The organism is Agrobacterium sp. NPDC058088 (assembly GCF_042885035.1).
GTDB lineage: Bacteria > Pseudomonadota > Alphaproteobacteria > Rhizobiales > Rhizobiaceae > Agrobacterium.
The window spans coordinates 402625-458941 of sequence record NZ_JBHVSU010000003.1; the positions used below are offsets into that span (position 1 = coordinate 402625).

Consider the following 56317-nt stretch of genomic DNA (forward strand, 5'->3'; position numbering starts at 1 on the left):
AGTTGACTAATTTTATGGAATTTGTCAAAGAGTAATAGAATTATTTTCTGAAATTTACGGAAAATTGCGCCATAAAGAAAAGATAATTCCTATTTGTGAGAATGGTTGGTTCGCTATCCCAATCTCGTTCTCGTCCGAGGAACAAACTTCTTCCCAAGCGCAAGGGTTCAGTTTCTCCGGTCTTTCGCCGGTTCAATCAAGGAGTGGGTATCACATGACTGTTTTCAACCAGACGACGCGGCGGGGATTTCTGCTGGCGTCGGTCGCCCTTGGCGTGGTGTCTTTGCCTGGGCTGAAGCTTCGCGCGGCAGAGCCCGCAAGCGGCGGCACGGCCACGCTGCTGATTTCATCGGAACCGCCGGTGCTGACGACGATCGCACACACGGCCTATAATTCCGTCTATATATCACCGAAGGTCACCGAGGGTTTGCTGACCTATGATTTCGACCTTAATCCCAAACCGCTTCTGGCAAAATCATGGGACGTCAGTCCGGATGGCCTGCGTTACACCTTCAAGCTGAGACCCGGCGTAAAATGGCATGACGGCAAGCCCTTCACATCCGCCGATGTGGCGTTCTCCATCAATGCCATCAAGGAAGTGCACCCGCGCGGACGCAACACATTCCTCAATCTGACTGCCGTCGAGACGCCGGACGAGCTGACGGCGGTTCTAGTGCTTTCCAAACCCGCGCCCTATTTGATTACGGCGCTCGCCGCCGCCGAAACGCCGATCGTGCCGAAACACCTCTACGAAGGGACGAAAGTGACCGAAAACCCGGTCAATCTGGCACCCGTTGGCACCGGCCCGTTCAAGTTCAAGGAATGGGTGCGCGGCAGCCATATCGTTTTCGAGCGCAATCCCGATTATTGGGATGCACCGCGCCCCTATCTCGACAAGCTCATCGTTCGCTTCATTCCTGATGCTTCCGCCCGCGCGATTGCCATCGAAACCGGCGAGATCGATCTCGCCCCCAGCACGCCGGTCGCCTATAGCGATCTCGACCGCCTGAAAGAGCTTCCCAACCTCGGTTTTGAGACAAACGGTTATCAATATTCGAATTCCGTCAGCCGCGTAGAGTTCAATCTAGAAAAGGAAGTGTTCAAGGATGTGCGCGTCCGTCGCGCCTTCGCGCATGTGATCGACCGTAACGTCATCTTCAACACCGTTAATTACGGTTATGGCGCGACCATCACCGGGCCAATCAATCCGAAGCTGACGAAATGGTTCGTGGATGATCTGAAGACCTATCCGATTGATCTGAAGGCGGCCGAAGCGCTGCTGGATGAGGCCGGATACAAGCGCGGTGCGGATGGCATCCGTTTCAAGCTCAATCTGGATTACGTGCCGAGCACCGAGGCCTATCCGCGCGGTGCGGATTATATTCGCCAGGCGCTGGCGAAAGTCGGCGTTGATGTGACGGTGCGCACCCAGGATTTCGCCACCTACACCAAGCGCATCTACACGGATCGCGATTTCGATTTTGCCTATGAGGGCATGAGCAATCTCTTCGATCCGACCGTCGGTGTGCAGCGGCTTTATTGGTCGAAGAACTTCAAGAAGGGTGTGCCTTTCTCCAATGGCGCGGCCTACAGCAATCCCAAGGTGGATGCGCTTCTTGAAGCCGCCGCCATCGAGATCGACGCCGACAAGCGCGTCGCGCAATGGAAGGAGATCCAGCAGATCCTCGTCGAGGACGTGCCGGCCATCGACATCGTCGCCGCACCTGAAATCACCATCTACAACAAGCGCATAGCTGATCACACCATTGGTGCCGAAGGTGTGGCGGGAAGCCTCGCTTTCGCGCATATCGCCGCATCCTGATCGTCTCACCAGACCCGGCTCGCCCTAGCGGCGGGCCGGAATGTCTCCCTTCAGCCGACGGGCGCCGCAGCTTCGCTTTCCGGTCCCATCGTTTCATTGAGGCCATTCCATGAGCACGTCACTTTCTGAAATCTGGTACACACGCTGCCCGGTACCCACGCCAGTGGGGCTTGCGGCACAGCCGGGTTATCTCGAGCAGACCTTCGAGGAGGTCGGTATCGCGCTGAAATCCATCATCGACTCACCTGACCGCTCCGTTCGCCAGAGCCATTTCAACCACACGCTGGAATGGTCGTTCCGCCATGGCGGCAATGTACCGCCCGTCCGTGCCCGCTCGGAAGGGCGCAACACGCGTCTCATCGGGGTGACCTGGACGGATGAGTTTCAGGCGATCATCACCCTGCCGGAAACCGGTATCCGTTCGCTTGCCGATCTCGTCGGTCGCCGTTTCGGCGTGCCGCGCCGGCCGGAAGGCATAGTCGATTTCATGCGGGCGACGGCGCTGAAGGGCATCGTTTCGGCGCTCTCGCTTGAAGGGCTGAAGGTAGAGGAGGTCGAACTCAAGGATATTGTCATCAAGGATTCGGTGCTGGCGTCACAAGAAGGGCCGTCGCTGTTCGGCCTGAAACGCCGGCAATCCTTCGGCGAGGAGATCATCGCGCTCCTGCGTGGCGAAGTCGATGCGATTTTTGTCAAGGGAACGGCCGGCATTGCCGCCGCGAACCTGATCGGCGCGGTGCAGGTTGCGGAATTCGGTTTTCACCCCGATCCGAAAATACGCATCAATTCCGGTTCGCCCCGGGTACTGACGGTTGATGGGCGGCTTGCCGATGAGCGTCCCGATCTGGTCGAGCGGCTGGTAGGCGCCATCGCCAGGGCCTCGCTCTGGGCGGAGCAGCACCCCGAGGAGACGCGTCGTTTCATCGCGCGTGAGGCTGGCGCGACGGAAGAACAGGTTCTGGCCGCCAACGGCGCGGAGGTTCACCGCCATCTTGGCCTCGGACTCGATGCCGACCTTGTCGGTGCCGTGGGCCATTACAAGGACTTCCTGCACCAGTGGGGCTTCCTTGAAAACGACTTCAATCTTGCAGACTGGATCGATGATCGTTTCGTTGCGGTGAACGAAAGGGCGGTGGCATGAGCGTTGCACTTTCCGCCGTTCCGAACACGCCGGCGCAGCGGGCCGATCCTGTCGCCGTTGCAACCGCGCTCGCCGAAGATTTCAGCCTGACGGCTGCGGACCACGACAAAAGCGGCGAATTCGCTGCGGGTAATTTCGGGGCGCTTTTCAAATCAGGCCTGCTCGGTCTTGTTACGGCTGAGAAGGATGGTGGCTGGGGCGAGGGCATGGAAACGGCCCATGCCGTTATTACAGCCATCGCGAAGGGGGATCCGTCGACTGCCCTCATCCTCGCCATGCATTACAGCGTCCATGCGGCAATTCGGCGGGGGAAGTGGCCGGCAGCACTTGCTGCAAGGGTGCTGACTGCCAATAGCAGGGAACCGGCGCTTTTGAACAATGCGCAGGCGGAGCCGGGGGTTGGTTCGCCGGCCCATGGCGGCCTACCGGAAACGACGGCGCGGATCGAAGGCGATGTCTGGGTTGTCAATGGCCGAAAGAGTTTCGTCACCGGCCTGCCGGGTCTCAAATGGGCGATCGTACTTGCCGTGACGACGGAAGAGACGCCGCGCCTGATCCAGCTTCTGGTGCCGCTCGATGCGACGGGCATAGCCCAGGAAAAGGCATGGGAGGCGACCGGCATGTATGCCACCGCCAGCCATGATCTGGTGCTGGAGGAGGTCAGGGTGCCGTTGGCCGATATCGTTGCCGAACAGCCAGCCGACGAGCCGTTGCGGCGCGATGAGGTAGATGGCTATAATTTCTTCGCGCTTCTGGCTTCCGTTTATCATGGTGTAGCGCTTTCGGCGCGGGATGATCTGTTGCGCCATCTGAATGGTCATGTTCCGGTAAGCCTCGGTGCGCCGCTCTCTTCCATTCCCCGTATTCAGGAAGGCCTCGGCCAGATCGAAGTGCTTCTTGCCGCAAACCGGCGTTTACTTCTCTCCATCGCCCGCGATATCGATGCTGGCGAAAGGGTGGGAACGGATGCGCTCGCTGTTCGCCACGTGGTGATCGACAATGCGGTGGCAGTGACCGATCTGGCACTGGAACTTGGTGGCAATCGCGGCCTGCGTCGGGATTATAATCTCGAACGCCATCACCGCGATGCCATCACGGCAAGGGCGCATGCGCCGCAAAGCCATATGATCCGCGCGATTCTCGGCCGTCAGAGCATCAAGGCGGCGGGTGGTTGATGGCAAAGGCACCGGGCGGGCTTGCCTTTGCAAGATCGCCCGGCATCGTCTCCCCATCAATCCCGCAGCAGCGGCAACAGCCTGTCGCCCTGCCTTTCGATTTCCTTCAGGTAGGGCGTGTCGGAAAGGATGAAATGGGTGATGCCAAGTGCGCGGTATTTTTGCAGTGAGGCGGCGACATCCTGCGCCGAACCCACCAGCCATGTGGTTGCAGCACCGCCGCCGCCGAATTTACCCGGTGCCGTGTAAAGATTGTCGTCCAGCACGTCGCTCTGATGGTGCAAATCCAGTAACCGCCGCTGGCCAACCGCTATACCCTGCAGATGGTCATTCCAGCGCACGCCATTATTTGCAGCCATTTCGGCGACCTTCGCTTCCGCGTCACGCCATGCCTCGGCCGTCGTTTCACGCACCAGCGTGGTGATCCGCAAGCCGAATTGCAGCGGCGGCAGGTCGCGGCCAAGCGTCTGACTGAAATGCCGGAGCCTTTCTATCCGTTCGCCCACACCGGCGAGGGGCTCGCCCCAGAACAGCTGCACGTCTGCCTCGGTTGCGGCGACCTGCTCGGCCGCTTGGGAGGCGCCGCCGAAATAAAGCTTCGGATGTGGCCGATCAGCGCGTGCGGCGATCCGTGGCAAAACGGTCGAGTTGTTGACCCGGAAATGATCCCCGACAAAGGTGACATTTTCTTCCGTCCAGAGCCGCCGCACCAGCCGCATGAACTCTTTCGTGCGGGCGTAACGCTGCGCCTGATCACCTTCCTCGTCGCCATAGGCTGCAAGCTCGTCGCGACCCGAGACGACATTGATCCGCACGCGACCGCCGGAAAGCTGATCGAGCGTAGCGGCGGCCGATGCGAGGTTAGCCGGCTTCCAGTAGCCGGGGCGGATGGCGATGAGCGGCTCGAACGTGGTTGTACGCGCCGCAAGGGCGGCCGCCACCGTGAATGTGTCGGGCCGACCCCAGCCGGTGCCGATCAGAGCGCCTTTCCAGCCGTGATTTTCCAGTGCCTTTGCGTGGCTGGTCAACGTATCAAGGCTGTTATGGTTGTCGCTGACGGCATCGCCACGATGCCCGGGTTTAACGTCATTGGGAATGTACCATAGAAATTCGGTCTTGCTGCTCACATCATCCGCCTGAATTGTCGGTTTGTCGCGCGAAGGAGGAACCTGCCGCTGCAACATCCGGTTTGGGAGGGCAAAACCTCCGATGGAGCGAGAATGGCAAAGCTGCGTCGGTGCGGCCAAGCAGGGGCGTTTCTTTTGGCATGCGGTCGCGGAAAAGCTTTGCTCAGACTTTGCCAAAATTGCACATATTTTCCATGTAAAAAATTGAGATAAAAGATTCCGTTTTTTGGACGACGCAAACCCCCGTGAGAACCCGTTTTCTACGCTTCTATTAATACATGGTCTTATTTTCCCCGTCGCTCGCGAAGGAGAGCAAGGCAATAGTCGACGGGAATCACCGGATTCGCCATTCTTGGAACACATCGCCCGCAAACCACGGAGTAGGCATGTGTACCACCTTGATTGTCCCCGGTCTGAACGGTTCGGATGAGGGGCATTGGCAGCGGCACTGGTTGCTGGATGACCCTCAGGCTAAGCTGGTCGATCAGGACAATTGGCAATGCCCGGTTCTCGAAGACTGGATTGACCGTCTTGAGGCCGCGCTGACCGCGGTTGAAAGTGCCTATATCGTTGCCCACAGCCTTGGTTGCCTGCTTGTGGCGAATATGGCGTCGCGACTTTCGGCTGCCAAAATCAAGGGCGCGCTTCTGGTCGCTCCCGCCCATCTGGACCGGGTGGAGGCGATTCACCCCTGTATCGTCCGGTTCGGCGCGTTTCCAAGGCAGCGGCTTGCTTTTCCCAGTCTCGTAGTGGGCAGCATGAACGACCCCTATATGAGCCCTGAAGAGCTGGCGCGCACCGCCACCAGCTGGGGAAGCGACCTCGTCAATCTTGGCGCCGTCGGGCACATCAACATTGCCGCAGGTTTTGGCCGGTGGCCGGGAGGTTACGGGCTTTTCGACCGTCTTAAAGCGACTGCTGAAAAGGCCACCACTGGATCGAGACTGCACGGATTGCCGGCGATACAGGGTCTGCATCTTCAGAGCGACGCTGGCGTGCTCTGAAACGGAATTTTTCCCACAGCGACATCCTTGGTCCACCTTTGCCGGCGAAGCATCAATTATAGAACAGTAATTTTATGGAAAATATTGACGATTTTCGCCGGCCGCCGGAGGATAAGGCGGAGTTGAGCAAAGGAGGCGCACATGCCGCAGGGACTTCATGTGTTTACTTTCGATCTGTTCGGTTTGACCCGGCGTCAGCCCCGCGAACAAGAACCGGTTCATCTTAACCCGCTGGAGCACTCCGGCCGCATCCGGCAGGGGAAAAGCGATCTCGAACTTGAGCGGGAAGAGATCTGCGAAATGAACTTTGCTCTGCTGGGCTTTTACCCGGTCTTGTGAGCACGAGCGCTCCTTATCCTTTGGACTCCATTCAACCGGGAGAGAAACTCCCCGTGATGGATGGAAATTGGAACAAAATTTCTTAAACGCGCTGGGGAACCGGTTACCCTTTCATCATCACACCCGCATCGCCCGAGGGGCGGATTGCAAAGGACCTGCCGATGAGCAAGCACGACAAGCCACTCGATTTCCTGTGGTTCATACCCACCTCCGGTGACGGTTCCTATCTCGGCTCGGATGATCTGTCGCGTCCTTCCGATCCGGGCTATTTCCGTGAAATCGCACAGGCCGCCGATCGGCTTGGTTATTCCGGCGTGCTTATCCCCACCGGCGTCGCCTGCGAAGAATCTTTCATCCTCGCGGCCAATCTTGCTGCCTATACCGAAAAACTGAAGTTCCTCGTTGCCATCCGGCCGGGTGTCGCATCGCCCGCTTATTATGCGCGCCTTGCCTCCACGCTCGATCGCGTTTCCCACGGCCGGCTGCTGCTCAACATCGTCGTCGGTGGCAGCGCGCAGGAACTGGCCGGTGACGGCATCTTCCTGCCGCATGACGAGCGTTACGACCACGCCGACGAGTTCTTCCAGGTGTTCAATTCGCTTATCGAGACCGGCAAGGGAGATCTCGACGGCAAATATATCAAGGCGCAGGGTGCCAGGCTTGGCCTGCCGCCGGTGCAGGAGCCGCGGCCGCCGCTTTATTTCGGAGGTTCCTCCGATGCCGGCATCGAGTTTTCGGCTGGTCTCACCGACAAATATCTCACCTGGGGCGAACCGCCCGCACAGGTGGCGGAAAAAATCGCCAAGGTTCGCGCGGCCGCCGCGAAAAAGGGCCGTGAGGTGACCTTCGGCATCCGTCTGCATTTCATCGTGCGTGAAACCGATGAGGAAGCGTGGGCCGATGCGGATAGGCTGATCTCGAAGCTTTCTGATGAGGCCATCGCCTCTGCTCAGGAGGTTTTTTCCAAGGCATCGGATTCCGTCGGGCAGGCCAGAATGCAGGCGTTGCACAATGGCCGCCGCGACAAGCTGGAGGTCTCTCCGAACCTGTGGGCGGGTATCGGTCTCGTGCGGTCTGGCGCGGGCACCGCGCTGGTCGGTTCGCCCAAGACGGTTGCAGCACGGCTCAGGGAATATCAGGAGCTCGGTATCGATACCGTTATCGCCTCCGGTTATCCGCATCTCGAGGAAGCCTACCGCCTGTCCGAACTGCTGTTCCCGGAAATCGGCCTTGGCGGGCCGCGAAACGAGATCCGCTCATCGTTCGGCGCCAAGCAGGTTTTCGGCGGTGGCGGCCATGGCGGCAACGTCAAGCTGGTGTCCGGATCCTGATCCATCCACCAAAAGCTTGCAGAGGGACACAAGGCGACGGCATCATATAAAACATTATTTCTATAGAATATTACGATTATGGAAAACGATGTCTATTTCAGCCCCCGCCACCGCTGCTAGCTATTGAACAATTCAGCTGTTTCAGGAGCCACGCGATGACATTGCAATATGCGGCCAAGGACCAACAATTCATCAATCTGCGCGACCCGGTCGCCGGCAGGGCGGCGGATGCCGATAGCCTCAAGGCGGCGCTACGGACGCTCGGCGGCGGCGTCAGCGTCATTACCGCTGGCGAAGGGGATGAGCGAACGGGTGCAACCGTGACATCGGCCACCGCTTTGTCGGTCGACCCACCGCGAATCCTTGTCGGGCTCAACCGCTCTTCGTCCACATGGCCGGTGGTACAGCGTTTCGGTCATTTCGCCGTCAACATCATCGGTGCGAACCATCAGTTCGTTGCCAACCAGTTTGCCGGTATCGGCGGCCTCAAGGGTGCGGACCGGTATCGCGGTGCGGAGTGGACAAAGCTGGCGAGTGGCGCACCCATTCTCGAAGATGCCGTAGCCGCGATCGATTGCACAATCGAAGAGGCGATCGAGCGTCACAGCCACGTCATCGTCATTGGTAAGGTGGAAGCGATCCGTGTCGGCTCCGGCCATTCGCTGCTCTACCAGAACGGACGCTATCATTCACTGGACTGAGCGTCGGTCGTTTTGGCGCTTTCATTTTGTCATTGTTTGAGGGAGTTGAGCATGGGATCCGTCACGCCTCTTGGCGAAAGACTTCGTTTCGTTCCTCCACGCCTCGGTGCGGATTTTGACGTGCTGACCGTCGCCCGGACGATCGCTGAAAAATGCGCCATCGAAAATCCGGGGCAAATCCACGCACGGATCGCCCGCTCCGGTCTTCTCGCTCTTTCTGTTCCAACTGAAATGGGCGGGGCGGATATAACCAATGACATCCTCTCGCAGGCGCTTTCGATCATTGCGGCGGCCAATGCCGAGGCGGCACATGATCTTGTCGAGCATTTCACCGCGCTTGAATTCCTTCGGAATGCGGGCAGTGAAGAGCAGCGCAAAGCTGTCTTCGCCCGCCTCGATCTCGGTGAGACCTTCGCGCTGGTGACATCCGATGGCGGGCTGGAGCAAGCGATCCCGGTGACGGCTGACGACTACGCCCTGCGCCTTCCCGATGATATTGCCCGGTCGGCGAGGGCCAATGCCGACTGGATCGTCGTGCCGGCCGTCAACACATCCGGTCAACCCCTGCTAATCGTTCTGCGCAATCGGCCGAATAGCTCATGGGAAGGGCTGTTGCGCGCCGATCAGGTGGTGTTTCTCGCGCAGGGCGCGGAAAATCTGGCTGCTTCCGTGTCCACCCTGTTGAAGGCTGCTGTGGCTCTCGGACAAAAGCAGCGCGAGCTTTCGGGGTTGCTGGTCGGCAGGCTTTCCGTTGATGGCGCGGCGAAACCAGTGATTGGTGAGATATTTCTCGCCGTCGAACTGCTGAAGGCGCAGATATCAAGTCTGGCGGCCCATATCGATGCGGCGCAGGTCGGAGCGGAAAACGTCACATGTCGTTCGGTTCGCAACACTGCCATCACCCTTGAAATTTTGATGGCGCGCCTTGGTCTTATCGAGGGCGTCAGCGAAGCCGGGCTCATCGCATCGCTGGCGGATGATCTGCGCCGGCAATAAAGGGGGCGCTGCCGGCTCGGCGAATTCCTATTCGCTGGCCGTGATGGACCGCTGGTCTTGGCCGTCCTTTGCGACGAATTGCGCGAGCGTCATATTGTCCAGAATGGTTGCGATGGCGTCCCGTACGTCCGTCATCGAAACCCTGACCTGACAGGTCTCGGGATCATCGCAGTCATCACAGGCTTCAAAGGCCGTTCGGCTAGCGCAGCGAATGGGTGCCAGCGGGCCATCCAGCGTGCGGATGACCTGCCCGATCATGATTTCGGATGGCATTTTCGAAAGCGAATAACCGCCATTGGGGCCCTTCTTGGAGCGCAGAATGCCGCTGTTGCGCAGTTCCAGAAGAATGGTATCGAGGAATTTTTTCGGGATGTTGTTACGGGTCGCGATCTCGGTCACGAAGGCGGTCTCGCCCTGGGGCAACCGCGCCAGATCGACAAGCGCCTTTAATCCGTATTTGCCTTTTTTGGTCAACATCGCCTGATCCGAAAAGAGAACCGGCAAATTCACAATGCCGGACCATGTTATTCTTAACTTACTTAGTAGTTTTTAGCGAATTCCGGTGCAAGCCGTTTCAGTGAGATTTCAAGCGAAAGCGGCTTGTTGCAGCGTTTTGGAGCAAGGTTTTCGTTGGTTTCGAGAGCGTTGAGCCGGGCTACTTTCGAAAACCTGACTGAAAACAATATTTTCTCTGATCTCCTCGCAGCATGGAACAAACGTCCTTTATTAGAATATAAAATCGGTAGACAAACTATGCATCAAAGATACGCGAGGTGATGATGTATACGCTCAGTTTGCTCGACAAGAGCCCGGTGCCAACGGGTGAGGACGCGGCAAGCGCGTTCCGCGACACGATCAATCTCGCCAAGCGTGCCGAGGAACTGGGGTATCGCCGGTTCTGGGTAGCCGAACATCACAATTCGCCCGAGCTTGCCGGTTCCGCGCCCGAGGCGCTGGTGGCGTGGATCCTGGCGAAGACCTCCCATATCCGTGTTGGCTCAGGTGGTGTCATGCTGCAGCATTACAGCCCCTACAAGGTTGCCGAGGTTTTTAATGTCCTCTCATCGCTCGCACCTGGCCGGGTCGATCTTGGCGTTGGCAAGACGCCGGGCGGCCTGCCGCTTGCGACTTCCGCCTTGCAGCAGGCCTATGATCCCGCCCGCAAGCCCGATTTCGAGACGGCTTTTGGTCAGCTGACGACATTTCTTTCCGGCAGCGCCCCGAAAGACCATGCGCAGGCCGGGTTGCAGGCGACGCCCGTGCCGCCGGTCGCGGCGGAGCGGTTCCTGCTCGGCGCCAGCCCGGAAAGCGCAAGGCTTGCGGCATCGAAAGGATGGAGCTTCGTTTTTGCCGGCCATCTCAACGGGGATCCGGACGTTTTGCGTCGCAGCCTTGCTGCTTTCCGTGAAGAGAGCGGTGGGGAAGCGCCTATCCTTGCTCTTTCGGCTTTTGCCGCAAGCGATCCCGCCCATGCGGCAAGACAGGTTGAGGGCCAGCGTATCTACCGCGTTTTCCTGAGCGATGGCAGGGCCTTCAATCTCGGTCGTCGCGAACAGGCGGGGAGTTTGCCCGCCAGTCCGGCGATAGTGATTATCGCATCGAGGAGCGCAAACCCAACGTTCTGCATGGCGGGGCGGACGATATTCACCGGGCGCTGCGCGCGCTTTCTGAAGAGCATGGCATTGAGGAATTCATCATCGAGCCACCACATGTCGGGGCCGATCAGCGGCTCGCCTCAATCGAACTCTTGGCCACGCATCGCCTGTCCCGGGCGGCGTGATTTTGTCCTCAGGAGAAATGACATGACGAAAAAGAAAATCCGTTTCGGCATCATGCTTCAAGGTCCCGGCGGGCACATGAACGCCTGGCGACACCCCAAGAGCCCGGTGGATGCCAGCGTCAATTTCGACTTCTTCAAGAAGAACGCGCTCAAGGCCGAAGCGGCCGGCATCGCCTTCGCCTTCGTGGCGGATGGCCTTTATATCAACGACAAGTCCATTCCGCATTTCCTCAACCGGTTCGAGCCGCTAACAATCCTTTCGGCGCTCGCTGCGGTCACCTCGAAGATCGGTCTCGCGGGTACGGTTTCCACCTCCTATAGCGATCCTTTCACGATTGCCCGACAATTCGCATCGCTCGACCTTCTGAGCGGCGGCCGGGCTGGATGGAATGCCGTGACGACGCCGCTTGAAGGCACGGCGAAGAATTATAGCCGTAGCCACCCCGAACATGCGCTGCGTTACGAAATCGCCGACGAATATCTTGAGGTTACTAAGGGGCTCTGGGACAGCTGGGACGACGACGCCTTTGTACGCAACCGTGAAACGGGGCAGTTCTTCGATCGCGCCAAACTCCACACGCTCAGCCATAAGGGCCGCTTCTTCCAGGTGGAAGGCCCGTTGAATATCCAGCGTTCGCCGCAGGGGCAGCCAGTTGTGTTCCAGGCCGGTTCCTCCGATGCCGGCATTGGCCTTGCGGGCAAACATGCGGATGCCGTCTTCACCAATTCCGCCTCACTGGAGGAAAATCAGACCTTCCTGAAGCGCGTGAAGCAGAGCGCGGTCGCGCAGGGCAGGTCTGCGGCGGACGTCAAGATTTTCCCCGGAATCGGCCCGATTGTCGGTGAGACGCAGGAGGAGGCGGAGGCGAAATATGAGATCATCCGTAACCTGATCACGATAGAAGATGCGCTCGCCTATCTCGGCCGCTTCTTCGATCATCATGATTTCAGCGTCTATCCCCTGGATGAACCTTTCCCCGAGCTCGGCGAGATCGGCAAGAACAGCTTCCGCTCGACGACCGACCGCATCAAGCGGCGGGCGAAGGAAAAGAACCAGACGCTCAGGGAGGCGGCGCTGGAGGCGGCAACGCCGCGCGAAGGTTTTATCGGCACGCCCGACAAGGTCGCGGACGAAATCATCCGTTGGGTGGAACATGATGCGGCCGATGGCTTCATCCTCGGCTTCCCTGTGATTGCCGAAGGGCTCGATGACTTCATCCGCCTCGTAATTCCCGTGTTGCAGCGGCGCGGATATTTCGACCCGCATCTGGAAGGCGCGACGCTGCGCGATCACCTCGGCCTTCCTTTCAAGGAAAGTGTCTATTCCGGCGGTGAAAGCAACAGGGAAAAGGCCATCGCATAAGGTTGCGGCCGGGCGGCGGTGATCGCAGCCCGGCACAGATTTCAAGACGCGGCGAAAAAAAGCGCTGCGCAGGAGACAGAACCATGAATATCCGCATTGACGGCGCGCGTCCGCAGGACGACGCCGAACGGGGAATCCTTGCCTTCATCGAGGAAAGCATCGCCATCCGGCACGATCTTCACCGGCATCCGGAGCTTTCGCTGAAGGAGACGCGCACGGCGGCGCTCATCGCCCGTTATCTCCTGTCTTTCGGGTATGAGGTGACGGAGGGTGTCGGCGGCCATGGTGTCGTCGCTACGCTCAGACGTGGCCATGGAGAAAAACGCCTCGGCATCCGCGCCGATATCGATGCACTGCCGATCCATGAAGAGACCGGCCTTGCCTATGCCAGTGGAACACCTGGCATCATGCACGCCTGCGGTCACGATGGCCACACGGCGATCCTTCTTGCTGCAGCCCGTTATCTTGCCGAAACCTCGAATTTTTCCGGCACGCTGACGCTGATCTTCCAGCCTGCGGAGGAAATCGGTGCTGGTGCCAGAGCAATGATAAAGGACCGGCTGTTCGAGCGTTTTCCCGTCGATGCCGTCTTCGGCCTGCACAATTGGCCGGGTGTGGAAACCGGGCAGTTCGGCTTCGTCGAAGGTCCTGCTATGGCCTCCGTCGACAAGGCAAAGGTGCAGATCATCGGCAGGGGCGGGCATGGAGCGGCGCCTCATGAGACGGTCGATCCGGTTCTCGCCTCGGCAAGCTTCATCACCGCCCTGCAAAGCATCGTTTCGCGCAATGTCGATCCGCGCGAGATGGCGGTGCTGACGGTCGGCTCCATCCATGGCGGAACCGCCTCCAACGTCATTCCCGAGAGTGTCGAGCTGCAAATCACCGCCCGGGCTTTTTCGCCTGCTGTGCGCGACAGGCTGGAGGAGCGGCTTCCGGCACTGGCCAAAGCGCAGGCGGAAAGTTTCGGCGCAAGGGCCGATGTCTCCTATTCCCGTGGTTTCCCGCCGGTCATCAATCACGCCCAGCAAACGGTTTTCGCCCGTGAGGTTGCCAAAAGGCATTTCCCGTCCGCGCAGATTGCCGAAGCGTTCCAGCCGCGGACGGCGAGCGAGGATTTCGCCTTCATGCTGCAGGAGCGGCCCGGCTCCTACCTCTTCGTCGGCAATGGCGAAGGCCCGCCGCTGCACAGCCCCCATTATGATTTCAATGACGCGATCATCGCACCGGCAGCGCGCTTCTGGGTGCGCCTGGCCGAAGCCTACCTCTCCTGATGCTGTAACCTTGGGACAACGACATGAGCGATAGTTTTCTCTACACATCCGTCAATGATCCGCTGGCGACGCCGCTTCTGGAGGAGTTGCTGTTTGAATATGACAGCCGCTACGGCACTTTTTTCAACGCGGAAGGCGCCAAGGCGGAACTGAACAAATATCCGCCGGAAGCCTTCAGCCCGCCTTCGGGCAATTTCGTTCTGCTGCTGCGCGATGGTCAGCCGATCGCCGGCGGTGCCTTCATGCGCTACGATGATGAGACCGCCGAGTTCAAGCGGGTCTGGACCCACTCCGGCTACCGCCGGCAGGGGCTTGCGAAACGCGTGCTGCGCGAACTGGAAGAGCAGGCGGTCCGGCAGGGTTATGCCCGCGTCTATCTAACCACGGGTTTCCGTCAGCCGGAGGCGGTTGGCCTTTATCTCACCAATGGTTACCGAGCCCTGTTCGATACAGCGGCCGACCCTGAGACGATCAGGTCGCTGCCTTTCGAGAAATGGCTGTCCGATACGGTTCTGGACGGAACGCCGATACTGGCGACCCGGCAACAACCTTCCCTGGCCCACCCCTGAAAGGCCCGTTCCAATGACAATAGCCTCCGATTTTCCGCCTGTTGCATTGAACGAACCGAAGGCCGCGCCGGTCGAGAGCGGATTGGCCAAGGGCGGTTACTCGCATTTTCGCATCGTCCCCGCCCGGTATCCGCTGCGGACGGTTGGCACGGTTTTCTCGGTGCTTGTCATCGCGGCCGTCTTGCATTCGGTTTTTGGCAATCCGCGTTGGGGTTGGGACGTGTTTGCCGAATGGTTCTTCGCCGAGCCCGTACTGGTCGGCCTCGGGCGGACGCTGCTGCTCACCGCGCTTGGTGCCGTGTTCGGTTTCGCGCTGGGGACCTTGCTCGCACTTGCCCGCGTTTCCCGTTCGCCACTGCTGGTTGCCGTATCCTGGACCTATATCTGGATTTTCCGGTCGATCCCGCTGATCGTGCTTCTGCTGATCCTCAACAATCTCGGTTATCTCTATGAGACTGTGACGATCGGCGTGCCCTATAGCGGCATCAATTTCTTCAGCTGGAACACCACGCAGCTGATGACGCCCTTCGCAGCCGCAATTTTAGGGCTGACGCTCAATCAGGCCGCCTTCGCGTCCGAGATCGTGCGCGGTGGCATTCTGTCGGTCGATCAGGGCCAGTTGGAGGCGGCTGCCGCACTCGGCCTGCCACGCCGGCGGCAGGCGTCCCGCATCATTCTGCCGCAGGCGATGCGCTCCATCCTGCCAACTGCCTTCAACGATATCATTGGGCTCGCCAAGGGTACCTCGCAGGTCTATATCCTCGCCCTGCCGGAGCTGTTTTACACCATCCAGATCATCTATCGGCGCAACCTCGAAGTGATCCCGCTCTTGATGGTCGCCACCGTCTGGTATCTGGTGATCCTGACGGCGCTTTCCATCGTCCAGCACCATATCGAACGACACTTCGCGCGCGGCGCGCTGCGCAATCCGCCGCCCTCGCTATTTGCCACCATTTTCCGCACCTTCCTGCCGCGCAAATCCACGCTTGATAGGGCGGAAGCGGTGACAAGCGTAGCCGCTGGGCCCGAGCGTACAGCGCCTGCTCGCGCCGCGAGCTTCCAGCTCGGCAATCGCGGCGGCTCGGTCAATATCCACGGGGTTTCTAAATCCTTCGGGTCGCTGAAGGTACTTGACGATATCAGCCTTTCCATTCCGGCAGGCAGCGTCACCACCATTCTCGGCCAGTCCGGCTCGGGCAAGTCGACATTGCTGCGCTCCATCAATCATCTGGAACGCGTGGATGATGGTTTCATCGCCATCGATGGCGAGTTGGTCGGTTATCGCCAGAAGGGTGACACGCTTTACGAATTGAAAGAGCGGGAAATCCTCAAGCGCCGCGTCGAAGTCGGCATGGTGTTCCAGAGCTTCAACCTCTTTCCGCACCTGACCGCACTTGAAAACATCGTCGAAGCCCCGATCGCGGTTCGCGGCATCTCGAAAGAGCAGGCGGAAGCAGAAGCGCGTGATCTTCTGGCCCGCGTCGGCCTTGCCGACAAGGCAGCGGCCTATCCGCGCCAGCTTTCCGGCGGCCAGCAGCAGCGTGTGGCGATTGCCCGGGCTTTGGCGCTGCGGCCGAAGGTGCTGCTCTTTGACGAGCCGACATCGGCTCTCGACCCCGAACTGGTCAACGAGGTGCTTGACGTCATCAAGGAACTGTCCCGCTCCGGCGTCACCCTCATCATCGTTACCCATGAAATCGGTTTCGCACGCGAAGTCTCCGACAGGGTCGTTTTCATGGAACAGGGGCGCATCCTCGAAACGGGAACGCCGGAAAAGCTCTTCAACAGCCCGGATCATCCCCGGACCGCCGAATTCCTCGCAAAAGTTCTCTAATCAAAAACAAAGGAAACACTCATGGCATTTTCATCGAAATTATTGTCCCTGTTCGCGGCCGGTCTTTTCACCGCCACCGCTTCCCTGGTTCCGGTCGCCCATGCGCAGGAAGTGGACCTGTCGCCTGAGCAGAAGGGCCGGGTACGGGCCGAAAAGGTGGAAGAAGCGATCAAGCTTCTGCCAGCCGGCCACAAGTTTATCGCAGATGGAAAACTGACGGTCGCCACCGTTCCCTTCCGTCTGCCGCTTGTGGATTATGCGAGCGATACCAAAACCCCTATTGGTGTGGAGCCGGATATCGCACAGCTGGTCGCCGACAGCCTTGGCCTTGAGTTGCAGCTGGTTCCGATTGCCTGGGCCGACTGGCCGCTTGGCCTGTCTTCCGGCAAATACGATGCCGTTACCTCCAACATCACGGTCACCGAAGCCCGCAAGGAAAAGTTCGATTTCTCCAGCTACCGCAACGATCTGCTCGGCTTTTACGTCGGCAATAACAGCAAGGTGACATCGATCGGCAAGCCGGAGGATGTGGCGGGCTTGAAGGTCATCGTCGGCGCCGCCACCAATCAGGAGCAGATCCTGCTGAAATGGATCAAGGACAACAAGGCGAAGGGGCTGGCCGACACGGAGGTGCAATATTACGACGATCAGGCCGTGCTTGATGTCGCCCTGCAATCCGGCCGTGCCGATGCCTATCTCGGACCCAATGCGACTTCTGCCTTCCAGGCGGCAAGCCAGAAGAAGACCAAACTCGTCGGCACCTTCTCCGGCGGATGGCCGGAAGCAGCGGAAATCGCCGTCGCATCGAAAAAGGACGCTGGCATTGCCGAAGCCATCACGGCGGCACTGAATGCCCAGATCAAGAACGGCAATTACGGCAAGGTTCTCGCCCGCTGGAATCTCGGCTCGGAAGCCATCACGCAATCCCGCACCAACCCGCCCGGCCTGCCGAAGAGCTGAGCGTGAAAGCTGAGTAGCCAAAAGCTGAGTTGAAGGTGGGACATCACTCAGCCGGTAGCGCGGGCATCCTCCCGCCCGCGCTACCTCCGTCCCGCAATCATCCTATCGGGAAACCACAATGACCTTCACCTCTCGTCTCGCCTCGGCCACGTTCGGTGCCTTTCTCTCCATTGCCGGTTTCGCTCCGGCTTTCGCAACTGATGTCTTCGATCTGTCGCCGGATCAGCCCGGCCGCATCAGGGTTGAAAAAGACCCCGGCGCGATTGCTGCCGTGCCGAAGGATTTCAAATTCGTCACGCCGGGTAAATTGACCGTCGCCGTTGCTCCCGGCGGGCCGCCGCTGGCCACCTATGCAACGGATGCAAAGACGGTGGTTGGCGCAGATCCCGATTATGCACTTGCGGTGGCCGACAGTCTTGGTCTCGAACTCGAACTGGTGGCGGTTGCATGGGCAGATTGGCCGCTCGGTCTTGCCTCGGGAAAATACGATGCCGTCATCTCCAATGTCGGCGTTACCGAACAGCGTAAGGAGAAGTTCGATTTTTCGACCTACCGGCAGGGCCTGCACGGCTTTTTCGTCAAGTCGGACAGCGGCATTACTGACATCAGGGAGCCGAAGGACGCGGCGGGGCTGAGGATCATCGTCGGCGCCGGCACCAATCAGGAGCGCATTCTGCTGAAATGGAGCGATGAGAATGTCGCCGCCGGTTTGAAGCCGATCGAGCTGCAGTACTACGATGACGAAGCCACCCGGCTAGTCGCCCTTTCCGCGGGTCGGGCGGATGTCATCGTCCAGCCGCATGCGCAGCTGGTCTTCATTGCCGCGCGTGACAAGACAATCAAGCGCGTGGGAACCCTCTCCGCCGGCTGGCCAGAACGTTCCGATGTCGCCATCACCACCCGCAAAGGTTCGGGGCTCGCCGATGCCCTGACACTTGCCACCAATGATCTGATCAAGAGCGGCGCCTACGCGAAAATTCTGGACCGCTGGCAGCTTTCGGAGGAAGCGCTGCCGGAATCACGCACCAATCCGCCCGGCCTGCCGAAAAGCTGATTGCTCGAATAAATGCGGTGGACGACAATATCCGCGGGCTCCGGCCTGCGGATATTGTTTTGTAAGAACCTTCAGAAATCCGCGACTTTGCCCCAGGCCGAGCCCTTGAAACGGCTGGGGTGATAAGGCGCGGGATCAACGATCGGGTTTGCACCCGTCACGATATCGGCGATCAGATGGCCAGCCCCCGGCCCGATGCCGAAACCATGGCCACTGAAGCCGGCTGCGAGGATAAAGCCCGGCAATTCGCTTGTCTCACCGATGGCGGGAACCCCATCCGGCGTGCTGTCGATGAAACCGGCCCAGGTGGCGGCAATCCGCGTTTTGTTCAGCGCCGGCAGAAGTTCCAGCGCCCTCTTGTGGGTTTCCTGTATGGCGGCAGCGTTGGGTTTCGGGTCGAGAATACGCACCCGCTCCATCGGTGTCGGCGCATCGAGGCGCCAGTGCTTCAGGGTCTCGTGGCCACCGCGGATGCCCTCCAGCCCGCCCGGACGGAGGCTGCGCCAGCGTTTCAGGAACATCGGAACGAATTCGCGGGAAAACCGTATCTGTTGCGCCGTTGGGTCAATGCGCCCCAGCCCGCTGATGGCGAGGGTGTAGCCGCCGTTATGCCGCTTCGTTACCGAAACGGCGGCGGTGTGCAGCGCATCCGGCAGGCCTTCCACGCCCGGCGTGACGGACAGAATGGAAGAGCGAACCGAAGCCTGCGGAAAACGGATGCCGAGTTGGCGGCAAAAGGAGGAGGCCCAGGCCCCGCCGGACATGATGGCGGTTTTGGTGCGGATGGTGCCTTTTTCGGTAACGACGGCGCTGACGCGTCCGCCCTCCGTTTCCAGCCCGCGCGCGGCGCAATTCTGGTGTACGGTGCCGCCCAGTTTGATGATGGCGCGCGCAACGGCGGGTGCCGCCATGGAAGGATCGGCCGTGCCGTCTGTCGGCGAAAACACACCGCCTTTCCAGCGTTTTCCCGTGGCGCGGCCGCGTTCGCTTGCCTCGTCGGCGCTTAGCATATGGGTCGTTACGCCGGCTGTGATGGCAAAGTCGCGCCAGCGCGCCCAGCCGGCAAGCTCCGCTTCATTGTCGCTGAGATAAAACAGCCCGCAGCGGCGAAAACCGGTGTCTTCGCCGCTCTCGGCGGCAAATCGCTCCCAAAGTGCCAGGCTCTCAGTGGAGATCGGCAATTCACGGGCATCGCGGTTCTGCTGTCGGCACCAGCCCCAGTTGCGGCTGGATTGCTCGGCGCCAATGAGGCCTTTTTCGACCAGCGCCACTTTCAGGCCGCGCCGGGCGAGGTAATAGGCGGTAAAGACACCGACAATGCCGCCGCCGATAATGACGGCGTCCGCGGATTTCGGCAGTTCCAGCGATGTCGTGATCCGTTGCAGCGGGGCGGTCATAATCGGACTCCTTATATTCGTCCTAATTTACCTCAGCCGAGGTGTAAACGCTGCCAGACTAGGCCTCTCGCCGGAATCTCCTGCTGTTCGGCGATGCTTCTGCAACTCTTTATGCTGCATCAAAAAAATATCCCCACGTCGACAGGCCTCGCCCATGTGATAAGATTTCCGTCAACGCGCCAGAATTTTATGCTGCGCTTACAAAAAACAAAAAAGGGGTTCCGCACATGATGAAACTTGACCGGATCGACATCAAGATCCTCTACGAGCTGCAGAAAAACGGTCGTATCACCAATGTCGAACTGGCGGAGCTCGTCAATCTTTCGCCCAGCCCCTGCCTGATGCGGGTGAAGAAGCTGCAGGCCGAAGGTTATATCGAAGGTTATTCGGCGCAGATCAACATCAACAAGCTCGGCCAGACGCTGACGGTCTTCACGGAGATCACGCTCAAGAACCACCGACAGATCGATTTCGCCCGCTTCCTCGGCGTTGTTGAGAAGATCGACCAGGTTGTGGAATGCCACCTCGTTTCCGGCGGATACGATTATCTGCTGAAATTCGTCACGTCAGGCATCGTCGAATATCAGTCGATCATGGAGCGGCTGACGGATATGGATGTCGGCATCGACAAATATTTCAGCTTCGTGGTGCTGAAATCACCGATCATCAAGTCGCATATGCCGCTGACCAGCCTGTTTCCGCTGTGAGGTGTGAGAAAACGGCCCGTTGCCCGGCCGTATCATTTCATTCTCACCTCTTCGAAAACGCCCGCACCAGCTCCGCATCCTGCTGAAGATTGTCGAGCCATGCCGGGTCAAGTTTTGGCACGGAGGAGAAGAGCAGTTTCGAGTAAGGATGGGTCGGCGCTTTGATCGCTTCCGTTTCCAGATGCTCCACCTTCTGCCCGCCATACATCACAACGATTTCGTCACAGATGGTCTCCACAACAGAAAGATCGTGGCTGATGAAGATATAGGAGAGGCCAAGCTCACGCTGGAGTTCTCCCAGAAGGCTGATGATTGCGGCTGCGACGACGGTATCGAGCGCTGAGGTGATTTCATCGCAGATGATGAGCGATGGTTTGGCCGCAAGTGCCCGGGCGAAATTGACACGCTGCTTCTGTCCACCCGAAAGGCCGGAAGGGTGGCGATGGCGCACCGAACGCGGCAACTTCACCATATCGAGCAGCTCATCGATCCGCGCATCGCGCGCCTTGCCCTTCATGCCGTGATAAAAGGTCAGCGGCCTGCCGAGAATATCCTCGATGGGTTTTGACGGGTTGAGGGCAGTATCGGCATACTGGAAAACGATCTGCATGCGACGCAGCTGGTCGCTGGTCCGATGTCTGGCGTCGGCATCCAGTTCGCGGCCTTCGAAGATGACATGGCCGCTTGCCGCCGGCAGAATGCCGGCAATCGCCCGAGCAAGTGTTGACTTTCCGCAGCCGGATTCGCCGATGATCCCAAGGTTGCGGCCGGGATAGACTGCAAGGTTGACGGAATCCACCGCCCGCACCAGCGGCAACTTGTCGTCACCCTTGGTGCCATAACCGGCGATTAGATTTTCAATGTCCAGCAGCGGTGTTGCCCGTTCCCGCTTGGTTGGTTCGACGACGCGGACCTTGTCATGAAACGCCGTCAACAATTCCTTCGTATAAGGATGTTGCGCATTTTCGAGAATATCCTTGGTGGTGCCGGTTTCCTGCACCTCGCCGCCTTTCAGCACGACGATGCGGTCGGCAATCTGGGCAACGACCGCAAGATCGTGCGACACGTAAACGCCGCTAATGCCGCCCTTGCGCATGGCGGATTTGAAGGCGCGCAGAACCTCGATCTGGGTCGTCACGTCAAGGGCGGTGGTCGGTTCGTCGAAAATCACCAGCTGCGGGTTGCCGATCAGCGCCATGGCGGCGGAGAGGCGCTGCAATTGGCCGCCGGAAACCTGATGCGGGTAACGCTCGCCGATGGTCTCCGGGTTTGGCAGCGACAGCGCCTTGAAAAGTTCAATCGCCCGGGTGCGCGCTTCCTGCGGCGGCATCAGATGGTGGATGCGCGTGACTTCGATGACCTGGTCGATGATCTTCTGTGCGGGGTTGAAGGCGGCTGCGGCGCTTTGCGGCACATAGGTCACTTTCGTGCCGCGCACCTTGGCGCGCTCGGCTTCCGAAAGCTGCACCATGTCGCGGCCCGCGAAATTTACGCTGCCGCCGGAAATGCGGCAGCCCGGCCGGGCGTGGCCCATCAGGGTCAAGGCGATGGTGGTCTTGCCCGAGCCGCTTTCGCCGATCAGCGCTACGATCTCGCCATCAGCGATGTCGATGTCGACACCCTTGATGATATCGATACGGCGGCCGGAATCGGTGGTCGCCTCGACCTTCAGCCCACGGATTTCAACGAGATTGTTCATGCTTCGCTCCTGTCGCGGATTTTCTGCGGCAGATTGTCGATCAGCAGGTTGACGCTGATCGTCAGGCTGGCGATGGCCAGCGACGGGAAGATGACGGCGGGTGCCGCAAAAGGCAGGCCGCCGATATTTTCACGCACCAGCGCGCCCCAGTCCGCATTTGGCGGCTGCAGGCCAAGGCCGAGGAAGGAGAGGCCCGACAACAGCAGAACGATGAAGACGAAGCGCACGCCGAGATCGGCAAGTACTGGACGGATGATATTAGGCAGGATTTCCGAGCCGATGAGGTAGAACAGGCTTTCACCGCGCACGCGGGCGACCGTGACGAAATCCATGGTGTTGACATTCACCGCCAGCGCTCGCGCGAAACGATAGGCGCCCGGCGTGTATATGACCGAGAGCGTGATGATCAGCACCGGAATGGACGAACCGACGGCGGCGACGACCACGAGGCCGAATAGTTTGCTCGGAATGGAATTCACCGCATCGAGAAATCGGCTCAGCGCCGCATCGAACCAGCAGCCGATGACGGCGGCGCACATGCCGAGCACGACGCCACCGGTGCAGGCAATGGTGACGGCCGCAAGCGAGATGCCGACCGTGAAACGCGCACCCATGAGGATGCGGGAGAACACATCGCGGCCGAGATAATCGGAGCCAAGCCAGAGATCTGAGGTCATCGGCCCGAAATAGTCGAGATCGACAATTTCACCCACGGGATGCGGGATGAGATAGGGCGCGAAGATCGCAACCATCGCCCAGAGGAAAATGACGAGAAAGCCGAAAACGCCGACTGCGTTGATCTTGTAACCCAAACGCGAAGTCCCCTGATATGTCTTGATATGATCGGCCATCAGCGCAGCCTCGGATTGGACATGATGGCGATGATGTCAGCCGTCGTGATGAGGAGGAGATAACCGACGCAGAAGATCATCGCGCAGGTCTGGATCAGCGGCAGGTCGCGGGTGGCGACGCCATCGACCATCAATTTGGCGATGCCGGGATAATTGAAGATCGTCTCGACGATAATGACGCCGCCGACGAGGTAAGAGAGCGACAGCGCCACCGCATTGACGATGGGGCCGAGCGCATTGGGAAGCGCATGGCGCAGCACGATGCGCATGCGCGGTGCACCCTTCAAAAGGGCCATTTCCACATAGGGGGTATCGAGCGTTTCGATAACGGCGGCGCGGCTCATGCGGATCATCTGTGCCGAGACGACGAAGGTGAGCGTGATGACCGGCATGGCGTAAACGCGCAGCACATCGAAAACGGAGTGGATCTCGCTCACCAGCGACAAGGCTGGAAGCCATTTGAGATAAACGGCGAAAAGCAGGACTGCGAGCGTAGCAATCATGAATTCCGGCACCGAAATGACGCCGATGGTCAGGATGGTGACGGCCCGGTCATAGAGCGTTCCGCGCAGCATGGCGGCGCTAATGCCGAGTGTGAGCGCCAGTGGCACGGCGATGATGGTGGTGATGCCGGCGAGTTTCATGGAGTTGACGAAACGCGGACCGATGAGATCGGCAATCGCCATGTTGTTGGCATAGGAGGTGCCGAGTTCGCCGTGCAGCAGGCCGAAAAGCCAGCGCACGAACCTCAGAAGCGCGGGATCGTCGAGATGCATGGCGGTGCGCAGGCCGGCCACGGCCTCTGGCGTCGCGGACTGGCCGAGAAGTATCGTCGCCGTGTCGCCGGGCAGCAGGCTGGTGGCGGAAAAGACGATAAAAGACACGATCAGCAGGGTCGTCAGCATGACGACCAGCCGCCTGGCGACAAGGGACAATATACGGCTGTTCATTCACACGCTCCTGCGACCTGCCTGATGGTGGAGGCTTTCCGCATTCTGCGGAAAGCTTGCCGGGCGCTGTTTCACGCCCGGCACCATGGTTTATCAGGCTTCGAGCCAGACGTATTCCGCAAAGGCGTAACCCATCATGCCGCCGAGGGGGTTGACTTGCAGCCCCTTCAGCTTGGAGCTGATGGCATCCACATTGGTAAGGTAGGCGGGAATGATGGTGCCGGCTTCGTCGGCGATCATCGTCTGCATTTCGAAATAGATCTGCTTGCGCTTTTCCATATCGAGCAGGCCGCGGGCCTCAAGCATCATCTTGTCGAACTTCTCCGACTTGTATTGGCTTTCGTTCCACGGGGCGTCGGAGGCGTAGAGCAGCGAGAACAGGATATCCGGTGTCGGGCGCGGGTTGATGTTGCCGAAATGGATCGGCGCTTTCAGCCAGTAATTGCTCCAGTAACCATCGGCGGGAACGCGCTGCACATCCAGTTTGACGCCGATTTCCGCCGCCGAGGCCTGGATGATCATCGCCATGTCGATGGCCGAATTCGCCGCATCAGAGGTGATGACCGGAATGGACTGGCCGATGACGCCGGCCTTTTCGAAGTGGAACTTCGCCTTGTCAGGGTCGAAGGCCTTCGGCTTGAGGTCGGGATTGTGGTAGGGGCTCATCGGCGGAATAGGCTGGTCGTTGCCGACTTCGCCGAGACCACGAAGGGCCGCCTTGACGATCTGTTCGCGATTGACGATCGACTTCATGCCGGCAATGAAATCAGCCTTGTTGCCGGGCGCCTGGTCGAGACGCATGTTGAGATTGGTGTAGTTGCCGGACGTGCCCTTCGACAGGGTCACGCCTTCCTGCTTGTCGAGCAGGCGGAGCGCGCGCGGGTTGATGGCGGCCGCGAGCTGGATGTCGCCGGAAAGAAGCGCATTGACGCGGGCATTATCGTCCGAGATCGCGAAGAACTCGAAGCTGTCGACGTGCGCGCCGCCCGATTTCCAGTAATTGGTGTTCTTGGCCATGATCGAGCGCACACCCGGCTCGAATTTTTCGAGCTTGAAGGCGCCGGTGCCGTTGCCCTTGGAGAAATCGGTCGTGCCGTCGGCAACGATCATGAAATGGTGCATGGCAAGGATGGTCGGGAGGTCGGCATTGGCGGTGGCGAGCGTGATCTCGACCGTGCTCTTGTCGACCGCCTTGAAACCGGTCATCTGGGCGGCGATCTTGGCGACCTTGGAGCCGACGGCGGGATCAAGGTGGCGCTTCAGCGAATAGACCACGTCGTCGGCGGTCAGTGCCTTGCCGTCATGGAAGGTGACGCCGGAACGCAGCTTCACCGTCCAGGTCTTGGCGTCCTTGGATTCGATGGATTCAGCCAGCTCCATCTGCGGCGTGCCGGACGTATCGAGGAAGCTCAGGCGGTTGTAAAGCGCGCAGCAACGGACGTAGTCGGTCGACAGCGAGGCCTTTGCCGGGTCGAGCGTGTCGGCGGTGGAGGCGGACCAGCCGGCCGCCTTCAATGTGCCGCCCGAGACTGGCGTCGCGGCAACGGCACTGGAGGCGCGGCCAAGGATGGCCGTGCCGGCGGAAAGGGCGACGCCACCCGCCAGCATCATATGCAGCAGCTCACGCCGCGTCGCGCCGTAGCGGATCGCCTGTTCGACGGCGGCATCGTCAGAGCGGGTCCAGTTTGTAATTCTGTCACTCATGGTATTCCCCTTTTGTATTTGTTGAAATGCGATTGAAAAATACTCGACGCCACAAGCCGGTTTGTGCTGCGCACTCTTGGAGTGCGGCTTAACCGGCCGCTTGTTTCGTCGCTTCGGCGAGGCCAGTCATCGACGTAAAGTGATAGTCCGGCTCGGTAAAATTCTCTGGCTCGATCGTGCCGCCATAGCCCTTCTGGGCGTGGCGACGCTCGATCCAGCAATTGGTCATGCCCAGTTTCCGGGAGATGCCGATATCGTGGTACTGGCTTTGCGCGACGTGCAGAATGTCGTCCTTCGAAGCCCCCTCGCTTTCGACGAAAGCAAAAACCTTTTCGAAGAAGGCCGGATCCGGTTTTTCCGTCCCTGTATCATCCGCCGTGAAGGCTGCATGAAAGGGATTGCCGAGTTCCTTCGAGAAATATTCGAAGGCCCAGCGCTGAGCGTTGGTCATGGCGATGAGACGGTGCGTCTTTGCAAGTTCGGCCATGGCCGCGCGGCTATCCGCAAAGCCTTTCCAGTTTTTTGCCGCGTCCCGCAGGCGCTCGCCGAGCGCACGTTCCGCCGGCAGGCCGAGTTCAGGAGCGATGATCAGGTAGACGCGGACGAGATCGTCTGGAAACAGGTCGGTCGCGTCTGAGTAACGGGCCGCGCGGTAGAGCGCGAGCGCCTTTTCACCATCGACCTCCATACCGTGTTCGGTGCCGATTTCAGCCAGCGTCGCTTTCAGACCACCTTCGAAATCGATGAGCGTACCCACCACGTCGAAGCTCATATATTTGAAGTCGCTCAATTTTTTGGGCAATGTCGGTCTCCGCTTCGCCGTCTGGCCTCTTCGCAGCCTGCGGCAGATTATTCTGTTCCCGGACGGGAGCCTTGTCCCGTTCCTTTATGCAATTACGCCCTTTTTCATGGCGTTTGGTGCCGTTTGCATTGATAGTTTGGCACTTCCAGCACGCTGGATACGCCGAATTGGATCGGCTGTTCGGCAGAATATTGCGAATATATGGCGCGTTGCGACATATCGAGAGGGTGCCGCAACGCTGTCCGCTATTCCGCTCAGGCCATAGCCGCCCGTACCGCCGGATCCTCAAGCGTCTGGTCAAGCGTCGTGAGTGTCCGCTCGATGATCGCATCGATTTCGCTATCGGTGCAGCAGAGCGGCGGCGCATAGCCGAGGATGCCATTCGCAAAGGCCCGCACGATGAGGCCGTTCTCCCAGGCGCGGTCGAAAACTTTTCGCGCGGGGGCTGCTGCGGCCGGCAAGGGCGTCTTTCTGTCCTTGTCGGTCACAAGTTCGATCGCGGCAAGCATGCCCCGGCCGCGCACGTCGCCCACCAGCGGGTGGCTTCTCAAGCCCTCAAGTCCGGCCATCAGTCGCGCACCGGCGCGGCGGCCATTTTCCAGCAGCCCGCCTTCGTAAAGTTTCAGCACTTCGAGACCGACAGCCGCGCTGACGGGGTGGGCGGAATAGGTATATCCGTGCCCGATGGCAGCTTCGCCAGCAAAGTCCGCTATTGTATCATAAACGTGGTCGGCCATGAAGACGGCGCCCATAGGCACATAACCTGACGTGAGGCCTTTGGCGGTCGTGATGAAATCAGGCACGATGTCCTCGTCGGCACAGGCAAAGAGCGGTCCCGTGCGGCCAAAGCCGGTGATGACTTCATCGGCGACGAAAAGAATGCCATAGGAGCGGCAGAGTTCGCGCATGGCCTTGATCCAGCCCGGCGGTGGCACCAGAACGCCGCCCGAGCCCTGAATGGGTTCTGCATAAAAAGCGGCGACACGGTCTGGGCCGATGGCTTCGATCTTGTCTTTGAGAATTTGAAGCGAGGACGCAATGATGGCTGCCGGATCGCTGCCCGCCGGATTGCGATAGGCATAATGAGACGGAATTTTGTGCTGCCAGTCATAGGGCACACCGAAACCCGCATGGAAAGCGGGCAGGGCGGTCAGGCCTGAGCCGGCGGTAGTGGAGCCGTGATACCCCTGTTCGATGGAAATGAACTGGTCGCGCCGCGGCTCCCCTTTCGCGTGCCAGTAATAACGGATGAACCTGATGGTGCTGTCCACCGCATCAGAACCGCCAAGCGTGAAATAGACGTGGTTGAGGTCGCCCGGCGCACGGTCGGCAAGCTCGGAGGCCAGCCGGATCGCCGGTTCGCTGCCAATGTCGAAATAGGCGGTGGCATAGGGCAATTCACGCATCTGCTTTGCCGCTGCTTCAACAATGCTGTCGTGCCCGTAGCCGGCATTGACGCACCAGAGGCCGGCAAACCCGTCGATCAGCTGATGGCCGGTCATATCGGTGACGGTGGCGCCGCTTGCCGATTTCAGCACCCGCACGCCCAGCTTTTCATGGCCGCGGAAGGAGGAGACGGGATGCACCAGATGGGCGCGGTCCAGTTCGATCAGTGAATTGCTTAACATGGGTCTCTCCCGATTCAGCCGAGTGCCTGGCTGGTCAATACGAATGTCTTCAATCTCTTTTCAGCGGGTAATTCGGTCGTTGACCGGCGCATGGCGATGCCGCCGCCAACATGGGCGAGGCCCAGCTCAGCAAGCCACGGACCGAGGCCTGCCTTGACGGTAGTGTCCACGCGCAGGAATGCGCCGGGACGTTCGGAAATCATGAACGCGATCAAATCCCTTGCGATTTCAACGCTTTCAGCGACAACAGGGCCAATGACTTCACCACGGCCGAAGGTGCGAATTGCCGCAAAACCCTTGATGATGCCCTGATCACTGATGGTCGCGAAACGTGCCCTTTGCGCAAGTGCGGCAAAAAGCGCCGTCCGATCGGCACCGAAAGCCTCTGCATCAAGTGCGGCGAGTTCGGCCGGGTCGATGTCTTGCGCCCATTCCACATTCTCGGGCTTCACGGCTGTGACCGGAATTCCCTGATGCTGAACCACCTCGCCCCAGGCGATGAACCCGAGTTTTTCATAGAGCGGCAGCCCATCGGCAGTGGCGACCAGACGGCACTCACGATTTTCTGCGGCGTCCAGCGCCGCCCGCATCAGCTGGCGTCCAAGGCCGCGTCCGCGCATGCTCTCATCGACGATCACCATGTTGACGGTGGCGCAGCTTTCTCCGAGAAGCGTCGCCATGGCCGTTCCGACGACGCGGCCGTTCTCAACGGCGACGAAACCTTTGCTGATGGAGAGGACCATGGCCCAGTCCTCTTTCCGGTGCGGCCATCCGGCCTGCCGGGAAAGTTCAACTGCCGCGTCGAGGTGGTCCGGTTGAAACGTTTGGATATCTGTCAGGCTCGACTGCATGCCGGAACTCCGTTTTCTGCTTATTCATTGATAGACTGATGCCGGAAGAAGATTGTCCCGACAAATGGGAAGGTTCGATATGTTTCGCTGTTGCTTTTATCCGCCGCCGCATCTTATGCCGCGTCCTGTTTGCATCGGTCGGTAAAGCTTGGGCGGGGGAAGGTTATCTGTTTGCCCCAGCGCAACTCTCTGCCAAACTGGCGGCTGGATACGCAACAATCTGCTTCCGTGACCGGCAATTGCGGTGCGCCGATCAGCCAAAGGCCTCTATGATCTGATTATTGCAGCCACCACCAATCCCCAAGCAAGGATGACGACGACATGACCATCTTCCGCCCGAAATACATCTCCTTCGATTGCTACGGCACGCTGATCAATTTCCAGATGGCTGAAGCCGCGCGTGATCTCTACGGTGAGCGCTTGAATGAGGCTCAGATGCAGGAGTTCATCAAGAATTTTGCGGCCTACCGGCTGGATGAGGTCATGGGCGACTGGAAGCCCTACGCAGAGGTGGTGCATAATTCACTGGTGCGCAGCTGCAAGCGCAATGGTGTGGCGTTCAAGGATGAAGATGCGACCTTCGTTTACGAGCGCGTCCCAACGTGGGGCCCGCATGCAGATGTCCCGGCTGGCCTTGCGAAGGTGGCGAAGGAAATTCCCCTCGTCATCCTGTCCAACGCCATGAACTCTCAGATCATGTCGAATGTCGAAAAGCTTGGTGCACCTTTCCACAAGGTCTACACGGCGGAGCAGGCGCAGGCCTACAAGCCGCGGTTCAAGGCCTTCGAATATATGTTCGACATGCTGGGCTGCGGACCGGACGATATGCTGCACGTTTCCTCCTCCTTCCGTTATGACCTGATGTCCGCCCATGATCTCGGCATCAAGAACAAGGTCTGGGTCAACCGCGGCCATGAACCTGCAAACCCCTATTACGGTTACACGGAAATTTCGGACATTTCCGGTCTTGCGGGCGTTGTCGGACTGTAAGAAAGGACATCGATCATGAAGCTCGTCTCCTATTGGCACGACACGGCGCCCCAGTTTTCCGGGGCGACGCAAGGTCCTGTCGAAGGCCATTATGATGTGGCCGTCATCGGTGGCGGCTTCACGGGTCTCGGTGCCGCGCGCCAGCTTGCGAAAGCCGGTGCGCGTGTCGTCGTTCTGGAAGGGCAGCGCGTGGGCTGGGGCGCTTCGGGCCGCAACGGTGGCCATCTCAACAATGGCCTTGCCCATTCCTATCTCTCCGCCAAGGCGGAACTCGGCAAGGAGCGGGCCATCGCGCTCTACAAGGCGCTCGATTCCTCCATCGATACGCTGGAGGCGCTGATTGCGGAGGAGGGGATCGAGTGCAATTTTCGGCGCGCCGGGAAGCTGAAAATGGCGTCGAAACCGCAGCATTTCGAAGGTCTGGCGAAGAATTTCGAAGCGGTTCACGCCGAGGTCGATCCCGATACGGCGCTTTTGTCCGAGACGGATCTGAAGGCGGAAATCGGCTCGCCCTTTTACGGCGCGATGCTCTCGAAGAAGAGCGCCATGATGCATATGGGCCGTTATGTCGCGGGCCTTGCCGAAGCCGCCAGCCGTCATGGCGCGGTGATCTTCGAAAATGCGGCCGTGACGAAACACATCCAGAATGGCAAGACCCATGAACTGGAAACCCCGCGCGGCAAGGTGACGGCCGACAATGTTCTGGTCGCCACCGGCGCCTACACGCCCTCCGGCTTCGGTTATTTCCGTCGGCGCATCATCGCCGTCGGCAGTTTCATCATTGCCACGCGGCCGCTGACGGATGCCGAGATCAAGGCCTCGGTTCCCGGCAACCGCACCTATGTCAACTCCATGAATATCGGTAATTATTTCCGTCTGGCGCCGGACAATCGCTTGGTCTTTGGCGGCCGCGCCCGCTTTTCCGCGACATCCGACCAGCGTTCCGATGCCAAGAGCGGCGCGATCCTGACGGAAAGCCTGCATCGCATCTTCCCGCAGCTTTCCCATGTGCCGATCGATTATTGCTGGGGCGGCCTGGTCGACATGACCAAGGACCGCTATCCGCGCGCCGGTTTCCATGACGGTGTGTGGTACGCGATGGGTTATTCCGGCCACGGTGCCCAGCTCTCGACGCATCTCGGCATGATCATGGCTGACGCCATTCTGGGACGGCCGGACAAGAACCCGCTGAAGGGGCTCGATTGGCCGGCGGTTCCCGGTCATTTCGGCAAACCTTGGTTCCTGCCGCTGGTGGGCTATTATTACAAGATGCTGGATAAGTTTCAGTAGAAGGCAGCCGCTTTTCTGTCGCTCAGGCTTCTTACGAACCATCCTCCACACTCGACGTCATCCTCGGGCTTGTCCCGAGGATATGCCCACCTATCGTAAAATCAATCGGTAGCAGATGCTCTGGACAGGCCCTACCATGACGGAGGAATGGTTTGTGGGCGTTCCATCAGTCCAACAGCAGCTGTCCGGTCGTCTTTTGCTGCAGCCACACAAAAAGAAGGGCCGCAGAGCGGCCCTTTAGGCGGGGAGGGAAGAAGTGGGCGTCAGGCAAGCCCGCCGATATGAAAGGCCTTGGTCTCCAGATATTCTTCGATCCCGATCTGAGCGCCCTCGCGGCCGAGACCGGATTGCTTGACGCCGCCGAAAGGGGCGACCTCGGTGGAGATCAACCCGGTATTGAGGCCGACCATGCCGAATTCCAGCGCTTCACCCACACGCCAGGCGCGCTTGAGATTCTCGGTGTAAAAATAGGCGGCAAGGCCGAAGGGTGTACCATTGGCGATGGCGAGCGCTTCTTCCTCCGTCTCGAAACTGAAAAGCGGTGCGACGGGCCCGAAGGTTTCTTCGCTCGCCAGCTGCATCGCTGTCGTCGCGCCTGTCAGCACCACGGGCGCCGTATATTGCGGACCCTCCGGCAGATTGCGCGGCTTGGTGATGACCCTTGCACCCTTGGAAACGGCGTCATCGATATGGGCGCGGATTTTCGCGATCGCCGGTTGGTTGATCATCGGGCCAATGGAGACGCCCGCTTCCGTTCCGGGGCCTACCCGCATGGCGTCGACGCGATCCGCAAGTTTCTTTGCAAAGGCGTCATAAACGCCAGACTGTACGAGAATCCGGTTGGCGCAGACGCAGGTCTGGCCGCCATTACGGAATTTCGAAACCAGTGCGCCTTCGATGGCAAGATCGAGATCGGCATCGTCAAAAACGATGAAGGGCGCATTGCCACCCAGTTCCAGCGACAGCCGTTTGATGCTGTCCGCGGCGCCCCGCATCAAAAGCGAACCGACGCGGGTGGAGCCGGTGAAGGAAATCTTGCGAACCGTCTCATTGGCCATGATTTCATTGCCGATATCCGTCGGCATGCCGGTGACGATGTTGATGACGCCTGCGGGAATGCCCGCCCGTTCGGCAAGAACACCGAGCGCTAGCGCCGAATAGGGTGTGAATTCCGAGGGCTTGATGACCACGGTACAGCCGGCGGCGAGTGCGGGCGCGACCTTGCGGGTGATCATCGCGTTCGGGAAATTCCACGGCGTGATGATGCCGCAGACGCCGACCGGCTCCTTCAGCACCACGATGCGCCTGTCCGGCGTCGGTGAAGGGATTGTGCCGCCGCCGATACGTCGGGCCTCTTCGGCAAACCATTTGACGAAGGACGCGCCGTAGCGGATTTCGCCCTTCGCCTCCTCAAGCGGTTTGCCCTGTTCGGTGGTCAGGATCAGGCCGAGATCGTCGATATGCTCGATCATCAGCGTGAACCATTTTTCAAGAAGGGCGGCGCGCTCGGCGTGGGTCTTTTTCTTCCATGGCCCAAAGGCGGCGTTGGCGGCCTCGATGGCCGAGCGGGTTTCCATACCGTCCATGTCAGGCACGGTGCCGATGACCGCCTGCGTTGCCGGATCGATGACATCCACCACCTTGCGCGATGCCGCCGCTTTCCATGCGCCGCCGATCAAGCCCGTCTGGCGAAAGAGTTCCTTGTCTTTCAAGCCCTGCATCATAAGTCTCCGAAATCAGGCGAGTGCCGCGAGAACCGCGGCGGTGATGGTGTCTGTCTTGTCCTTGCCCGGCACGGTGCCGATACCCCGACCGGTCGCTGTTTCCAGCGCCGTCATGACGCGCATTGCCGCATCCTTTTCACCGAGATGATCGAGCATCATCGCGCCGGACCAGATGGCGGCAACGGGGTTGGCGATGCCGAGATGGGCGATGTCAGGGGCAGAGCCGTGCACCGGCTCGAACATCGAGGGCGCGCTGCGGTCGGGATTGATATTGGCGGAGGCGGCAAAACCGAGGCCGCCCTGAATGGCTGCGCCGAGATCGGTCAGAATGTCGCCGAACAGGTTGGAGGCGACCACGACATCGAGGCTTTCCGGCGCCATCACCATGCGCGCCGCCATGGCGTCGATGTGATAGCTCGTCACCTCGACATCAGGATATTCGGCGGCGAGCTTATGTGTCACCTCATCCCAGAACACCATCGAATATTTCTGGGCATTGGACTTGGTGATGGAAGCGAGCTTCCCGCGACGCTTTTGCGCCTGTTCGAAACCGAAGCGCAGGATGCGCTCCACGCCCTTGCGGGTGAAGATCGAGGTTTCGACGGCCACCTCGTCGTCCGTGCCCTGATGCACGCGGCCGCCAGCGCCGGAATATTCGCCTTCCGTGTTTTCACGGATACAGAGAATGTCGAAGCCATCGGCCTTCAAAGGCCCTTGCACGCCGGGCAGCAGCCGGTGCGGGCGGATATTGGCATATTGCACGAAAGCCTTGCGGATTGGCAGCAGCAGACCATGCAGCGACACGGAGTCTGGCACTTCCGCCGGCCAGCCGACCGCACCGAGCAGAATGGCATCGAAGCTGCGCAGGGTTTCGATTCCGTCCTTCGGCATCATCGCGCCGGTCTCTTTGTAAAAGGCGCAGGACCAGGGAAACTCGGTGCCCTCAAGCGCAAAACCGGAAGTTTTTGCGGCGGTGTTCAACACCTGCCACGCGGCATCAGTGACGCTTTTGCCGATGCCGTCCCCGGGGATGAGTGCGATGCGATGCGTTTTCAAGAGAATTCCCCTGTTACAGTCCGATGAGGACGCTTTTGCTCTTGCGGTTGGCGAGATAGGCGTCCCGACCGAGATCCTTGCCGATGCCGGAGCGTTTGTAGCCGCCGGTCGGTAAGATGTGATCGCGCGAACGCCCGTAACGGTTGACCCAGATCGTTCCCGCCTGGATGGCGCGAGACAGGCGCAGGACACGCGAGACGTCCCGGCTGAAAAGACCCGCCGCCAGACCGTAGGTCGGATGATCGGAAAGCGCCAGAGCCTCTTCTTCCGTGCGGAATGTCTGCAGCGTCAGCACCGGCCCGAAAATTTCCTCGGTGACGGCGGGCGAGGTCTGGTCCACATTGGCGATCAGCGTCGGTTGATAGAAATAGCCGGGGCCCTCCATATTCGCACCGCCCGTCAGGCATTCGCCACCATGGGCGACCGCCGCCTGCACGATGCCATCGATACGCTGGCGCTGCACTTCGGAGATAATAGGTGAATATTGGGTGGTCTCGTCCCAGGTCGGGCCGGGTTTTACCGTTTTCATGCGGGCGATAATCGCGGCGGAAAGGGCATCCGCCGCACTTTCTTCGACGATGATGCGCGAGCCCGCCACACAGGCCTGTCCGGCGTTGGAAAGAATATTGCCGGCGATCGCAGCCGCCGCCTTTTCGATATCGGCATCGGCAAAAACCAGCTGCGGGCTTTTGCCGCCGAGTTCCAGCGTCATGGGCTTTATGCCGGTGCGGGCGATATTGGCCATGATGGCAGCACCCGCGGCCGTGGAACCGGTAAAGCTGACCTTGGAAATCTCGGGATGGCCGGTGATGGCGTTGCCTGTCACGGGCCCGTCACCGAGCACGATGTTGATGAGGCCGGCGGGCAGGCCGGCCTTGATGGCCAGCTCAGCCATGAAAATACTGGAAAATGGCGTCATTTCCGATGGTTTCAGCACCACGGCATTGCCGGCAGCCAGCGCCGGGCCGAGTTTCCAGCCGGCCATGGAGACGGGGAAATTCCACGGTGTGATCGCGCCGACGACGCCATAGGGTTCGGTCATGATCATGCCGAGGCTCGTATCGTCGGTCGGCACGAGGTCGCCGCCTTCCTTGTCGGCAAATTCGGCGAAGAAGCGGATCTGTTCGGCAGTCACGGCGATGTCGCCTGCGATCAGTTGGCCGACCGGCCGGGTGGAGGACAGCGCTTCTATCTTCGCCAGCGTTTCGGCTTCCTGCTCGATCAGGTCGGCCCAGCGTTGCAGGACCTTCGTGCGTTCGCGCGGGCGAATGCCACCCCAATTGCTGGTTTTCAGCGCGGCCTTGGCGGTCTGCACCGCTTCGTCGACCAGTGTGGCGTCCGCTCTGGGGCAGCCGGCATATTCGATGCCATCCGACGGGCGATGCATGTCGATGCCGTTTTGAGCCGGGATCAACCGGCCGCCGATGAAATGGCCGATCGGCAAAGACAGGCTGTCTGGATCGAAGCTGAGCGTCATGGGGAAACCCTTTTTGGATGCGCCTCAAGGCTAGTCCCTGATGGCAAGCAGCATCGACCGAGTGCGGCGGCGGCGGTGAACGAAAATCCTGTTTTGTCGCCAGCGGACAGCGCAATCTTCGGTGCGTGTGTCCGTCGGCATTTTCTGGGCACAAACCTTCACGGCTGATGCCGAAAGTACGGGATTTCAGTTCAGCCGTTCACGGTGACGTAGATCTTGCGGACGGTCTCGATGGTCTTCCATACGCCGACGAAACCCGGCTTCATGACGAAGCTGTCGCCCGCCGTGTAACGCAACGGTGCGCCGCCCTCCGGCGTGATTTCGATGACGCCTTCGAGAATATGGCAGAACTCGAAGGTCTCGCCCTTGATAGAGCGGCTTTCGCCGGGGGTTGCTTCCCAGATGCCGGTATGGACGGTGCCGTTGCGGGCTTCGTCCAGCGCCCAGGTCTTGAAGGCCGGGTCGCCGGAGATGAGGCGTTCAGGCAGGGCCTTGGAGGCCTTGGGTTCGAAGGCGGGATTGGTGTCGATGGTTTTGAGAAGCGGCATGGGTGTCCTTTCCTGGAACGGTGTGGGTTTAATATCCGCGGTTGCGATCAACGAGGCCGAGCGGCTCGAGACCGGACTGGTATCGTTTGATGTTCTCGACAACGGTTCGGGCTGCCGAATGCGGCTGGGTGACGCTGGCGACATGCGGCGTCAGGAGAATTTTTGGATGTGTCCAGAAACCATGGTCTTCCGGAAGCGGTTCGGGTTCGGTCACGTCAAGCACCGCGCCGGAAAGCCTGCCGCGATCCAGCGCGTCGACGAGCGCATCGTGATCGAGCTGCCTGCCGCGACCGGCGTGGACTAGACCCGCGCCCTCAGGCAGCATCCCCAGACGTTCGCCGTTCAACAGACCGGTGGTTTCCTCCGTCAGCGGCAGCAGGCAGACGAGTATATCGCTTGTCGAGAGGATCGTGGCCAACCCGGCCTCGCCATGATGGCAGGTAACACCATCGATCTCGCGCGGTGAGCGGCTCCAGCCGGACAGCGGAAAACCGAAGGGTCTGAGCCGCTCCAGCGCCGCAATGCCCAGCATGCCGACGCCGAGAACGCCCACACGACATTCGTCCGCCTGGCGCTGCGGCAGGGCTTTCCACAGGCCCTGACGCTGCTGGCTGACATAGGCGGGCAAATTGCGGTGAAGCGCCAGCACGCCAAGGATCACATATTCCTGCATCATGCGGATGATGCCCTCGTCCACCATGCGCACGACCTTCACATGGGGAGGGACGGCGTCGATATGAAACTGGTCGACACCTGCACCGATAGAGAACAGGATTTCGAGGTTACGGTAGCGGCCTATATCTTCGGGCACCGTCCAGCTGATGAGGTATCGAACCGTGTTCGGGTCGACGCTTGCGGCATCCATCGAAAAGGGCAGATCCGGCAGCTCGCGAGCGAGCGCCTGCCGGAAAATCTCGCCGCGTCTGGCGTCGGAATTGAAGAAAAACGTCATTTGAAATCCGTGTTTCGAAGGTTCAAACCGTGCAGCGGTTTGCCAGTTTTTCCAGCATTGACTGGCAGCCGGACAATTCGCCGGCGGTGATATATTCATCCGGCTTGTGGGCGCGACCGATGTCACCCGGGCCGCAGATGATGGCGTCGATACCGGCCGCCTGGAAAAGCCCGGCCTCGGTGCCATAGCTGACGGCGGCGATGCAGGGCGCGCCGGTCAATTCTTCCAGAAGCTTTGCCAGTGGCGCATCGCCGGCAAGGGACAATGCCGGATAGTCGCTCATCGGTGTCCATTCGATATCGATGCCCTCAGCGGCGAGCGTTTCCACGCCATCTCGCACCGGCTGAAGCAGCGCGAGTGTCGAAACGCCGGCAATCGCGCGCGCTTCCAGCTCGATGGCGCAATGGTCTGGAATGATGTTGAGCGCCTGTCCGCCCCTCACCGTGCCGATCTGCAAGGAGGAGTAGGGCGGCTCGAAGGTCGCTTCGAAAGGCCCCTGTGTCAGCGCCTGCGCTGTTGCGACCGCCTTTGCCATGATGCCGGTCATGAGGTGAATGGCGTTGACGCCCTGATCGGGCCGCGATGAATGGCCGGAGCGGCCACGAATGGTGATGCGCGCGGCGGCCTTGCCTTTGTGGGCGCGCACGGCAAGCAGATTGCTCGGCTCGCCGATGATCGCGCCCACCGGCTTTGCGCATAATTCCGGCAATCGGGCGATCATGTGCGGCACGCCGCGGCAACCGGCCTCCTCGTCATAGGAAAAGGCAATGTGTACCGGTCGTTTCAGCGCCATGCGCGAAAATGCCGGTGCTGCGGCGAGAACAGTGGCGAGAAAACCCTTCATATCGGTGGTGCCACGCCCGTAAAGACGATCGCCTTCGGTTCTCAGCGTGAAGGGATCGGAGGACCATTCGGGCTCACCGGCGGGCACCACATCCATATGGCCGGAAAGGATATATCCTGCGACATCCGTCGGGCCGAAGCTCGCGAAGAGATTGGCGCGGTCGCCTTCGGGCCCGGCCAGCAGCGATACTTTCGCGCCGTGGTTTTCCAGATAATCGGCGATCCATCCGGCGATATCGCCGTTGTCGGTTCCGACGACCGATGGGAAGCCGACAAGACGCTCCAGAATTTCGATTGCGTTCATGGCTGCCTCCGCTGCTTCAACGCCGAAAGCTTAGAGTGGCAGGCGGCGTTTATCTGCTGAAATGCGCATGTTTTCGGTAGATTGTTGTGTCCTTCCAGTGCTTTCGGAAAATTCGTGCTGGCAAGGCTGGTTATCTTCGGAAGTCGTGGGCTGGGCTGCCGGGATCAAGGTTCCGCACCGGAGGAAATGAGAGCCGTTTGCTATGGAGCTGCTCAAGGTCGATAGTTTCGAGTTGCGAACCGTGGATATCGCCGATGTAGAGGCGGATCATCTGCATGCCCTCTCCATGGCTGTTGGATGGCGATACCACGCGAATGAATGGTGTTTTCTGCGGCAGTGTGGTGTTGGCCTCGCGGCACTTGATGAGATCGACCGCGTCGTCGCAACCGCCATGCTGTTTCCCTGTGATGAGGGTTTTGCGACGCTCGGCATGGTCATCGTTTCGCCGCGCCTCCAGGGGCAGGGTGTGGCACCATGGCTGGTGCGGCGACTTCTGGAAAAATTCCCAGCCATATCACTAAGACTCAATGCCACGAACGAGTCGAGGCGGTTGTTTGCCGGGCTGGGTTTTGCCGGAGAGACGGAAAAAGTGCATCTCTTTCGGGGAAAAGCGCAATGTCCGGCAGAGATGCCGTCCCCTGGCAGAAAACAGAAGATTGAGCCGCTATCAGAAGACCATTTTGCCGATGTGGTTGACATGGACCGGGCGGCTTTTGGCATTTCGCGCCGACGCGTCCTGTCGCGCCTTCTCAGGGAAAAGACAGGCTACGGCCTGTTCGAGGCTGGCCGGCTTGTCGCTTTTGCCTTTCGCCGGGCAGCGGGGCGAGGCCATATCGTGGGTCCGGTCGTTGCAGTGGAGGAAACGGATGCAATCGCGCTCGTCAGGCGGCATTTTGCCGATCTGGAAGCACAGCTTGTCCGTCTCGATGCCGTGCGCGACAGCGGCTCCTTTTCCGATTTTCTGGCGCAATCCGGCCTGGTGGTGATCGAAACGCTGACGACCATGTCCAAAGACGTGCCGCAGCCCATGGGGTCCGGCGCGGCAAAGATTTTTGCGCTGGCGGGTCCTTCCCTGTTCTGACTTTGTGCTGAGCTGCGACACGATCGCAATTGACGCCCCGTCTGTTGCCCCTTATGTGAGAAAGGGACGGTTCCTGCAGCCGAAAGGCGAAGGGATTAATAGGGAACATGGTGCGGGCGATCTTTTTCGTCCAATGCCGTGGCTGCCCCCGCAACTGTAAGCGGATTGTCGTTCATCCCAGTGACGCTCAAAGGCGTCATGCCACTGTATTTTTCGGAATGCGGGAAGGCAGATGAGAGACGCAAATCCGTGAGCCAGGAGACCTGCCGTCAAAATATGAACCATCGTTACGGGCGGGGAAGCCCGGAGGAGGATTTTGTAATGTTATTTCATAACATTTCGTTTGCGTCCTATTACCGTTCTCCGTACAAGACGTCCCGCTGTTGCTGCGCGTTCTGACGCCTGCTGCTCTGGAATAAGTTTTACTTTCGACTGGAGAACACATGTTTCATTCTAGACGCCTGCCGGTCCATGCCGGCTTTCTGGCTGCCGTACTTTTGGTTTTGCCTGTTGTCGGTGCCAATGCTGCCGAAACCACCTATCCCCTGACAATCAGCAGCTGCGGTCAGGAGATCACCTTCAAGCAGGCGCCCGCCCGCACCGTTTCCGTTGGCCAGAGCACGACAGAGGTTCTTTACCTGCTTGGTGTTGCGGACAAGGTCGTCGGCACGGCGCTGTGGATCGGTCCAGTTCTTAAGGGCTACGAGGAGGCCAACGCCAAGGTCGAACGGCTGGCCGATAACGATCCGAGCTTCGAGGCCGTTGTCGGCAAGAGGCCTGAACTCGTTACGACGCAGTTCCAGTGGCAGATCGGTCCCGAGGGTGTTGTTGGCACGCCGGCGCAATTCGCCGAACTCGGTATTCCCGTCTATACCTCGCCTGCCGATTGCGTCGGTAAGGACAATTCCGGCGGCGGTGATGGTGTGCGCAACACCGGCTTCACCATGGAGCTGATCTATCAGGAAGTCCGCGACCTCGCCAAAATCTTCAACGTGCAGGATCGCGGAGAAGAAGTTGTTGCCGACCTGAAGAAGCGCGAGGAAGCCGCCCGTGCGAAGATCGCCTCCGCCAATGGCAAGCTTTCCGCCGTCTTCTGGTTCTCCAGTGCCGAACTGGATATCGATCCCTATGTCGCCGGCCGTAATGGCGCTCCCGGTTACATCATGTCCGCGCTGGGCTTGAAGAATGTCATTGAAAGCGATGAGGAATGGCCGACCGTCGGCTGGGAAACCATCGCCAAATCCAATCCGTCTGTGGTTGTTGCCGGCAAGATGGATCGACGTCGTTTCCCCGCCGATGACATTGCCGTCAAGTTGAAGTTCCTGGCCAGCGATCCCGTGGCAAGCATCATGCCCGCCGTGAAGGAAGGTCGTGTGTTTGAGATGGATGCGCAGGCGATGAACCCGACCATTCGCACCATCGAAGGTATTGAAACGCTGGCCGAGGCGATTTCGGCCGCTGGCCTTGCCAAGTGAACCGTTTCTCCACCCATCTTGGCAGGGCGGGGCTGGCATTTGCCGCGCTCGCCCTGCTGCTTGTCGCGCTGATGGCCGGGGCGGCCATCGGCGAAACTGCCATCCCTCTGGATGTTGTAGTAAAGACGATTGCCAACCGCGTTTTCCACGCGGGTTATCCGCTTGAACCGCTGGATGAGGGCATCGTGTGGAGTTACCGTCTCAGCCGCGCCGTTGTTGCCGCCTGCTGCGGGGCGTCGCTGGCGCTCGCCGGGGCGGTGCTGCAATCTCTTTTGCGTAACCCGCTTGCCGATCCCTATATTCTCGGAATTTCCGCCGGCGCCTCCACCGGCGCCGTCGCCGTGGCGCTTCTGGGCTTCGGCGCGGGCTTTCTGACGATGCCGGCGGGCGCTCTCATCGGCGCTTTTGTCGCTTTTTCGCTGGTCAGCCTTCTGGCCGTGCGGGCGGGGCATGGCAACAGCGCCATCATTCTGGCGGGCGTTGCCGGTTCGCAGCTGTTCAACGCCATGACCTCCTTCATTGTCACCAAATCCGCCAATGCCGAACAGGCGCGCGGCATCATGTTCTGGCTGCTCGGCAATCTTTCCGGCGTGCGCTGGCCGGATGTCTGGCTGGCGCTACCGGTCAGCCTTGCGGGTCTTATCGTTTGTCTCTGGTACGCGCGGGCGCTCGATGCCTTCGCCTTCGGCGGTCAGGCCGCAGCCTCGCTCGGCATTCCGGTGCGCTGGGTCTATACGGTGCTGATCTCTGTTTCCGCCATCATGACGGCTGCGATGGTGTCGCTGGTCGGCTCCATCGGTTTTGTGGGGCTCGTCATTCCCCACGCCGCGCGCATCTTCGTTGGTGTCCGCCACGGCATATTGCTGCCGGTGACGGCGCTGACCGGCGCGGTTTTCATGATCGTCGCGGATATTCTCTCGCGTATCGTCATTCCGGGACAGGTGCTGCCGATCGGCGTCATCACCGCACTGGTCGGTGCGCCCGCTTTCGCCTTCATTCTGGGGCAGAAGCGGGGGCGATCATGAAATTATCCGCCCACGGCCTGCATTTTCATGCCGGCAATATCGATATCGTCCGCGACATTTCGCTTGATGTCGGCTCCGGGGAGTTTCTCGGCATCATCGGTCCCAACGGGTCCGGCAAGAGCACGCTTCTGTCCATGCTGGCCGGCATCCGCAAACCGCGACGTGGACACGTTACGCTTGGTGAGGATCCACTTGGCTCATTGGGGCGGCGCGAGCTTGCCCGCCGGCTCGCCTTCGTTGAGCAGCAGGCTGAAACCACCGAGCGCATCACTGCGCGGCAGGCGGTAGAGCTTGGACGGACGCCCTATCTCGGCCCGCTCTCCGCCTGGTCGCAGATTGACGACGCCATCGTTGATGCCGCGCTTGCCAATGTGGATATGGCCGACAAGGCGGAACGCAGCTGGCACCACCTTTCCGGCGGTGAACGGCAGCGCCTGCATATTGCACGAGCATTGGCGCAGGAGCCGCACATCCTGCTGCTGGACGAGCCAACCAATCACCTCGATATCGGACACCAGATCGGCCTGCTTGATCTTGTGCGCCGGCAGGGGCTGACCGTTGTGGCGGCGCTGCATGATCTCAATCATGCTGCCATGTTCTGCGACCGCGTCGCCATCATGCATCGGGGCGAGATGATCGCGGCCGGGCCGCCGCGCGAGGTCCTGACGGCGGCAAGGATCGCCGACGTTTTCGGGGTGGAATGTGCGGTCAGCACGGATGAGGGCGGTTTTTCCCATATTCGTTTTCTGCCGGCCCACGGGCGGGCTGATCCAACAAGGAAAGTACTGGCACGATGAGGACATCGACGACACTCGCAAGCTCCGCTGCAAAGGTCAGACTTTTTTGCGTCACTGCCGTCATTGCGGTGGCGTTCACGTGCTTTCCGCTTCTGGCTTCAGCCGAGACCTTCGAGGTGAAAATGCTGAACCGGGGCGAAAAAGGCCCCATGGTATTCGAGCCCGATTTTCTCGAAATAGCGCCTGGCGACCGCGTGCGCTTTGTGCCTACTCACAAGAGCCATAACGCCGCGACCATTGATGGCATGATCCCGGAAGGTGTCGAGGGTTTCAAAAGCCGGATCAATGACGAATTCGAGACCGGCTTTGAAAAGCCGGGCTTTTACGGCATCAAATGCTCGCCGCATTACGGCATGGGCATGGTCATGCTGATCAAGGTCGGCGAGGCTACCCTGCCGCAGAGCTACCGCACGGTGGACGTGCCCGGCCGTGCGAAGCCGCGCTTGGAGGAATTATTCGAGCAGGCGGGAAAATGAGGTCCGGCGGAAATCTTGAGAGGCGGTTCAGATCGTCTGGGAGGGTGCTTGCAAAGTCCGCAGACCTTCCCTTCGTCATGCTCGGGCCTGTCCCGAGCATCTGCAACCGATTGATTTTACGACACGTTGGCAGATCCTCGGGACAAGCCCGAGGATGACGTAGTATATGCGGATAGTGAAGGCGGCTATGGTTTCCCTCACGCCTTTCCGGAAACATCCGGCTTCTCCGCGCACACAGCATATCGGTGCTGCAGCCCACGCAGGATGCCCTTCAGCAGGCTGAAGTTTTTCGCCTGGGCGCGATGGATGGCCTGAAGCTCCTGATCGATCGAGACAGGCTTGAAACCGGCCGCATGCAACATCGTCGCGACATCGCCGGCCCTTGCACCCTTCGAAAAATAGACCCGCGAGAGGATGCTATTGAAGGTGTTTTCCGGGTCCGCCGGCTTGTGCGGCTGGTCCGGTTTGACGAGGCCGATACTCTCCAGGCCGGTGGCCAGTTTTTTCACCAGCTTTTCGCGCCAGCCGGTATTCACGAAATCGCCGTCGACGATCAGAAGCCGCCCGCCGGGTTTCAGAACACGGAACCATTCGGCGAAGCTTGCCTGCGGGTCTACCAGCGTCCAGACGAGATGGCGGGTAATAATGACGTCGGTGCTTTCATCCGGCTCCATCGTATTTTCGGCATCGCCGACAAAAAAGCGGATGTTGCGCCCACGGCTTTTCGCCTTTTCCCGGGCAAGGGCCAGCATCGTTTCCGACCAGTCCATGCCGGTGACCTGAAAACCGAGATCATCCATGAGGTGCGAGATGACGCCCGTCCCGCTGGCAAGATCAAGCGCCTTCCGGCCCTCGCCGTGGCCCAGATGTTTCAGGATAAGCGCGTGCCAGGCTTCACGTTCGTCTTCGGAGAAAATTTCGTGTCCGGGTGAGAGGTCGAAAGTCGCGGCGCGGCCGGACCAATAGGCCTTTATCTCATCTCTAAGGCTGTCGTTTTTACCGTAATGGATAGTGTCGATCATTGGTCTTCAGCTCATGTGCCGGTCAGTTAAGAATGGCTCTAAAACATAAATGTTGACTAGTACAGTCAGAAAATAATACAGCCGCGCCAGTCAACACTGGAGAGCAATATCCGATGCGCATTTCAGCCAAATCCGCGGCACTTGCCCTTGGCCTTCTCGTATCTGCCGCATGGCCGGCATTCGCCGAAAAGGTCACCGTCAAGGATGTCACGGGCCGCGATGTCGAAGTCAATGTGCCCGTTTCGCATGTGATCCTCGGCGAAGGCCGGCAGATCTATTTCCTGGCTGCGCTCGACAAGGAAAACCCTTTCCAGCATGTGGTGGGCTGGCGCGACGACCTTGGCAAAGCCGACCCGGAAACCTATGCGGCCTATCTCGCCAAGTATCCTGAGATTGCCAAGCTGCCGACTTTTGGCGGCATGAAGGACGGCACCTTCGATATCGAACAGGCCATTGCGCTGAAGCCTGATGTCATCCTGATGAACATCGACGCGAAGACGGCCACGCAGGAGGCCGGTTACATCGAGAAGCTCGAGAAGGTTGGCATTCCGCTGGTCTATGTTGATTTCCGTGAAAAGCCTATGGAAAATACCGAGCCGAGCATGCGCCTCATGGGCAAGCTGACCGGCAAGGAAAAGATCGCCGAGGACTTCATCAAGTTCCGCGCTGATGCCATCGCCAAGGTCACTGATACGCTTGAAAAGGCCAATCCGAAGAGGCCCGTCGTGTTCATGGAACGCGCCGGCGGTTATTCCGACGATTGCTGCATGTCCTTCGGCAACGAGAATTTCGGCAGGATGGTCGAGCTTGCCGGCGGCATCAACATGGCCAAGGACATCATTCCCGGCACCTTTGGTAACGTCAATCCGGAACAGATCATCGCCTCCAACCCGGAACAGATCATCATCACCGGCGGCAACTGGGACGGCTATGTTCCGGGCGGCAACTGGGTCGGCGTCGGTTATGGCGCGGATCTGAAGGAAGCCCATCGCAAGCTTGAAAACCTGACCAAGCGTCCGGCTTTCACCGGCGTGCAGGCAGTCAAGGACGGCAATGTTCACGCCATCTGGCACCAGTTCTACAACAACCCGTACCAGTTCGTGGCTATCCAGGAAATCGCCAAGTGGCTGCATCCTGATCTCTTCAGCGATCTCGACCCCGAGGCCACCTTCAAGGAACTGCATGCGCGCTTCCTGCCGCTTGACTACAAGCCCGGCTACTTCGTGTCGCTGAAGGACGCGAAGTAATTCAGGGACGGTGAAGGGGAGCGCCGTCCGATCGATGGATGAAGCCGCAGCGATGCGGTTTCATCGTTCTGCTCAGGAACTCAGTGAGGATTTCTCATGCGGCTCAACGCTCTCAGGCATCTTGCGGTGCTCGCCTTTTCCCTTCTCGCCGTGACGGCACATGCCGGGGAGATTACCGACGTCGCCGGGCGCAAGGTCGAACTAGACCTGCCGGCCAAGCGCATCATCGTTGGCGAGGCTCGCCAGGTGCATGTGATCGCTGCGCTCAAGGGCGATCACACCTTCGATACCATCGTCGGCTGGCGTGACGATCTTCTCAAAAAGGACCCGGACAGCTACGCCGCCTATGTCGAGCGTTTTCCCGAGATCGAAAAACTGCCGCGTTTCGGTTATGTGCCGCAGGGGGATTTCAGCCTGGAAACGGCCATCACCCTGTCGCCGGACGTGATCACACTCAATCTGGAAGCGGAAAAGTCCGCGAAGGAAAGCGGTTTCGAAGATAAGGCCGCGGCCGCCGGTATCAAGGTCATCTATCTCGATTTCCGCATCGATCCCGAAAAGAACAGCGAAGCTTCAATCAAAATCCTCGGCAAGCTCTTCGGCGCCGAAGACCATGCCAGGGAATTCATCGCCTATCGACGTGCTGAAATCGCCCGCGTGACCGATCGACTTGCCAGCGTCAAGGACCTGAAGCGCCCGAAGGTCTTCATCGAGCGTGCACCTGGCATTTCCGGTGAGGACAATTGCTGCCGCACCTTTGGTCCGGTCAATTTCGGCGCGATGGTCGATCTCGCCGGCGGCCACAATATCGCCGACGGTATCATCAAGACGACCTTCGGTGATCTCAATCCCGAGCAGCTCGTGATCGCCGATCCCGACCACGTCATCGTCACCGGCTCCAACTGGGCGGCCGAATCCGATATAAACCAGTTCGTTCCCGTCGGACGTGGCGCCGATATGGCCCTTTCCCGCGAGAGGCTCGCCAACCTGATGAAGCGCACGCCGTTTCCTGAACTGAAGGCCGTGAAGGAAGGCAATGTCCACGCCGTCTGGCATCAGTTCTATGGCGCTCCATACGAGTTCTTCCCGATCCAGCAATTCGCCAAGTGGTTTCATCCCGATCTCTTTGCCGATCTCGATCCGGAAAAGAATTTTGAGGAATTCCACCGGAAATTCCTCCCCGTCACCTATAAGCCGGGCTATTTCGCCTCGCTCGAAAAAGGTTTGAACCAATGACTTCGCTGAATGAAAGCGCCGTTGGCGTCAGCGGGCGCGATCAATACCGCGCCCTTGCCGCGCGCAGGATCCTCATCCTCGTCGGGCTTTTCCTTGCCCTGTGTTTCAGCATGGCCGCAGACATGGCACTCGGCCCGGCGCGTTATACGCTCTCCGAAGTTCTGGCGACCATCGCCGACCCGGCAGCCGTCGGAAACCAGCTTCGGGTGGTGATCTGGGATATCCGCATGCCGATCGCGCTGATGGCGGTTACCGTGGGTGCCTCCCTTTCGGTTGCGGGCGCGCAGATGCAGACCATCCTGTCCAACCCGCTCGCCAGTCCCTTCACGCTCGGCATTTCGGCTGCTGCAAGCTTCGGCGCGGCGCTGGCGCTTGTCGGTGGCGTGGCGATATTTCCGGGAGCGGTGCATTACATGGTGCCGATCAACGCCTTCATCATGGCTATGGTCGCCGCGCTCTTCATCCATTTCGCTTCAACGATGCGGGGCGTGACGGTGGAAACCATCGTGCTGCTGGGCATCGCCCTGGTTTTCACCTTCAATGCGGCGCTGTCGCTGCTCGAATATCTGGCGTCCGAACAGGCACTCGCTGCTGTGGTTTTCTGGACCATGGGCAGCCTGACCAAGGCGACCTGGGACAAGGTTTACATCACCGGCGCCATCCTGCTGGTCACCGTGCCGCTGTTCATGCGCAATGCCTGGGCGCTGACGGCGCTGAGGCTTGGTGACGACAAGGCAGCCAGCATGGGCATCAATGTACGCAGGCTGCGCCTGACCACCATGCTGACGGTCAGCCTTCTGGCCGCCATTCCGGTTTCCTTCGTCGGCACCATCGGGTTCGTTGGGCTGGTCGGTCCGCACATTGCCCGCATGGTAGTGGGTGAAGACCAGCGTTTCTTCCTGCCGGGCTCGATCATCTGCGGCGCGCTGCTTCTGTCGGCAACCTCGGTCATCAGCAAAATCCTCATTCCCGGTGCGATACTGCCGATCGGCGTCATCACGGCGCTTGTTGGCGTACCTTTCTTCTTCGCGCTCATTTTCGGCAACAGGAGACGCGCATGGTAATGCTCGCACTGAAGGATGTCGGGGCTGCCTATGGCCGCACCACGGTCCTCTCCAAGGTCGGCATCGACACGCTGGAAAGCGGCAGTGTTACGGCCGTGATCGGCCCCAACGCCGCTGGCAAGTCGACGCTTTTCAAGCGTATCGCCAGCCTCATTTCCGGCCCCGGACTGGTTGAACTGTCGGACACGGCCCGCGGCAACCGCGCCATCTGCTACATGCCGCAGGATACCGGTGCCAACGCCGTGCTGACGGTTTACGAATCCGTGCTTCTTTCCGCCAAGCAGGGCGGTGGCTGGCGCGTTCACGATGATGAGCTGTTTGAGATCGACGCCATTCTCAAGGCGCTGAAAATCCACGATCTTGCCTTCCGCGGCCTCGGCGAACTGTCCGGCGGCCAGCGGCAGCTCGTGTCGCTGGCGCAGGCGCTCGCGCGCAAGCCGGAAGTGCTGCTGATGGACGAGCCGACCTCCGCACTCGATCTTCACCGGCAGATCGAGGTTTTGGGGTTCGTCTCCGATCTCGCGCAGAAAACCGGCATGATCGTGCTGATCGCCCTGCATGACCTCAACCACGCGCTTCGGTATTGCGAAAATACGATGGTGATTGCGCGCGGTGAAATGGTGGTGAGCGGCAGTACCGAAGCGGTGATTACGCCTGCCATGCTGCGCGATATCTATCGCATCGATGCCCGCATCGAGCCATGCTCGCAGGGCAGGCCGATGGTTATCGTCGACGGGGCGATCTGACAGCCGCGGCGGTGTATGCACAGTCTGGTAGGTAATTTGTTGTGGTACAAGTCCGAAGCAAATGCCGTTATCCTTAAGATGAAAGTCCGACCGGTGCCGCTTCGTTCTGCGGTGCGGGCACGTCGTGACCCAAGGTTGGATGTCATTTCCATTTCATCGACGCTTGCCGCGTAAAGGGAAACCAGGCTGTGGGCTTCCAGAACCACCAGCAGACACCGTCGCAGTCATTCGCCGCGGCGATTGTTGCGCCCCTCAAAGGCACATTTCTGGGCGTCGCCCTTGTCAGCGGCGTGGTCAACATACTGGCGCTCACTTCACCGCTGTTCATGCTGCAGGTCTACGACCGGGTGCTGGCCAGCGGCAGCCTGCCGACGCTGGTCGGGCTCGCGCTGCTTGCGCTTGGCCTTTACGGTTTCCAGTGCCTGCTTGATATCATCCGCGCCCGTGTTCTGATCCGCATCGGCGAAGATTTCGACATGCGTTATTCCGGCAGAGTACATGATGCGGTGGTGCGCCTGCCGGTCGTCAATCGCATGCCGGGCGACGGGCTGCAGCCGTTGCGCGATCTGGACAATGTGCGTGGCTTCCTCTCCGGCACGGGTCCATCGGCCTTTTTCGATCTGCCGTGGATGCCGCTTTATCTCGGCATATGTTTTCTCTTTCATGTCTGGATCGGCGTGACCGCACTCGCTGGTGCCGTGCTGCTGGTATCCCTCACGATCCTCACGAACACCTTTTCGCAAAAGCCGATCCGCGACACCATGGTGGAAAACATGGCACGCAACCGGCAGCTGGAAGCATCTCGCCGCAATGCAGAGGTCGTGCAGGCCATGGGGCTGGGCCGCCGGCTCGGCCAACGCTGGCAGTACTCCAACGAGGCCTACCTCGCCGCCAACCGCAAGGCGGGCGACGTGGCGGGCGGTCTCGGCAATCTCGCGAAATCGCTGCGCGTCGTGCTGCAATCGGCCATTCTGGCAGTCGGCGCCTGGCTGGTCATCAGGCAGGAAGCCTCGGGCGGCGTGATGATCGCGAGCTCGATCATGATGGGCCGGGCACTGGCGCCAGTCGATCTCGCCATTTCCAACTGGAAGTCCTTCGTTGCCGCCCGGCAGAGCTGGTCGCGGCTGAGAGAGCTGTTTGCGAAGATGCCCGCCAGTACCGCCGCCATGGCTCTGCCGAGACCTGAAAAGGAATTGCGGGTCGAAAATGTCACCATTGTTCCGCCGGGAGACAGAAAACCCACCGTTACCGGGCTCGGTTTCGTTGTAACCGCTGGAAATGCGCTGGGTGTCATCGGTGCTTCCGGCTCGGGCAAATCCACGCTGGCGCGCATTCTCACTGGTGTCTGGATGCCCGCTGCTGGCAAGGTGCGGCTGGATGGCGCGAGCTTCGATCAATGGGATCGCGAAGCGCTCGGCCGCCATATCGGTTATCTGCCGCAGGGGGTAGAGCTTTTCGATGGTACGATCGGCGAGAATATTTCCCGTTTCGAAGACAATCCCGATCCAGAGGTCATCATCGCAGCCGCCAAGGCGGCCGGTGCGCATGAACTGATCCTACGTTTTGAGAAAGGTTATGACAGCAATATCGGCGAGGCGGGTTCTGCGCTTTCTGCCGGACAGCGCCAGCGTATCGGCCTCGCCCGCGCGCTTTACGGTGATCCTTTTATCGTGGTGCTGGATGAGCCGAATGCCAATCTCGATGCCGAAGGCGAGGCCGCTGTGGTCAAGGCCATTACATCGGTCAAGGCGCGCGGCGGCATTGCTATTGTCGTTGCCCACCGGCCGAGTGCCATCGGCACCGTCGATTTCATTTTGATGATGGAAGAGGGGAGAATGAAGGCTTTCGGTCCACGCGACGAGGTGCTGTCGAAGGTGCTGCGCGCTCCGCAAGCGCAGGCGGCCAAGGGATTTACCGCAACGGCCCAGGCCGTTGCGCCGCTGCGCGTTGTTGCCAATGCGCAACCCAAACCCGCGCTGGTGGACGATGTTCAGGATGAGAGCCAGGAAGGAGATGCCGATGTCAAACATTGACCAGCGAACCCGTGTCTCCCGCTCCATCCGCAAACATCTCCTTGCCGGCCTTGCCGCAGGCGTTGCGCTGCTGGCCGGTGTCGGCGGTTGGGCAGCAACGACCAATCTTGCCGGCGCGGTCGTTGCCTCCGGTCATCTGGTGGTGGATTCCTATACGAAGAAGGTGCAGCATCCGAAGGGGGGTGTTGTCGGTGAAATCCTGGTGAATGAGGGGGACAGGGTGAAGGCGGGTGACGTGCTCATGCGTCTCGACGCCACCCAGACCCGCGCCAATCTCGCCATTGTCACCAAGCGTCTGGATGAGCTTGGTGCGCGCATGGCAAGGCTGGAAGCGGAGCGCGATGGCCTTCCGGAACTTATCTTTCCGCAGGCTCTGATAACGCGCAGGGACGATCCCGATGTCGCCTCTGCCATGCGCAGCGAAACGAAGCTGTTCGAATTCCGAAAATCCTATCGCGAGGGCCGCAAGGCGCAGCTTGCCGAGCGCATTACCCAGTTCGAGCATGAGATCGAAGGGCTGAAGGCGCAGGAGGTCGCTTATGAGAATGGTCTTGCGGTTCTGCAGGCGGAAATCACCTCGCAGAAATCCCTGCGTGAACAAGGTGTCGTGTCGGTGCAACGGTTGAACAGTCTGCAAACTCAGGCCGCCACGTTTGGCGGTGAGCGTGGTGAAAAAATCGCCTATCAGGCGCAGACGGCGGGCCGCATCACCGAAACCAAGCTGCAGATCCTGCAGATCGATCAGGAACTGCGCACTGAGGTCGGCCGGGAACTGCGCGAGATACAGGCCCAGATGGGCGAGTTCGTCGAGCGCAAGGTCGCCGCCGAGGATGAGCTGAAGCGCATCGATATCGTCGCGCCGCAATCTGGCATGGTGCATGAAATGGCCGTGCATACTGTCGGCGGCGTGGTGACGCCGGCCGATCCGATCATGCTGATTGTGCCCGACGGAGATGAGCTGGCGCTGGAGGTGCAGATCGTGCCGAAGGATATCGACCAACTTCAAGTAGGACAAAAAGCCATGCTGCGCATGACGGCCTTCAACCAGCGCGTCACGCCGGAATTGGAGGGTCACGTCAGTCGCATCGCGGCTGACGTGACCACCGATCAGCGCACCGGTCTTTCCCATTATCTGGCGCGGATTTCCGTCCCCGTCTCCGAGCGCAAGAAGCTGAAGAGTGCACCGCTGGTCCCGGGCATGCCCGCCGAGGCCTTCATCCAGACCAGTGAAAGAACGGCACTGTCCTATATCGCCAAACCACTTACCGACCAGATCAGCCATGCCTTCCGCGAGGAATAGCGAGTTTTTTGCCGGTCTATATGCGACGCCCGGACTAAGGGTAACCATCATCAACAGAGGTTGCGCATTACAGGGGAAGAAATCCGATGTTCCCCCGGCTTTGGAAAAGGTCCGCGGATCGCGCTTTGGAATAAATCTTCTATCTGTGCAGAACTGACCCTCGTTTTGGAGCTGTGCTCGCAATTTCAGAGGCTTACGGCCGCTCGCGATGAAGCCGCGCGGGCACCTGCGGAAATTCTCCACCTTCATCATCACCTCCACGCACATCACGGGGCCTCCGGAATTTCTCATCATCACCGCCTTGTGTGCCCCTCTCCAGCAATGCTGCGAAGAAAGCATTGACGTTCGATCCAAAAATGGAATAAATATATCGAACGGGCAGAAAATCGGTTTCATTATTCCGTTTTCTGACTCTGAGGAGGTTGCGGCGGGCTTTCGGGTTCGCCTCCGGCTGGGAGAGGCGGCGCCGGACGCCATGGAGGAGAAAACACAATGAAGAAGCTTATCATCGGCGCAGCCATGTCTGTGCTTCTCGGCACGGCGGCACATGCGGAGACGGTCGGTGTCTCGATGGCGCTGTTCGACGACAACTTCCTGACCGTGCTGCGTAACGGCATGCAGGATTATTCCAAGGAACTGAAGGGCGTTACCCTTCAGGTTGAAGACGCGCAGAACGACGTTGCCAAGCAGCAGAGCCAAATTCAGAATTTCATTGCTTCCAAGGTCGATGCCATCATCGTCAACCCGGTTGATACGGATGCGACGGCGGCCATGTCCAAGCTCGCCGCCGACGCCAAGATTCCGCTGGTTTATGTTAACCGCCAGCCGGTAAACGTCGACAGCCTGCCCGACGGCCAGGCCTTCGTGGCCTCTGAAGAAACCGTTGCCGGCACGCTTGAAACCAAGGAAGTCTGCCGCCTTCTCGGTGGCAAGGGCAAGGCCGTTGTCATGATGGGCGAACTGTCCAACCAGGGCGCGCGCATGCGCACGCAGGCGGTCCATGACGTTCTGAAAACCGACGAGTGCAAGGGCATTTCGATCGTTGAAGAGCAGACCGCCAACTGGCAGCGCACGCAGGGCTCCGACCTCGTCACCAACTGGCTGTCCAGTGGCGTCGAGTTCAATGCCGTCATCGCCAACAACGACGAAATGGCCATCGGCGCCATTCAGGCCCTGAAGTCTGCCGGTAAGGACATGAAGGACTATGTCGTCGCCGGTGTGGATGCGACGCAGGACGCCCTTGCTGCCATGCAGGCGGGCGATCTTGACGTCACGGTCTTCCAGGATGCCGCAGGGCAGGGCAAGGGTGCACTCGATGCCGCTCTGAAGCTCGTCAAAGGCGACAAGATCGAGAAGAAGGTCTACATCCCCTTCCAGCTCGTCACGCCTGAAAACGTCAAGGACTACGTGGCCAAGAACTAACGCCCGCTTCCGGCATCTGCGCCCGTTTTCGATATAGGGGGCAGATGCCGGTTCTCGACGGCGCCGGAGAACGAACTTCGGCGCCTGCGCGGGCAAGGGTTGAATTTCAGTGAATTCAAACTGTTACAGCGCTCTTTGATCGTGACCGACATGGCGCTGTAAGCCTCCCCGGAGGCGAGGCGCCTTATGGCGGAGCCTGTCGCCGGTATTTTTGTCTATTGTGGAGGGTGAGATGGTCGTCAGTCCATCGACAATGGCCGCCGTGCGCGCCAGTGGAGCCGTGCCGAATGCGGAGTTTCTTCTCGCGGCGGATGGCATACGCAAGGAATTTCCCGGCGTCGTGGCGCTCGATGATGTGCAGTTCCACCTCAAGCGCGGCACCGTGCACGCGCTGATGGGCGAGAATGGCGCCGGCAAATCGACGCTGATGAAGATTCTCGCCGGTATCTATCAGCCGGACAACGGCGAAATCCGCCTGAAGGGCGCGCCGATACGCCTTGATTCTCCGCTCGATGCGCTGGAGAACGGCATCGCCATGATCCATCAGGAACTGAACCTGATGGCTTACATGACGGTTGCGGAAAACATCTGGATCCGCCGTGAGCCGAAAAATCGGCTGGGCTTCATCGATCATGGCGAAATGTATCGCCGCACCCAGACCCTGCTGGAGAGGCTGGGCATCGATCTCGATCCGGAAACGCGTGTCGGTGAGCTTTCGGTCGCAAGTCGTCAGATGGTCGAGATTGCCAAGGCGGTTTCATATGATTCCGACGTTCTCATCATGGACGAACCGACATCGGCCTTGACGGAACGCGAGGTCGAGCATCTCTTCCGCATCATCCGCGACCTCCGTGAACGCGGTATCGGCATCGTCTACATCACCCACAAGATGAACGAGCTCTTTGAGATTGCCGACGAGTTCTCCGTCTTCCGCGACGGCAAATATATCGGCACCCATGCTTCCGCCGATGTGACGCGTGACGACATTATCCGCATGATGGTGGGTCGCGAAATCACGCAGATGTTTCCGAAGGAAGAGGTTTCGATCGGTGACGTGGTGCTGTCGGTCAAGAACCTGACGCTTGATGGTGTGTTCCATGACGTGTCATTGGATGTCCGCGCCGGTGAAATTCTCGGTGTTGCGGGTCTTGTCGGTTCGGGTCGCTCCAATGTTGCCGAAACAATTTTCGGCGTGACGCCCGCTTCCTCGGGTACGATTTCAATCGACGGCAAACCGGTTTCGATCGACAGCCCGACAAAGGCTATCGGTCACCGTATGGCGTTTCTGACGGAAGACCGCAAGGATACCGGATGCCTGCTGATCCTCAATATTCTTGAGAATATGCAGATTGCCGTTTTGCAGGACAAATATGTCTCGACCGGCTTCGTGCAGGAAAAGGCCCTGTCGGATGCGTGCGAGGATATGTGCCGCAAGCTCCGGGTCAAGACGCCGCATCTTTACGAGCGCATCGAAAACCTTTCGGGTGGCAACCAGCAGAAGGTGCTGATCGGCCGCTGGATGCTGACCAAGCCGCGCATTCTTATTCTGGATGAGCCGACGCGCGGCATCGATGTTGGGGCCAAGGCGGAAATTCACAAGCTGGTTTGCGAGATGGCGCGCCAAGGCGTCGCCGTCATCATGATTTCCTCCGAAATGCCGGAGGTTCTGGGAATGAGCGACCGCATCATGGTCATGCATGAAGGTCGGGTGACGGGTTTCCTTGACAGAAGTGAAGCCACGCAGGTGAAGGTGATGGATCTCGCATCGCGGTGAGGCGCGCCGGGATTTCTCGAGGAGGAATGATTATGACTACGAACGCCACCGCCAACGCAGAGTTGGATGCTAAATCCGGGCGCAAGCCGCACCGGCGCATTCCGCCCGAGGCGAATATCTTTTTCGTGCTGATCGGCATCGCGCTGGTTTATGAAATTCTCGGCTGGATTTTCATCGGTCAGAGCTTTTTGATGAACCAGCAGCGCCTGACGATCATGATCCTGCAGGTATCTGTCATCGGCATCATCGCCGTCGGCGTGACCCAGGTCATCATCACCGGCGGTATCGATCTCTCTTCTGGTTCCGTCGTCGGCCTGACGGCAATGTTGGCCGCCAGCGTGGGGCAATCGTCCACGTGGCCGCGGGCGCTTTATCCAGGGTTGACCGATCTGCCCTTCTTTATCCCGCTGGCCGTCGGCGTATTGGCCGGTGCCCTTGCTGGTTTCATCAACGGGCAGCTTATTGCGCGCACCAAAATTCCGCCTTTCATCGCAACGCTCGGCATGATGGTGACGGCGCGTGGTCTTTCCAAATGGTACACGAAGGGCCAGCCGATCTCGGGGCTGACGGACGGTTTCAACTTCATCGGCACGGGCATCTGGCCGGTCGTGGTGTTCCTCGTCGTTGCCATCATCTTCCATGTGGTGCTGCGTTATACGCGTTACGGCAAGTTCACCTACGCCATCGGCGCCAATCAGCAGGCAGCACGCGTTTCCGGTATCAATGTCGAGGCGCATCTTATCAAGGTCTATGCCATTGCGGGCCTGCTGGCCGGTCTCGCCGGTGTCGTCACCGCCGCCCGCGCACAAACGGCGCAGGCCGGTATGGGCGTTATGTATGAGCTTGATGCCATCGCCGCAGCCGTTATCGGCGGTACATCGCTTGCAGGCGGCGCCGGCCGGATTACCGGAACGGTCATCGGCACCATCATCCTTGGCGTCATGACGTCAGGCTTCACCTTCCTCCGGGTCGACGCCTACTATCAGGAGATCGTCAAGGGCCTGATCATCGTCGCCGCCGTTGTCGCTGACGTTTACCGCCAGAAGAAGCGCGCAAAGCGCTAAACACTCCTCCTCCCGGACTTGGGGCAGGCTTTCAGGGCTTGCCCCTTTTTTATGCTCTGACGACAGCGACGCAATCCGGGTTCCAGGGCAGGGAGTGGATTGTCAGGCCTTGCTGTTTCGATACTGATAAACAGCTTTGCCGAAGGCTTCGAATAATGCACGGGATGGTGCATCCGTCTCAGCCCAATATTCCGGATGCCATTGCACGCCGACGGCAAAGCCCTTGGCGTCGATGACGGAGACGGCCTCGATGGTGCCGTCCGCGGCCGTCGCTTCTACCTGCAGGCGCGGTGCGGTCTCGGCGATCGCCTGCCT

General features: G+C 59.7%; 50 protein-coding genes, 1 pseudogene and 1 riboswitch (1 of these 52 cut by a window edge). Of the genes and pseudogenes, 33 read left to right on the forward strand and 18 right to left on the reverse strand.

The features are described from left to right. Positions 1-214 precede the first annotated feature (214 nt). From ACFVTJ_RS11870 to ACFVTJ_RS11880, 3 genes are all read left to right on the forward strand, one after another. Positions 215-1822, forward strand: a complete 1608-nt coding sequence (locus ACFVTJ_RS11870; RefSeq protein WP_386907540.1) for an ABC transporter substrate-binding protein — start codon at positions 215-217, stop codon at positions 1820-1822. Positions 1823-1931: 109 nt separating this feature from the next. Beyond that, positions 1932-2963, forward strand: a complete 1032-nt coding sequence (locus ACFVTJ_RS11875; protein ID WP_386907541.1) for an ABC transporter substrate-binding protein — start codon at positions 1932-1934, stop codon at positions 2961-2963. Then, positions 2960-4138, forward strand: a complete 1179-nt coding sequence (locus ACFVTJ_RS11880; protein ID WP_386907543.1) for an acyl-CoA dehydrogenase family protein — start codon at positions 2960-2962, stop codon at positions 4136-4138. Before ACFVTJ_RS11875 ends, ACFVTJ_RS11880 begins: the two co-directional genes overlap by 4 nt. Before the next feature lie 56 nt (positions 4139-4194). On the opposite strand, the gene ACFVTJ_RS11885 is transcribed toward ACFVTJ_RS11880, so the two are convergent. Then, positions 4195-5265, reverse strand: coding sequence for an LLM class flavin-dependent oxidoreductase (locus tag ACFVTJ_RS11885; RefSeq protein WP_386907545.1), 1071 nt, complete (start codon positions 5263-5265; stop codon positions 4195-4197). Positions 5266-5651: 386 nt separating this feature from the next. On the opposite strand from ACFVTJ_RS11885, the gene ACFVTJ_RS11890 reads away from it, so the two are divergent. The 5 genes from ACFVTJ_RS11890 (at position 5652) to ACFVTJ_RS11910 (ending at position 9636) form a co-directional block, all read left to right on the forward strand. After that, positions 5652-6269: an alpha/beta hydrolase gene (locus ACFVTJ_RS11890; protein WP_386907547.1), complete on the forward strand. Its 618-nt coding sequence runs from the start codon at positions 5652-5654 to the stop codon at positions 6267-6269. A gap of 141 nt (positions 6270-6410) precedes the next feature. Further along, entirely contained in the window at positions 6411-6608 is a 198-nt protein-coding gene (locus ACFVTJ_RS11895) for a hypothetical protein (protein ID WP_386907548.1), read from the forward strand. A 161-nt stretch (positions 6609-6769) separates the two neighbouring features. Continuing rightward, entirely contained in the window at positions 6770-7939 is a 1170-nt protein-coding gene (ssuD, locus tag ACFVTJ_RS11900; protein WP_386907550.1) for an FMNH2-dependent alkanesulfonate monooxygenase, read from the forward strand. A 155-nt stretch (positions 7940-8094) separates the two neighbouring features. Continuing rightward, the gene (locus ACFVTJ_RS11905; protein WP_386907552.1) at positions 8095-8640 is read left to right on the forward strand and encodes a flavin reductase family protein; all 546 of its coding nucleotides are present in this window, start codon (positions 8095-8097) and stop codon (positions 8638-8640) included. A 51-nt stretch (positions 8641-8691) separates the two neighbouring features. Further along, the gene (locus ACFVTJ_RS11910; RefSeq protein WP_386907554.1) at positions 8692-9636 is read left to right on the forward strand and encodes an acyl-CoA dehydrogenase family protein; all 945 of its coding nucleotides are present in this window, start codon (positions 8692-8694) and stop codon (positions 9634-9636) included. Between the two features lie 27 nt (positions 9637-9663). Here ACFVTJ_RS11910 and ACFVTJ_RS11915 read toward each other — a convergent pair whose 3' ends face one another. Continuing rightward, positions 9664-10113, reverse strand: coding sequence for an RrF2 family transcriptional regulator (locus ACFVTJ_RS11915; RefSeq protein ID WP_386907556.1), 450 nt, complete (start codon positions 10111-10113; stop codon positions 9664-9666). A gap of 299 nt (positions 10114-10412) precedes the next feature. On the opposite strand from ACFVTJ_RS11915, the pseudogene ACFVTJ_RS11920 reads away from it, so the two are divergent. The 7 genes and pseudogenes from ACFVTJ_RS11920 (at position 10413) to ACFVTJ_RS11950 (ending at position 18467) form a co-directional block, all read left to right on the forward strand. After that, a pseudogene (locus ACFVTJ_RS11920) lies at positions 10413-11416 on the forward strand (LLM class flavin-dependent oxidoreductase). A gap of 22 nt (positions 11417-11438) precedes the next feature. Beyond that, entirely contained in the window at positions 11439-12779 is a 1341-nt protein-coding gene (locus ACFVTJ_RS11925; protein WP_386907558.1) for an LLM class flavin-dependent oxidoreductase, read from the forward strand. Positions 12780-12862: 83 nt separating this feature from the next. Then, positions 12863-14050 (forward strand): M20 aminoacylase family protein, encoded by a 1188-nt coding sequence (locus ACFVTJ_RS11930; protein WP_386907560.1) that lies wholly within the window; start codon positions 12863-12865, stop codon positions 14048-14050. Between the two features lie 23 nt (positions 14051-14073). Beyond that, positions 14074-14619 carry a GNAT family N-acetyltransferase gene (locus ACFVTJ_RS11935; RefSeq protein WP_386907562.1) on the forward strand — a complete coding sequence of 182 codons (546 nt, stop codon included), beginning with the start codon at positions 14074-14076 and terminating at the stop codon, positions 14617-14619. A 13-nt stretch (positions 14620-14632) separates the two neighbouring features. Continuing rightward, a complete protein-coding gene (locus ACFVTJ_RS11940; protein ID WP_386907564.1) occupies positions 14633-16453 on the forward strand; it encodes an amino acid ABC transporter permease/ATP-binding protein in 1821 nt (606 codons plus the stop codon). Positions 16454-16474: 21 nt separating this feature from the next. Next, positions 16475-17413, forward strand: a complete 939-nt coding sequence (locus tag ACFVTJ_RS11945) for an ABC transporter substrate-binding protein (protein WP_386907566.1) — start codon at positions 16475-16477, stop codon at positions 17411-17413. Between the two features lie 118 nt (positions 17414-17531). After that, the gene (locus tag ACFVTJ_RS11950) at positions 17532-18467 is read left to right on the forward strand and encodes an ABC transporter substrate-binding protein (protein WP_386907568.1); all 936 of its coding nucleotides are present in this window, start codon (positions 17532-17534) and stop codon (positions 18465-18467) included. A 71-nt stretch (positions 18468-18538) separates the two neighbouring features. Here ACFVTJ_RS11950 and ACFVTJ_RS11955 read toward each other — a convergent pair whose 3' ends face one another. Beyond that, entirely contained in the window at positions 18539-19864 is a 1326-nt protein-coding gene (locus ACFVTJ_RS11955) for an NAD(P)/FAD-dependent oxidoreductase (protein ID WP_386907570.1), read from the reverse strand. Positions 19865-20094: 230 nt separating this feature from the next. Between ACFVTJ_RS11955 and ACFVTJ_RS11960 the strand changes: the two genes are divergently transcribed. Then, entirely contained in the window at positions 20095-20571 is a 477-nt protein-coding gene (locus tag ACFVTJ_RS11960; protein WP_003506856.1) for an Lrp/AsnC family transcriptional regulator, read from the forward strand. 43 nt (positions 20572-20614) lie between these two features. On the opposite strand, the gene ACFVTJ_RS11965 is transcribed toward ACFVTJ_RS11960, so the two are convergent. The 7 genes from ACFVTJ_RS11965 to ACFVTJ_RS11995 form a co-directional block, all read right to left on the reverse strand. Beyond that, the gene (locus tag ACFVTJ_RS11965; protein ID WP_386907572.1) at positions 20615-22270 is read right to left on the reverse strand and encodes an ABC transporter ATP-binding protein; all 1656 of its coding nucleotides are present in this window, start codon (positions 22268-22270) and stop codon (positions 20615-20617) included. After that, entirely contained in the window at positions 22267-23121 is an 855-nt protein-coding gene (locus ACFVTJ_RS11970) for an ABC transporter permease (protein WP_386907574.1), read from the reverse strand. Before ACFVTJ_RS11970 ends, ACFVTJ_RS11965 begins: the two co-directional genes overlap by 4 nt. After that, positions 23121-24071: an ABC transporter permease gene (locus tag ACFVTJ_RS11975; protein WP_386907576.1), complete on the reverse strand. Its 951-nt coding sequence runs from the start codon at positions 24069-24071 to the stop codon at positions 23121-23123. The genes ACFVTJ_RS11970 and ACFVTJ_RS11975 overlap by 1 nt, the downstream gene beginning before the upstream one ends. Positions 24072-24164: 93 nt before the next feature. Next, positions 24165-25775, reverse strand: a complete 1611-nt coding sequence (locus ACFVTJ_RS11980; RefSeq protein ID WP_386907578.1) for an ABC transporter substrate-binding protein — start codon at positions 25773-25775, stop codon at positions 24165-24167. 88 nt (positions 25776-25863) lie between these two features. After that, the gene (locus ACFVTJ_RS11985) at positions 25864-26577 is read right to left on the reverse strand and encodes an HAD-IA family hydrolase (RefSeq protein ID WP_386907580.1); all 714 of its coding nucleotides are present in this window, start codon (positions 26575-26577) and stop codon (positions 25864-25866) included. Between the two features lie 254 nt (positions 26578-26831). Next, positions 26832-28205 (reverse strand): aspartate aminotransferase family protein, encoded by a 1374-nt coding sequence (locus tag ACFVTJ_RS11990; protein ID WP_386907582.1) that lies wholly within the window; start codon positions 28203-28205, stop codon positions 26832-26834. A 14-nt stretch (positions 28206-28219) separates the two neighbouring features. Next, on the reverse strand, positions 28220-29056 hold the full coding sequence (locus tag ACFVTJ_RS11995; protein WP_386907584.1) for a GNAT family N-acetyltransferase: 837 nt from the start codon (positions 29054-29056) through the stop codon (positions 28220-28222). 321 nt (positions 29057-29377) lie between these two features. Here ACFVTJ_RS11995 and ACFVTJ_RS12000 point away from each other — a divergent pair, with 321 nt between their 5' ends. Both ACFVTJ_RS12000 and ACFVTJ_RS12005 read left to right on the forward strand, forming a co-directional pair. Next, a complete protein-coding gene (locus ACFVTJ_RS12000; protein WP_386907586.1) occupies positions 29378-30046 on the forward strand; it encodes a haloacid dehalogenase type II in 669 nt (222 codons plus the stop codon). Positions 30047-30061: 15 nt separating this feature from the next. Beyond that, on the forward strand, positions 30062-31336 hold the full coding sequence (locus ACFVTJ_RS12005) for an NAD(P)/FAD-dependent oxidoreductase (RefSeq protein WP_386907588.1): 1275 nt from the start codon (positions 30062-30064) through the stop codon (positions 31334-31336). 263 nt (positions 31337-31599) lie between these two features. Here the strand turns inward: ACFVTJ_RS12005 and ACFVTJ_RS12010 are convergent, their stop codons facing one another. The 6 genes from ACFVTJ_RS12010 to argE form a co-directional block, all read right to left on the reverse strand. Then, positions 31600-33057 carry an NAD-dependent succinate-semialdehyde dehydrogenase gene (locus tag ACFVTJ_RS12010; protein ID WP_386907590.1) on the reverse strand — a complete coding sequence of 486 codons (1458 nt, stop codon included), beginning with the start codon at positions 33055-33057 and terminating at the stop codon, positions 31600-31602. Between the two features lie 15 nt (positions 33058-33072). Beyond that, on the reverse strand, positions 33073-34116 hold the full coding sequence (locus tag ACFVTJ_RS12015; RefSeq protein ID WP_386907592.1) for a tartrate dehydrogenase: 1044 nt from the start codon (positions 34114-34116) through the stop codon (positions 33073-33075). A gap of 13 nt (positions 34117-34129) precedes the next feature. Beyond that, a complete protein-coding gene (locus ACFVTJ_RS12020) occupies positions 34130-35593 on the reverse strand; it encodes an aldehyde dehydrogenase family protein (protein ID WP_386907594.1) in 1464 nt (487 codons plus the stop codon). 191 nt (positions 35594-35784) lie between these two features. Further along, complete coding sequence (locus ACFVTJ_RS12025) at positions 35785-36141, reverse strand: cupin domain-containing protein (protein ID WP_269342740.1); 357 nt, start codon at positions 36139-36141, stop codon at positions 35785-35787. Between the two features lie 28 nt (positions 36142-36169). After that, on the reverse strand, positions 36170-37093 hold the full coding sequence (locus ACFVTJ_RS12030) for a 2-hydroxyacid dehydrogenase (protein WP_386907597.1): 924 nt from the start codon (positions 37091-37093) through the stop codon (positions 36170-36172). A gap of 22 nt (positions 37094-37115) precedes the next feature. Further along, complete coding sequence (gene argE, locus ACFVTJ_RS12035; RefSeq protein WP_386907599.1) at positions 37116-38240, reverse strand: acetylornithine deacetylase; 1125 nt, start codon at positions 38238-38240, stop codon at positions 37116-37118. 202 nt (positions 38241-38442) lie between these two features. Between argE and ACFVTJ_RS12040 the strand changes: the two genes are divergently transcribed. The 5 genes from ACFVTJ_RS12040 to ACFVTJ_RS12060 all read left to right on the forward strand — a co-directional run bounded on the left by ACFVTJ_RS12040 (position 38443) and on the right by ACFVTJ_RS12060 (position 43094). Further along, positions 38443-39321: a GNAT family N-acetyltransferase gene (locus tag ACFVTJ_RS12040; RefSeq protein WP_386907601.1), complete on the forward strand. Its 879-nt coding sequence runs from the start codon at positions 38443-38445 to the stop codon at positions 39319-39321. A 50-nt stretch (positions 39322-39371) separates the two neighbouring features. Next, positions 39372-39607: riboswitch (cobalamin riboswitch) on the forward strand. A 157-nt stretch (positions 39608-39764) separates the two neighbouring features. Continuing rightward, on the forward strand, positions 39765-40796 hold the full coding sequence (locus tag ACFVTJ_RS12045; RefSeq protein ID WP_386907603.1) for an ABC transporter substrate-binding protein: 1032 nt from the start codon (positions 39765-39767) through the stop codon (positions 40794-40796). After that, positions 40793-41821, forward strand: a complete 1029-nt coding sequence (locus ACFVTJ_RS12050) for a FecCD family ABC transporter permease (RefSeq protein WP_386907605.1) — start codon at positions 40793-40795, stop codon at positions 41819-41821. Before ACFVTJ_RS12045 ends, ACFVTJ_RS12050 begins: the two co-directional genes overlap by 4 nt. Then, positions 41818-42618 carry an ABC transporter ATP-binding protein gene (locus tag ACFVTJ_RS12055; RefSeq protein ID WP_386907607.1) on the forward strand — a complete coding sequence of 267 codons (801 nt, stop codon included), beginning with the start codon at positions 41818-41820 and terminating at the stop codon, positions 42616-42618. Before ACFVTJ_RS12050 ends, ACFVTJ_RS12055 begins: the two co-directional genes overlap by 4 nt. Next, a complete protein-coding gene (locus ACFVTJ_RS12060) occupies positions 42615-43094 on the forward strand; it encodes a pseudoazurin (RefSeq protein WP_386907609.1) in 480 nt (159 codons plus the stop codon). The genes ACFVTJ_RS12055 and ACFVTJ_RS12060 overlap by 4 nt, the downstream gene beginning before the upstream one ends. A gap of 197 nt (positions 43095-43291) precedes the next feature. Here the strand turns inward: ACFVTJ_RS12060 and ACFVTJ_RS12065 are convergent, their stop codons facing one another. Next, complete coding sequence (locus tag ACFVTJ_RS12065) at positions 43292-44116, reverse strand: class I SAM-dependent methyltransferase (protein ID WP_386907611.1); 825 nt, start codon at positions 44114-44116, stop codon at positions 43292-43294. A 113-nt stretch (positions 44117-44229) separates the two neighbouring features. Here ACFVTJ_RS12065 and ACFVTJ_RS12070 point away from each other — a divergent pair, with 113 nt between their 5' ends. The 10 genes from ACFVTJ_RS12070 to ACFVTJ_RS12115 all read left to right on the forward strand — a co-directional run bounded on the left by ACFVTJ_RS12070 (position 44230) and on the right by ACFVTJ_RS12115 (position 56002). Beyond that, entirely contained in the window at positions 44230-45363 is a 1134-nt protein-coding gene (locus ACFVTJ_RS12070) for an ABC transporter substrate-binding protein (RefSeq protein ID WP_386907613.1), read from the forward strand. A 96-nt stretch (positions 45364-45459) separates the two neighbouring features. Then, on the forward strand, positions 45460-46599 hold the full coding sequence (locus tag ACFVTJ_RS12075) for an ABC transporter substrate-binding protein (protein WP_386907615.1): 1140 nt from the start codon (positions 45460-45462) through the stop codon (positions 46597-46599). Beyond that, positions 46596-47663 (forward strand): FecCD family ABC transporter permease, encoded by a 1068-nt coding sequence (locus ACFVTJ_RS12080; RefSeq protein WP_386907617.1) that lies wholly within the window; start codon positions 46596-46598, stop codon positions 47661-47663. Before ACFVTJ_RS12075 ends, ACFVTJ_RS12080 begins: the two co-directional genes overlap by 4 nt. Continuing rightward, positions 47657-48409 (forward strand): ABC transporter ATP-binding protein, encoded by a 753-nt coding sequence (locus ACFVTJ_RS12085; RefSeq protein ID WP_111806202.1) that lies wholly within the window; start codon positions 47657-47659, stop codon positions 48407-48409. Before ACFVTJ_RS12080 ends, ACFVTJ_RS12085 begins: the two co-directional genes overlap by 7 nt. Before the next feature lie 188 nt (positions 48410-48597). Next, positions 48598-50442: a type I secretion system permease/ATPase gene (locus ACFVTJ_RS12090; protein ID WP_386907620.1), complete on the forward strand. Its 1845-nt coding sequence runs from the start codon at positions 48598-48600 to the stop codon at positions 50440-50442. Next, a complete protein-coding gene (locus ACFVTJ_RS12095; protein WP_386907622.1) occupies positions 50429-51742 on the forward strand; it encodes an HlyD family type I secretion periplasmic adaptor subunit in 1314 nt (437 codons plus the stop codon). The genes ACFVTJ_RS12090 and ACFVTJ_RS12095 overlap by 14 nt, the downstream gene beginning before the upstream one ends. Before the next feature lie 208 nt (positions 51743-51950). Further along, positions 51951-52238: a hypothetical protein gene (locus ACFVTJ_RS12100; protein ID WP_386907624.1), complete on the forward strand. Its 288-nt coding sequence runs from the start codon at positions 51951-51953 to the stop codon at positions 52236-52238. Then, positions 52235-53164: a sugar ABC transporter substrate-binding protein gene (locus tag ACFVTJ_RS12105; RefSeq protein WP_386907626.1), complete on the forward strand. Its 930-nt coding sequence runs from the start codon at positions 52235-52237 to the stop codon at positions 53162-53164. Before ACFVTJ_RS12100 ends, ACFVTJ_RS12105 begins: the two co-directional genes overlap by 4 nt. 232 nt (positions 53165-53396) lie before the next feature. Beyond that, on the forward strand, positions 53397-54938 hold the full coding sequence (locus ACFVTJ_RS12110; protein WP_386907628.1) for a sugar ABC transporter ATP-binding protein: 1542 nt from the start codon (positions 53397-53399) through the stop codon (positions 54936-54938). A 32-nt stretch (positions 54939-54970) separates the two neighbouring features. Further along, the gene (locus ACFVTJ_RS12115; protein WP_386907630.1) at positions 54971-56002 is read left to right on the forward strand and encodes an ABC transporter permease; all 1032 of its coding nucleotides are present in this window, start codon (positions 54971-54973) and stop codon (positions 56000-56002) included. A 102-nt stretch (positions 56003-56104) separates the two neighbouring features. Here ACFVTJ_RS12115 and ACFVTJ_RS12120 read toward each other — a convergent pair whose 3' ends face one another. Then, positions 56105-56317, reverse strand: the 3' end of a protein-coding gene (locus ACFVTJ_RS12120) for a gamma-glutamyl-gamma-aminobutyrate hydrolase family protein (protein ID WP_386907632.1). Its footprint extends 543 nt past the window's final position; the window shows 213 of its 756 coding nt (coding positions 544-756); its start codon lies off the right edge, out of view — the gene reads right to left on this strand; it ends in the stop codon at positions 56105-56107.

What these genes read in the sequence shown, in the direction of transcription:
- ACFVTJ_RS12045 (WP_386907603.1), top strand. Translation starts at nt 39,765, where the DNA reads ATGTTTCATTCTAGACGCCTGCCGGTCCATGCCGGCTTTCTGGCTGCC.
- ACFVTJ_RS12040 (WP_386907601.1), top strand. Translation starts at nt 38,443, where the DNA reads ATGGAGCTGCTCAAGGTCGATAGTTTCGAGTTGCGAACCGTGGATATC.
- ACFVTJ_RS12085 (WP_111806202.1), top strand. Translation starts at nt 47,657, where the DNA reads ATGGTAATGCTCGCACTGAAGGATGTCGGGGCTGCCTATGGCCGCACC.
- ACFVTJ_RS11975 (WP_386907576.1), bottom strand. Translation starts at nt 24,071, where the DNA reads ATGAACAGCCGTATATTGTCCCTTGTCGCCAGGCGGCTGGTCGTCATG.
- ACFVTJ_RS11915 (WP_386907556.1), bottom strand. Translation starts at nt 10,113, where the DNA reads ATGTTGACCAAAAAAGGCAAATACGGATTAAAGGCGCTTGTCGATCTG.
- ACFVTJ_RS11950 (WP_386907568.1), top strand. Translation starts at nt 17,532, where the DNA reads ATGACCTTCACCTCTCGTCTCGCCTCGGCCACGTTCGGTGCCTTTCTC.
- ACFVTJ_RS12060 (WP_386907609.1), top strand. Translation starts at nt 42,615, where the DNA reads ATGAGGACATCGACGACACTCGCAAGCTCCGCTGCAAAGGTCAGACTT.
- ACFVTJ_RS11965 (WP_386907572.1), bottom strand. Translation starts at nt 22,270, where the DNA reads ATGAACAATCTCGTTGAAATCCGTGGGCTGAAGGTCGAGGCGACCACC.
- ACFVTJ_RS11970 (WP_386907574.1), bottom strand. Translation starts at nt 23,121, where the DNA reads ATGGCCGATCATATCAAGACATATCAGGGGACTTCGCGTTTGGGTTAC.
- ACFVTJ_RS11995 (WP_386907584.1), bottom strand. Translation starts at nt 29,056, where the DNA reads ATGCAGTCGAGCCTGACAGATATCCAAACGTTTCAACCGGACCACCTC.
- ACFVTJ_RS11905 (WP_386907552.1), top strand. Translation starts at nt 8,095, where the DNA reads ATGACATTGCAATATGCGGCCAAGGACCAACAATTCATCAATCTGCGC.
- ACFVTJ_RS12065 (WP_386907611.1), bottom strand. Translation starts at nt 44,116, where the DNA reads ATGATCGACACTATCCATTACGGTAAAAACGACAGCCTTAGAGATGAG.
- ACFVTJ_RS11935 (WP_386907562.1), top strand. Translation starts at nt 14,074, where the DNA reads ATGAGCGATAGTTTTCTCTACACATCCGTCAATGATCCGCTGGCGACG.
- ACFVTJ_RS12020 (WP_386907594.1), bottom strand. Translation starts at nt 35,593, where the DNA reads ATGACGCTCAGCTTCGATCCAGACAGCCTGTCTTTGCCGATCGGCCAT.
- ACFVTJ_RS12000 (WP_386907586.1), top strand. Translation starts at nt 29,378, where the DNA reads ATGACCATCTTCCGCCCGAAATACATCTCCTTCGATTGCTACGGCACG.
- ACFVTJ_RS12100 (WP_386907624.1), top strand. Translation starts at nt 51,951, where the DNA reads ATGAAGCCGCGCGGGCACCTGCGGAAATTCTCCACCTTCATCATCACC.
- ACFVTJ_RS12025 (WP_269342740.1), bottom strand. Translation starts at nt 36,141, where the DNA reads ATGCCGCTTCTCAAAACCATCGACACCAATCCCGCCTTCGAACCCAAG.
- argE (WP_386907599.1), bottom strand. Translation starts at nt 38,240, where the DNA reads ATGAACGCAATCGAAATTCTGGAGCGTCTTGTCGGCTTCCCATCGGTC.
- ACFVTJ_RS11945 (WP_386907566.1), top strand. Translation starts at nt 16,475, where the DNA reads ATGGCATTTTCATCGAAATTATTGTCCCTGTTCGCGGCCGGTCTTTTC.
- ACFVTJ_RS12075 (WP_386907615.1), top strand. Translation starts at nt 45,460, where the DNA reads ATGCGGCTCAACGCTCTCAGGCATCTTGCGGTGCTCGCCTTTTCCCTT.
- ACFVTJ_RS12055 (WP_386907607.1), top strand. Translation starts at nt 41,818, where the DNA reads ATGAAATTATCCGCCCACGGCCTGCATTTTCATGCCGGCAATATCGAT.
- ACFVTJ_RS11895 (WP_386907548.1), top strand. Translation starts at nt 6,411, where the DNA reads ATGCCGCAGGGACTTCATGTGTTTACTTTCGATCTGTTCGGTTTGACC.
- ACFVTJ_RS11960 (WP_003506856.1), top strand. Translation starts at nt 20,095, where the DNA reads ATGAAACTTGACCGGATCGACATCAAGATCCTCTACGAGCTGCAGAAA.
- ACFVTJ_RS11910 (WP_386907554.1), top strand. Translation starts at nt 8,692, where the DNA reads ATGGGATCCGTCACGCCTCTTGGCGAAAGACTTCGTTTCGTTCCTCCA.
- ACFVTJ_RS11890 (WP_386907547.1), top strand. Translation starts at nt 5,652, where the DNA reads ATGTGTACCACCTTGATTGTCCCCGGTCTGAACGGTTCGGATGAGGGG.
- ACFVTJ_RS11880 (WP_386907543.1), top strand. Translation starts at nt 2,960, where the DNA reads ATGAGCGTTGCACTTTCCGCCGTTCCGAACACGCCGGCGCAGCGGGCC.
- ACFVTJ_RS11925 (WP_386907558.1), top strand. Translation starts at nt 11,439, where the DNA reads ATGACGAAAAAGAAAATCCGTTTCGGCATCATGCTTCAAGGTCCCGGC.
- ACFVTJ_RS11955 (WP_386907570.1), bottom strand. Translation starts at nt 19,864, where the DNA reads ATGACCGCCCCGCTGCAACGGATCACGACATCGCTGGAACTGCCGAAA.
- ACFVTJ_RS11930 (WP_386907560.1), top strand. Translation starts at nt 12,863, where the DNA reads ATGAATATCCGCATTGACGGCGCGCGTCCGCAGGACGACGCCGAACGG.
- ACFVTJ_RS11940 (WP_386907564.1), top strand. Translation starts at nt 14,633, where the DNA reads ATGACAATAGCCTCCGATTTTCCGCCTGTTGCATTGAACGAACCGAAG.
- ACFVTJ_RS11980 (WP_386907578.1), bottom strand. Translation starts at nt 25,775, where the DNA reads ATGAGTGACAGAATTACAAACTGGACCCGCTCTGACGATGCCGCCGTC.
- ACFVTJ_RS12030 (WP_386907597.1), bottom strand. Translation starts at nt 37,093, where the DNA reads ATGACGTTTTTCTTCAATTCCGACGCCAGACGCGGCGAGATTTTCCGG.
- ACFVTJ_RS11870 (WP_386907540.1), top strand. Translation starts at nt 215, where the DNA reads ATGACTGTTTTCAACCAGACGACGCGGCGGGGATTTCTGCTGGCGTCG.
- ACFVTJ_RS12070 (WP_386907613.1), top strand. Translation starts at nt 44,230, where the DNA reads ATGCGCATTTCAGCCAAATCCGCGGCACTTGCCCTTGGCCTTCTCGTA.
- ACFVTJ_RS12105 (WP_386907626.1), top strand. Translation starts at nt 52,235, where the DNA reads ATGAAGAAGCTTATCATCGGCGCAGCCATGTCTGTGCTTCTCGGCACG.
- ACFVTJ_RS11875 (WP_386907541.1), top strand. Translation starts at nt 1,932, where the DNA reads ATGAGCACGTCACTTTCTGAAATCTGGTACACACGCTGCCCGGTACCC.
- ACFVTJ_RS12110 (WP_386907628.1), top strand. Translation starts at nt 53,397, where the DNA reads ATGGTCGTCAGTCCATCGACAATGGCCGCCGTGCGCGCCAGTGGAGCC.
- ssuD (WP_386907550.1), top strand. Translation starts at nt 6,770, where the DNA reads ATGAGCAAGCACGACAAGCCACTCGATTTCCTGTGGTTCATACCCACC.
- ACFVTJ_RS12115 (WP_386907630.1), top strand. Translation starts at nt 54,971, where the DNA reads ATGACTACGAACGCCACCGCCAACGCAGAGTTGGATGCTAAATCCGGG.
- ACFVTJ_RS12005 (WP_386907588.1), top strand. Translation starts at nt 30,062, where the DNA reads ATGAAGCTCGTCTCCTATTGGCACGACACGGCGCCCCAGTTTTCCGGG.
- ACFVTJ_RS12095 (WP_386907622.1), top strand. Translation starts at nt 50,429, where the DNA reads ATGTCAAACATTGACCAGCGAACCCGTGTCTCCCGCTCCATCCGCAAA.
- ACFVTJ_RS11990 (WP_386907582.1), bottom strand. Translation starts at nt 28,205, where the DNA reads ATGTTAAGCAATTCACTGATCGAACTGGACCGCGCCCATCTGGTGCAT.
- ACFVTJ_RS12010 (WP_386907590.1), bottom strand. Translation starts at nt 33,057, where the DNA reads ATGCAGGGCTTGAAAGACAAGGAACTCTTTCGCCAGACGGGCTTGATC.
- ACFVTJ_RS12080 (WP_386907617.1), top strand. Translation starts at nt 46,596, where the DNA reads ATGACTTCGCTGAATGAAAGCGCCGTTGGCGTCAGCGGGCGCGATCAA.